Source organism: Streptomyces malaysiensis subsp. malaysiensis, assembly GCF_040653035.1.
GTDB classification, from domain to species: Bacteria; Actinomycetota; Actinomycetes; order Streptomycetales; family Streptomycetaceae; genus Streptomyces; species Streptomyces malaysiensis.
This window is the reverse complement of record NZ_JBEZNG010000001.1, coordinates 497,002-554,191: the sequence shown is the minus strand read 5'-3', so window position 1 is coordinate 554,191 and position 57,190 is coordinate 497,002. Positions and strand designations below refer to the sequence as shown.

Annotated in this window: 49 protein-coding genes and 1 pseudogene (2 of these 50 running past the window's edge); 31 read left to right on the top strand and 19 right to left on the bottom strand. The window is 72.6% G+C overall.

What is annotated here, in order from left to right:
• Together dapE and AB0E24_RS02435 are read left to right on the top strand one after the other, a co-directional pair.
• Positions 1-982: the 3' portion of a succinyl-diaminopimelate desuccinylase gene (gene dapE, locus AB0E24_RS02440; protein WP_069864334.1), read on the top strand. It extends 89 nt beyond the left edge of the window; 982 of the gene's 1,071 nt are visible here — the last part of the coding sequence; the start codon falls outside the window, past its left edge; it ends in the stop codon at positions 980-982.
• A 143-nt stretch (positions 983-1,125) separates the two neighbouring features.
• Positions 1,126-1,875, top strand: a complete 750-nt coding sequence (locus AB0E24_RS02435) for an LOG family protein (protein WP_100806257.1) — start codon at positions 1,126-1,128, stop codon at positions 1,873-1,875.
• Between the two features lie 91 nt (positions 1,876-1,966).
• Here AB0E24_RS02435 and folP read toward each other — a convergent pair whose 3' ends face one another.
• Entirely contained in the window at positions 1,967-2,827 is an 861-nt protein-coding gene (gene folP, locus AB0E24_RS02430; protein ID WP_359374774.1) for a dihydropteroate synthase, read from the bottom strand.
• A gap of 138 nt (positions 2,828-2,965) precedes the next feature.
• Between folP and AB0E24_RS02425 the strand changes: the two genes are divergently transcribed.
• Together AB0E24_RS02425 and AB0E24_RS02420 are read left to right on the top strand one after the other, a co-directional pair.
• Complete coding sequence (locus tag AB0E24_RS02425) at positions 2,966-3,496, top strand: DivIVA domain-containing protein (protein ID WP_141765276.1); 531 nt, start codon at positions 2,966-2,968, stop codon at positions 3,494-3,496.
• Complete coding sequence (locus tag AB0E24_RS02420) at positions 3,493-4,089, top strand: DNA-3-methyladenine glycosylase I (RefSeq protein ID WP_099014893.1); 597 nt, start codon at positions 3,493-3,495, stop codon at positions 4,087-4,089. Before AB0E24_RS02425 ends, AB0E24_RS02420 begins: the two co-directional genes overlap by 4 nt.
• Before the next feature lie 33 nt (positions 4,090-4,122).
• On the opposite strand, the gene chcB is transcribed toward AB0E24_RS02420, so the two are convergent.
• The gene (gene chcB, locus AB0E24_RS02415; protein WP_359374473.1) at positions 4,123-4,929 is read right to left on the bottom strand and encodes a 2-cyclohexenylcarbonyl CoA isomerase; all 807 of its coding nucleotides are present in this window, start codon (positions 4,927-4,929) and stop codon (positions 4,123-4,125) included.
• A gap of 359 nt (positions 4,930-5,288) precedes the next feature.
• On the opposite strand from chcB, the gene AB0E24_RS02410 reads away from it, so the two are divergent.
• Positions 5,289-5,456: a DUF3117 domain-containing protein gene (locus AB0E24_RS02410; RefSeq protein WP_003966491.1), complete on the top strand. Its 168-nt coding sequence runs from the start codon at positions 5,289-5,291 to the stop codon at positions 5,454-5,456.
• A 202-nt stretch (positions 5,457-5,658) separates the two neighbouring features.
• On the opposite strand, the gene AB0E24_RS02405 is transcribed toward AB0E24_RS02410, so the two are convergent.
• On the bottom strand, positions 5,659-6,324 hold the full coding sequence (locus AB0E24_RS02405) for an O-methyltransferase (protein ID WP_069864324.1): 666 nt from the start codon (positions 6,322-6,324) through the stop codon (positions 5,659-5,661).
• Between the two features lie 130 nt (positions 6,325-6,454).
• On the opposite strand from AB0E24_RS02405, the gene sigE reads away from it, so the two are divergent.
• The 5 genes from sigE to AB0E24_RS02380 all read left to right on the top strand — a co-directional run bounded on the left by sigE (position 6,455) and on the right by AB0E24_RS02380 (position 11,756).
• Complete coding sequence (gene sigE / locus AB0E24_RS02400; RefSeq protein ID WP_079153055.1) at positions 6,455-7,270, top strand: RNA polymerase sigma factor SigE; 816 nt, start codon at positions 6,455-6,457, stop codon at positions 7,268-7,270.
• Positions 7,267-8,196: an anti-sigma factor family protein gene (locus AB0E24_RS02395; RefSeq protein ID WP_069864322.1), complete on the top strand. Its 930-nt coding sequence runs from the start codon at positions 7,267-7,269 to the stop codon at positions 8,194-8,196. Before sigE ends, AB0E24_RS02395 begins: the two co-directional genes overlap by 4 nt.
• A gap of 414 nt (positions 8,197-8,610) precedes the next feature.
• Entirely contained in the window at positions 8,611-10,311 is a 1,701-nt protein-coding gene (locus tag AB0E24_RS02390; protein ID WP_069864320.1) for a S1C family serine protease, read from the top strand.
• A gap of 196 nt (positions 10,312-10,507) precedes the next feature.
• Positions 10,508-10,978, top strand: a complete 471-nt coding sequence (locus tag AB0E24_RS02385; protein ID WP_069864318.1) for a sec-independent translocase — start codon at positions 10,508-10,510, stop codon at positions 10,976-10,978.
• A 118-nt stretch (positions 10,979-11,096) separates the two neighbouring features.
• On the top strand, positions 11,097-11,756 hold the full coding sequence (locus AB0E24_RS02380; protein WP_069864316.1) for a hypothetical protein: 660 nt from the start codon (positions 11,097-11,099) through the stop codon (positions 11,754-11,756).
• 72 nt (positions 11,757-11,828) lie between these two features.
• Here AB0E24_RS02380 and AB0E24_RS02375 read toward each other — a convergent pair whose 3' ends face one another.
• From AB0E24_RS02375 to AB0E24_RS02365, 3 genes are read right to left on the bottom strand one after another with little or no spacing between them, the layout of a single operon-like run.
• A complete protein-coding gene (locus AB0E24_RS02375; protein ID WP_069864314.1) occupies positions 11,829-12,983 on the bottom strand; it encodes an Mrp/NBP35 family ATP-binding protein in 1,155 nt (384 codons plus the stop codon).
• Between the two features lie 41 nt (positions 12,984-13,024).
• Positions 13,025-13,555: a DUF1003 domain-containing protein gene (locus tag AB0E24_RS02370; protein WP_069864312.1), complete on the bottom strand. Its 531-nt coding sequence runs from the start codon at positions 13,553-13,555 to the stop codon at positions 13,025-13,027.
• Positions 13,545-14,828 carry a magnesium transporter MgtE N-terminal domain-containing protein gene (locus AB0E24_RS02365; RefSeq protein WP_069864310.1) on the bottom strand — a complete coding sequence of 428 codons (1,284 nt, stop codon included), beginning with the start codon at positions 14,826-14,828 and terminating at the stop codon, positions 13,545-13,547. The genes AB0E24_RS02370 and AB0E24_RS02365 overlap by 11 nt, the downstream gene beginning before the upstream one ends.
• 187 nt (positions 14,829-15,015) lie before the next feature.
• On the opposite strand from AB0E24_RS02365, the gene AB0E24_RS02360 reads away from it, so the two are divergent.
• Positions 15,016-15,762 (top strand): hypothetical protein, encoded by a 747-nt coding sequence (locus AB0E24_RS02360; protein WP_069864308.1) that lies wholly within the window; start codon positions 15,016-15,018, stop codon positions 15,760-15,762.
• A 149-nt stretch (positions 15,763-15,911) separates the two neighbouring features.
• On the opposite strand, the gene AB0E24_RS02355 is transcribed toward AB0E24_RS02360, so the two are convergent.
• Positions 15,912-16,457: a hypothetical protein gene (locus AB0E24_RS02355; RefSeq protein ID WP_069864306.1), complete on the bottom strand. Its 546-nt coding sequence runs from the start codon at positions 16,455-16,457 to the stop codon at positions 15,912-15,914.
• 84 nt (positions 16,458-16,541) lie between these two features.
• On the opposite strand from AB0E24_RS02355, the gene AB0E24_RS02350 reads away from it, so the two are divergent.
• The gene (locus tag AB0E24_RS02350; protein ID WP_359374467.1) at positions 16,542-17,513 is read left to right on the top strand and encodes a DMT family transporter; all 972 of its coding nucleotides are present in this window, start codon (positions 16,542-16,544) and stop codon (positions 17,511-17,513) included.
• A 66-nt stretch (positions 17,514-17,579) separates the two neighbouring features.
• Here AB0E24_RS02350 and AB0E24_RS02345 read toward each other — a convergent pair whose 3' ends face one another.
• Positions 17,580-18,680, bottom strand: coding sequence for a magnesium and cobalt transport protein CorA (locus AB0E24_RS02345; protein WP_069865479.1), 1,101 nt, complete (start codon positions 18,678-18,680; stop codon positions 17,580-17,582).
• A 449-nt stretch (positions 18,681-19,129) separates the two neighbouring features.
• Here AB0E24_RS02345 and AB0E24_RS02340 point away from each other — a divergent pair, with 449 nt between their 5' ends.
• The 4 genes from AB0E24_RS02340 (at position 19,130) to AB0E24_RS02325 (ending at position 22,277) form a co-directional block, all read left to right on the top strand.
• Positions 19,130-19,735: a suppressor of fused domain protein gene (locus AB0E24_RS02340; RefSeq protein ID WP_359374465.1), complete on the top strand. Its 606-nt coding sequence runs from the start codon at positions 19,130-19,132 to the stop codon at positions 19,733-19,735.
• A 134-nt stretch (positions 19,736-19,869) separates the two neighbouring features.
• Positions 19,870-20,511, top strand: a complete 642-nt coding sequence (locus AB0E24_RS02335; protein WP_069864300.1) for a DUF6758 family protein — start codon at positions 19,870-19,872, stop codon at positions 20,509-20,511.
• A 179-nt stretch (positions 20,512-20,690) separates the two neighbouring features.
• A complete protein-coding gene (locus AB0E24_RS02330) occupies positions 20,691-21,545 on the top strand; it encodes a PHP domain-containing protein (RefSeq protein WP_206333265.1) in 855 nt (284 codons plus the stop codon).
• Between the two features lie 126 nt (positions 21,546-21,671).
• The gene (locus AB0E24_RS02325; protein ID WP_069864296.1) at positions 21,672-22,277 is read left to right on the top strand and encodes a MarC family protein; all 606 of its coding nucleotides are present in this window, start codon (positions 21,672-21,674) and stop codon (positions 22,275-22,277) included.
• A 74-nt stretch (positions 22,278-22,351) separates the two neighbouring features.
• On the opposite strand, the gene AB0E24_RS02320 is transcribed toward AB0E24_RS02325, so the two are convergent.
• The gene (locus AB0E24_RS02320) at positions 22,352-22,504 is read right to left on the bottom strand and encodes a DUF8834 family protein (protein ID WP_087684286.1); all 153 of its coding nucleotides are present in this window, start codon (positions 22,502-22,504) and stop codon (positions 22,352-22,354) included.
• Between the two features lie 215 nt (positions 22,505-22,719).
• On the opposite strand from AB0E24_RS02320, the gene AB0E24_RS02315 reads away from it, so the two are divergent.
• Positions 22,720-23,649, top strand: a complete 930-nt coding sequence (locus AB0E24_RS02315) for an NYN domain-containing protein (RefSeq protein WP_069864294.1) — start codon at positions 22,720-22,722, stop codon at positions 23,647-23,649.
• Positions 23,650-23,708: 59 nt separating this feature from the next.
• On the opposite strand, the gene AB0E24_RS02310 is transcribed toward AB0E24_RS02315, so the two are convergent.
• Entirely contained in the window at positions 23,709-24,575 is an 867-nt protein-coding gene (locus AB0E24_RS02310) for an alpha/beta fold hydrolase (protein ID WP_359374462.1), read from the bottom strand.
• A gap of 108 nt (positions 24,576-24,683) precedes the next feature.
• Positions 24,684-27,213, bottom strand: a pseudogene (locus tag AB0E24_RS02305) (DEAD/DEAH box helicase).
• A 263-nt stretch (positions 27,214-27,476) separates the two neighbouring features.
• On the opposite strand from AB0E24_RS02305, the gene AB0E24_RS02300 reads away from it, so the two are divergent.
• Positions 27,477-28,298 carry a ferritin-like fold-containing protein gene (locus AB0E24_RS02300; protein WP_370685133.1) on the top strand — a complete coding sequence of 274 codons (822 nt, stop codon included), beginning with the start codon at positions 27,477-27,479 and terminating at the stop codon, positions 28,296-28,298.
• Positions 28,299-28,554: 256 nt separating this feature from the next.
• Here AB0E24_RS02300 and AB0E24_RS02295 read toward each other — a convergent pair whose 3' ends face one another.
• From AB0E24_RS02295 to AB0E24_RS02280, 4 genes are all read right to left on the bottom strand, one after another.
• Complete coding sequence (locus tag AB0E24_RS02295) at positions 28,555-28,827, bottom strand: hypothetical protein (protein WP_173963220.1); 273 nt, start codon at positions 28,825-28,827, stop codon at positions 28,555-28,557.
• Between the two features lie 218 nt (positions 28,828-29,045).
• Positions 29,046-29,273, bottom strand: coding sequence for a DUF3107 domain-containing protein (locus tag AB0E24_RS02290; protein WP_069864288.1), 228 nt, complete (start codon positions 29,271-29,273; stop codon positions 29,046-29,048).
• Positions 29,274-29,424: 151 nt separating this feature from the next.
• The gene (locus AB0E24_RS02285) at positions 29,425-30,066 is read right to left on the bottom strand and encodes a TetR/AcrR family transcriptional regulator (protein ID WP_069864286.1); all 642 of its coding nucleotides are present in this window, start codon (positions 30,064-30,066) and stop codon (positions 29,425-29,427) included.
• Between the two features lie 138 nt (positions 30,067-30,204).
• Positions 30,205-30,435 (bottom strand): Rv3202a family protein, encoded by a 231-nt coding sequence (locus tag AB0E24_RS02280; protein WP_069864284.1) that lies wholly within the window; start codon positions 30,433-30,435, stop codon positions 30,205-30,207.
• Positions 30,436-30,643: 208 nt separating this feature from the next.
• Here AB0E24_RS02280 and AB0E24_RS02275 point away from each other — a divergent pair, with 208 nt between their 5' ends.
• The 7 genes from AB0E24_RS02275 (at position 30,644) to moeZ (ending at position 39,743) form a co-directional block, all read left to right on the top strand.
• Entirely contained in the window at positions 30,644-31,678 is a 1,035-nt protein-coding gene (locus AB0E24_RS02275) for an alpha/beta fold hydrolase (protein WP_079258920.1), read from the top strand.
• Entirely contained in the window at positions 31,662-33,173 is a 1,512-nt protein-coding gene (locus AB0E24_RS02270; RefSeq protein WP_359374457.1) for a DUF3152 domain-containing protein, read from the top strand. Before AB0E24_RS02275 ends, AB0E24_RS02270 begins: the two co-directional genes overlap by 17 nt.
• Before the next feature lie 204 nt (positions 33,174-33,377).
• On the top strand, positions 33,378-35,195 hold the full coding sequence (locus tag AB0E24_RS02265) for a DUF3492 domain-containing protein (protein ID WP_359374455.1): 1,818 nt from the start codon (positions 33,378-33,380) through the stop codon (positions 35,193-35,195).
• The gene (locus AB0E24_RS02260; RefSeq protein WP_359374453.1) at positions 35,192-36,535 is read left to right on the top strand and encodes a hypothetical protein; all 1,344 of its coding nucleotides are present in this window, start codon (positions 35,192-35,194) and stop codon (positions 36,533-36,535) included. The genes AB0E24_RS02265 and AB0E24_RS02260 overlap by 4 nt, the downstream gene beginning before the upstream one ends.
• A 121-nt stretch (positions 36,536-36,656) precedes the next feature.
• Entirely contained in the window at positions 36,657-37,724 is a 1,068-nt protein-coding gene (locus tag AB0E24_RS02255) for an SDR family oxidoreductase (RefSeq protein WP_069864274.1), read from the top strand.
• The gene (locus tag AB0E24_RS02250; RefSeq protein WP_093699707.1) at positions 37,712-38,479 is read left to right on the top strand and encodes a spherulation-specific family 4 protein; all 768 of its coding nucleotides are present in this window, start codon (positions 37,712-37,714) and stop codon (positions 38,477-38,479) included. Before AB0E24_RS02255 ends, AB0E24_RS02250 begins: the two co-directional genes overlap by 13 nt.
• A gap of 85 nt (positions 38,480-38,564) precedes the next feature.
• Positions 38,565-39,743, top strand: coding sequence for an adenylyltransferase/sulfurtransferase MoeZ (gene moeZ, locus AB0E24_RS02245; RefSeq protein ID WP_069864271.1), 1,179 nt, complete (start codon positions 38,565-38,567; stop codon positions 39,741-39,743).
• 99 nt (positions 39,744-39,842) lie between these two features.
• On the opposite strand, the gene AB0E24_RS02240 is transcribed toward moeZ, so the two are convergent.
• The 3 genes from AB0E24_RS02240 to AB0E24_RS02230 form a co-directional block, all read right to left on the bottom strand.
• On the bottom strand, positions 39,843-41,447 hold the full coding sequence (locus tag AB0E24_RS02240; RefSeq protein ID WP_359374451.1) for an alpha/beta hydrolase: 1,605 nt from the start codon (positions 41,445-41,447) through the stop codon (positions 39,843-39,845).
• A gap of 110 nt (positions 41,448-41,557) precedes the next feature.
• Positions 41,558-43,066, bottom strand: a complete 1,509-nt coding sequence (locus AB0E24_RS02235; protein WP_359374449.1) for an alpha/beta hydrolase — start codon at positions 43,064-43,066, stop codon at positions 41,558-41,560.
• Between the two features lie 206 nt (positions 43,067-43,272).
• Positions 43,273-46,029 carry a lysylphosphatidylglycerol synthase transmembrane domain-containing protein gene (locus tag AB0E24_RS02230; RefSeq protein ID WP_359374447.1) on the bottom strand — a complete coding sequence of 919 codons (2,757 nt, stop codon included), beginning with the start codon at positions 46,027-46,029 and terminating at the stop codon, positions 43,273-43,275.
• Positions 46,030-46,250: 221 nt separating this feature from the next.
• Between AB0E24_RS02230 and AB0E24_RS02225 the strand changes: the two genes are divergently transcribed.
• The 5 genes from AB0E24_RS02225 to nudC all read left to right on the top strand — a co-directional run bounded on the left by AB0E24_RS02225 (position 46,251) and on the right by nudC (position 56,726).
• Complete coding sequence (locus AB0E24_RS02225) at positions 46,251-46,655, top strand: MGMT family protein (protein WP_099014904.1); 405 nt, start codon at positions 46,251-46,253, stop codon at positions 46,653-46,655.
• Between the two features lie 391 nt (positions 46,656-47,046).
• Positions 47,047-50,286 (top strand): ATP-dependent helicase, encoded by a 3,240-nt coding sequence (locus tag AB0E24_RS02220; protein ID WP_435865243.1) that lies wholly within the window; start codon positions 47,047-47,049, stop codon positions 50,284-50,286.
• 206 nt (positions 50,287-50,492) lie between these two features.
• The gene (locus AB0E24_RS02215; protein ID WP_359374444.1) at positions 50,493-54,281 is read left to right on the top strand and encodes an ATP-dependent helicase; all 3,789 of its coding nucleotides are present in this window, start codon (positions 50,493-50,495) and stop codon (positions 54,279-54,281) included.
• Positions 54,282-54,335: 54 nt separating this feature from the next.
• Positions 54,336-55,739 (top strand): M20/M25/M40 family metallo-hydrolase, encoded by a 1,404-nt coding sequence (locus tag AB0E24_RS02210; RefSeq protein ID WP_069864260.1) that lies wholly within the window; start codon positions 54,336-54,338, stop codon positions 55,737-55,739.
• A gap of 51 nt (positions 55,740-55,790) precedes the next feature.
• The gene (gene nudC, locus AB0E24_RS02205; protein ID WP_069864258.1) at positions 55,791-56,726 is read left to right on the top strand and encodes an NAD(+) diphosphatase; all 936 of its coding nucleotides are present in this window, start codon (positions 55,791-55,793) and stop codon (positions 56,724-56,726) included.
• A 1-nt stretch (position 56,727) separates the two neighbouring features.
• On the opposite strand, the gene AB0E24_RS02200 is transcribed toward nudC, so the two are convergent.
• On the bottom strand, positions 56,728-56,970 hold the full coding sequence (locus AB0E24_RS02200) for a mycoredoxin (protein WP_069864256.1): 243 nt from the start codon (positions 56,968-56,970) through the stop codon (positions 56,728-56,730).
• A gap of 171 nt (positions 56,971-57,141) precedes the next feature.
• Here AB0E24_RS02200 and AB0E24_RS02195 point away from each other — a divergent pair, with 171 nt between their 5' ends.
• A protein-coding gene (locus tag AB0E24_RS02195) for an ATP-dependent DNA helicase UvrD2 (RefSeq protein WP_079258931.1) crosses the window boundary here: on the top strand, positions 57,142-57,190 show its beginning. It continues 2,207 nt past the right edge of the window; only the first 49 of its 2,256 coding nucleotides appear in the window; the start codon lies at positions 57,142-57,144; its stop codon lies beyond the right edge, outside the window.

Below are 57,190 nucleotides of genomic sequence, written 5' to 3'. Positions count from 1 at the left end.
GGCGCTCGCCGACGCCGTGGAGCAGGCCCTGCGGGCCCTGCCCCGGCTGACCGTCGACCGGGACGGGGACGCGGTCGTCGCCCGTACGAACCTCGGGCGGGACGAGCGGGTCGTGCTGGCGGGCCATCTGGACACCGTGCCGATCGCCGACAATGTGCCCTCCCGTCTCGATGACGACGGTGTGCTGTGGGGCTGCGGCACCTCCGACATGAAGTCCGGCGTCGCCGTGCAGCTGCGCATGGCCGCCACCGTGCCCGAGCCCAACCGCGACCTCACCTTCGTCTTCTACGACCACGAGGAGGTCGCCGCCGAGCTCAACGGGCTGGGACGGCTGGCCAGGAACCACCCCGAGTGGCTGGCCGGCGACTTCGCCGTGCTGCTCGAGCCCACCGACGGCAAGGTCGAGGGCGGCTGCCAGGGCACGCTGCGGGTACGGGTGGCCACCCAGGGGCGGCGCGCCCACTCCGCGCGCAGCTGGCTCGGCGAGAACGCCATCCACAAGGCCGCGCCGATCCTGGACCGGCTGGCCGGTTACGTCCCCCGGCGGGCGGAGATCGACGGGCTCACCTACCGCGAGGGCCTCAACGCCGTACGGATCGAGGGCGGCCACGCGACCAACGTCATCCCGGACTTCTGCACGGTGACGGTGAACTTCCGCTTCGCCCCCGACCGCTCCGAGGAGGAGGCGCTCGCCCACGTCCGCGAGGTCTTCACCGGCTTCGAGGTCGAGCTCACCGACAGCGCGCCCGGCGCCCTGCCCGGTCTCGCCCACCCCTCCGCCGTCGCCCTGGTGGCGACCCTCGGCGTGGAGGTGGCGCCCAAGGACGCCTGGACCGATGTCGCCCGTTTCTCGGCGCTCGGCGTGCCCGCCGTCAATTACGGGCCCGGCGATCCGAAGCTGGCCCACACCCGCGAGGAGCATGTGGCGGTGGCCGCCGTCCTGGAAGCCGAGGAGCGGCTGCGGGCCTGGCTGACCCGCTAGCGGTGCTAGCGGTCCATTGAACCCACGTGATCAGCGGTTCGGTGGGTGAGCGTGGCCGGGATTTCGGTTCCATGCCGCCCAGGGGGCCTACTCTGAACCACAGATCTTTGACCAGATCTTGGTCTTGGCGAAGGGAGCACACAGTGGGCAACGCCGAAGAAGAGCGAGCGCTGCGGGAGCAGCGTCTGGGCCCGGTCGTGCGCCGCCGCCACCAGATGCGACCCGAGACGACCGATCAGCGCCTCCTGGACACCCAGGGGGCCACGCACTGGGTGCACGAGGACCCGTTCCGGGTGATGCGCATCCAGTCGGAGTTCGTCGAGGGCTTCGGCACCCTGGCGGAGCTGGGCCGGGCGATCAGCGTGTTCGGCTCCGCCCGTACGCCCGAGGGGTCCCCGGAGTACGAGGCGGGGGTGCGGATCGGCCGGGCCCTCGCGGAGGCGGGGTTCGGGGTGATCACCGGCGGCGGTCCGGGCGCGATGGAGGCCGCCAACCGCGGCGCGAGCGAGGCGGGCGGCGTCTCGGTCGGCCTGGGCATCGAGCTGCCGTACGAGCAGGGCCTCAACCCGTACGTCGACATTGGCGTCAACTTTCGCTACTTCTTTGTGCGAAAAACGATGTTTGTGAAGTATGCGCAAGGATTTGTGGTGCTTCCCGGCGGGCTCGGCACGCTCGACGAGTGCTTCGAGGCGCTCACCCTCGTCCAGACCAAGAAGGTCACCCGCTTCCCGATCGTCCTCTTCGGCACGACGTACTGGAAGGGCCTGGTCGACTGGCTCGAGAACACCCTCATCGCGGAGGGGAAGGCGTCCCCGCACGATCTGGACCTGTTCCACCTGACCGATGACATCGACGAGGTCATCGACCTGGTGACCAAGGAGTCCGGCGCCTGACCGCACGCCTCACCGTGGGGCCGCGCCTCCTTACGGTGCGGCCGGTCTTCTTACGGTGAGCATCGTGTAGCCGGTCTTCGGAGTGCTTCGCTCAGGCCAGCCCCCGGCGGGCGACCGCCGGGGGCCGGTGGCCCGCGATGGACGAGACCATGTCCAGCACCTGACGGGTCTCCGCCACCTCATGCACCCGGTAGACCCGCGCCCCCAGCCAGGCCGATACGGCGGTCGTCGCGAGCGTGCCGATCAGCCGCTCCTTGACCGGGCGGTCCAGGCTCTCGCCGACGAAGTCCTTGTTGGACAGCGAGACCAGGACCGGCCAGCCGGTCTCCGTGAGCTCGCCCAGGCGGCGTGTCGCCTCCAGCGAGTGCCGGGTGTTCTTCCCGAAGTCATGGCCCGGGTCGATCATGATCCCGTCGCGCCGCACCCCCAGTTCGAGGGCGCGCTCCGCGAGCTCCAGGGTGACCCGCAGAATGTCCTCCACCACATCGTCATAGCCGATCCGGTGCGGACGGGTGCGCGGCCGGGCCCCGCCCGCGTGGGTGCACACCAGCCCGGCGCCGTGGCGGGCGGCGACCTCGGCCAGCTTGGGGTCGACCCCGCCCCAGGCGTCGTTCAGCACATCCGCGCCCGCGGCGCACACCGCCTCGCCGACCTCATGGCGCCAGGTGTCCACGCTGATCACCACGTCCGGATGGCGTCTGCGCACCTCGGCCACGAAGTCCACCGTGCGGTGCGCCTCCTCCTCGGCGCTCACCTCGTCGCCCGGTCCGGCCTTGACGCCGCCGATGTCGATGATCGCGGCGCCGTCCGCGATCGCCTGCTCCACGCGGGCCAGTGCGGGCTCGTCGCGGAAGGTCGCACCCTGGTCGTAGAAGGAATCCGGCGTCCGGTTCACGATCGCCATGATCACCCGCTCGTTCTCGCCGAACTCACGTCGTCCCAGCCGCAGCATCCGAACTTCCTTCACGTCTTCTTCCAGGTTGCGGGCAGCGACGATAACTGTCGGAGGGGCATGGCACGATCGGTACAGACAGTTATCGAGGCCGACGGACACAGACTCAACCATGCATCTGACGGGGAGACGATCACCGTGTTCTTGTTCTTGCTGATCGCGCTGGTCGTGGTGGTCGGCGGGGTCACGCTCGCCGTCGTCGGCGGCGGTGACGGCCCGCTCACCGAGGCGCCCCCGGACCGGCTGGACGATCCGCTGCCCGCCGACCGGCCGCTGGCGCGCGCCGATGTGGAGGCGCTGCGGCTGCCCATGACGCTGCGGGGCTACCGGATGGCGGACGTCGACGATGTGCTGGGCCGCCTCGGTGCCGAGCTCGCCGAGCGCGACGCCCGGATCGCCGACCTGGAGGCGGCGCTCGCGGGCGCGCGCCCGAAGCCCTTGTCTTCCCCCGGGCCCGGCCCCGATCCGCTCTCGGTCCCGGAGGACGACCATGGCTTCGGGCGGAGCGGCTTCGAGGGCCCCGGCGCCTTCGAGGGCCCCGGCCATGAGCGGCGCGGCTTCGAGGGCGGCGGTTTCGAGGGCACGGGCTTCGAAGGGCCCGGCTTCGAGGGGCGTGGGTACGAGGGGCGCGGCTTTGACGGGCGCGGCTACGAAGGGCATGGCGCATGAGCGAGCCGGGTGTGGTTCCGGGGCCGGACGGTCTGGCGCGCTGTCCCTGGGGCCTGGAGGCCGAGACCATGGCCGACTACCGCGTCTATCACGACACGGAGTGGGGCCGCCCGGTCCACGGCGATGACGCGCTCTATGAGCGGATCTGCCTGGAGGCGTTCCAGTCCGGGCTGTCCTGGCTGACCATCCTGCGCCGCCGGGAGGGGTTCCGGGCCGCCTTCGCCGGCTTCTCGATCGAGAAGGTCGCGGAGTTCACCGAGGCCGATGAGGCGCGGCTGCTCGCCGACCCCGGCATCATCCGCAACCGCGCCAAGATCGCCGCCACGATCGCCAACGCCCGCGCCGCCAGGGAGCTGGCCCCCGGCGAGCTGGACGAGCTCATCTGGTCCTACGCCCCGGCACCCGACGGCCGCCCGGTCCCGCGGACCGCCGCCGATGTCCCCGCGATCACCCCGGAGTCCACGGCCCTCAGCCGCGACCTCAAGAAGCGCGGCTTCCGCTTCGTCGGCCCCACCACGGCGTACGCCCTGATGCAGGCATGTGGCCTGGTCAACGACCATCTGGCCGGCTGCCATATCCGCGAGGCGGTCTGACCGCCCCGGCCGCCGGGGCGGGACGGAGATCGCTCAGCGGCCGATGAACCTCGGCTTCTCCTTGTTCACGAACGCGTTCACCGCGATGACGTGGTCATCCGACGCCCCCGCGCGGCGCTGGAGCTCGTCCTCCATGGCCAGGGATTCGGTGAGGGTGTGGCCCGCGGCGAAGGCCAGGGACTCCTTGATCGCCGCATAGGCCGCGGTGGGCCCCTCGGCCAGTCGCCGGGCGACCGCCGCCGCCTCGTCGGCCAGCTCGTCGGCCGGGACCACCTTGTGGGCGATGCCCAGCTCGAGCGCCTCTTGGGCGCCGATATTGCGCGGGAAGAGCAGAAGGTCCGTCGCGCGGCCGTATCCGATCAGCCGCTGAAGGGTCCAGGAGACCCCTGAGTCGGCGGTCAGCGCGACCCCGGCGAAGGAGGTGTTGAAGGCGGCGGTGTCCGCGACGATCCGGTAGTCGGCGGCGAAGGCGAAGCCCGCCCCGGCACCCGCCGCGACCCCGTTCACGGCTGCGACCACCGGCTTCGGCATCCCGGCGATCGCGGTGACGATCGGGTTGTAGTGCAGCGCCACCGTGCTCATGGTCGAGCCCTCGCCGCTGCCCTCGCGATCGGCGGCCAGCAGGCCGATGTGCTCCTTGAGGTCCTGGCCGACGCAGAAGGCCCGCTGTCCGGAGCCGATGAGCAGCACGGCCCGCACCGCCGGGTCCTCCGCGGCCTCCAGCAGCGCGTCGCGCAGCGCCACCTTGGTGTCGATGTTGAGGGCGTTCATCGCGTCGGAACGATTGAGTGTGATCGTCGCGAGACCCTCGGTGAGGTCGTAGAGCACGGTGTCGGCCATGGCGGTCCTCCGGGATGAGGCGGGGCTGCGGGCGGGGCGGCTCGGGCGGCGGCCGCGCGGGCGGGCCCCGGGAGGGGCCTGCCGCGGCGGTCAGCGCACAGCATGCCGGAGATCATGACCGACCGACATGTGACCTGCGTCAAAGAACCGACCCTTCGTTCGGTGACGGCGGGCGTACGCTACCGCGATCGCCTCCCCGAATTGGGTGGTTTTGGGGGAGCGCCTCGCACAGGCGTTGCCGACCGATGTTGGTCATCGGGTCGTGCCATGCGGGATAATGAAGGGGAAGCAACGTGTTCGATGCCGGTGACACCTGGGTTGTCGGCTGCGATGAGCTGGTTTCAGGAAGGGGAACGAGCATGGCGGCCATGAAGCCGCGGACGGGCGACGGCCCGCTCGAGGTGACCAAGGAGGGGCGGGGCATCGTCATGCGCGTTCCGCTCGAAGGCGGCGGTCGGCTCGTCGTCGAGCTGACACCGGACGAGGCCGACGCCCTCGGCGACGCCCTGAAGAAAGTCGTCGGCTGACGCTTGCGGCCCACCATCACCCGCGCGCTGCCCCGGCGGCCGGTACGTCAGGTACCGACCGCCGGGGCAGCGCTCGTAAGGGGGCCCGGCGCCGGGCGCTCGTAAAGGGGGGCAGGTGCCAGGGCGGGGGACCGGCCGGGCCGGACGTTTCGGCCTCGCTTGACCACTCGCCTTGCTTGGCCGCTCAGCCCGGCTCGACCGCTCAGCCCCGCTTGACCGCGCAGAGCAGACCGTCGCCGACCGGCAGCAGGGACGACTGGAGCACGGTGGACTCCCTGACGGTCCGCAGCAGCTCGCGCACGCGCAGCACCTCCGTGGGCTGTGCGGCGGAGTCCACGGTCCGCCCGTTGGCGAAGACCCCCTCGAAGCAGACCAGCCCACCGGGCCGTAGCAGACGCAACGATTCGGCGAGGTAGTCCAGGCACTCCAGCCGGTCGCCGTCGCAGAAGACCAGGTCGTATCCGCCGTCGGCCAGCCGGGGCAGCACATCGAGGGCGCGGCCGGGGATGAAGCGCGCCCGGTTCCCGGTGAACCCGGCCGCGCGGAACGCCTGCTTGGCGAACTGCTGCATCTCCGGTTCGGTGTCCACGGTGGTCAGCACGCCATCGGGGCGCATGCCCCGCAGCAGATGGATCCCGGAGACGCCCGTCCCGGTGCCGATCTCGGCGACGACCTTGGCATCCGCGGTGGCAGCGAGCAGCCGCAGCGCGGCGCCGGTGCCCGCCGACACCGAGCGCAGCCCTGCCTCCCGAGCCCGGTCACGGGCCCAGTGAAGGGCTTCGTCCTCGGCGACGAACGCGTCGGCGAACGCCCAGCTCGTCTGCCGGTTGCCGGTAATGACCCTCTCCTGTCCCCGTAGTTGGCGCAACGGTGACTGTATCCGCTGCGCTCGGGAACCCGCAGATGGGACCAGGCGTTGAAGAAGCCGGGGGGACTGTATGGATCACGACCAAATGCAGGTCAAAAATGCTTATCCGGAGCTAACGGGCGAGGTGGATATGGTAGGGGCTCTACTGGACACCACCAGAGCCGACAGGGGAGGTGCGGCTGCGACCGGTGACCGGGGAGTGCTGAGGCGCTTTCGCAGGTCAGTGGGCGAGCCGAAATCCGTGACCAACACCGCTGACCGTTCTCGCCCCCGTAGCCCAAAGGGCACGGGAGGTGCGCTCTCCGCCGATTCCGCCACCACCGCGACCTTCGCCACGGATGCGGACGCCCCGGCGTGGACGCCTCCTACCTGGGAGGAGATCGTCAGCACTCATAGCGCACGGGTCTACCGCCTCGCCTATCGGCTCACCGGTAACCAGCACGACGCCGAGGACCTCACCCAGGAAGTGTTCGTCCGCGTCTTCCGCTCGCTGTCGACGTACACCCCGGGCACGTTCGAGGGCTGGCTGCACCGCATCACCACCAATCTCTTCCTCGACATGGTCCGCCGTCGGCAGCGCATCCGCTTCGACGCTCTCGGCGAGGACGCGGCGGAGCGGCTCCCCAGCCGCGAGCCCTCTCCCCAGCAGCACTTCAACGACACCCACTTCGACGCCGATGTGCAGCAGGCGCTGGACACCCTCGCCCCGGAGTTCCGCGCCGCCGTGGTGCTCTGTGACATCGAGGGGCTTTCGTACGAGGAGATCGCGGCCACTCTGGGCGTCAAGCTCGGCACGGTGCGCAGCCGTATCCACCGCGGCCGCTCCCATCTGCGCAAGGCGCTTCAGCACCGCGCCCCCGCGGCGCGGAGCGGACAGCAGCAAGAGGTCGCCGCGGTGGCGCCGAGTGCGGCCCCCCGACTGAGCGGGGAGGTCGGAATCGCGTGACCCGATCAGGCGGTCCGTCCCCCGCCGAGCAGCATCTCGGCGACCGCCTTGCGGCTCTGGTCGACGGTGAGCTTGGGCATGACGCGCGGGAGCGCGTCCTCGCCCATATCGCCACCTGCTGCAAGTGCAAGGCGGAAGCCGACGCTCAGCGCCGGCTGAAAAATGTGTTCGCCCAGACGGCGCCCCCGGGGCCGTCCGAGGGCTTTCTGGCCCGTCTCCAGGGCCTTCCGGCCGCGGGCGAGGACGGTATGGGCGGCGGCTCCCCGTTCGGGGGCCCCGGTGTCTTCGGCCCGCGCGATATGCGCGGCGGCCAGCGGGACGTCCGGGAGGTGCGCGACGTCCGGGAGGTGGAGGAGAGACGGGAGCGGGCGTTCGCCTTCGTGCCCACGGTGCCCCCGGGCACCGCGATCGCACCGGCGGCGTCGGCCCGTGCCTCGCGTCAGCGCGGCTTCAGGATCCATGAGGTCGAGCAGCGCCCCGCCCCGCGCCGCAGGTTCGCCTTCGCGGCGGCCGGAGCGGTCTCGCTGGCGGCCTTCGCGCTCGGCGCGGCCCTTCCGCTGGACGCGGCGGTCGACCCCCCGGGAAATTCAGCCGATGGCGCCGACACCGCGGCACGCCCGGTCGGCGCCGAATCCGCCGTGAGCACGGGCGTCCGGGAGCGGACCCGCCAGGAGGTGGGCCTCCTGGCCACCACCGACACCCGCCCGGGTGCCCAGTCCCCGACGGCCACCCCGCATCCGCAGGCCCTGCGCCAGCCCGTCGGGGCGGCGCTGAATCCGCTGATACAGCCGATTCTCTCGGTCACGGAGCTGCTGCGGACGTCGAACTCCACGCCTCCGGCCCCCGCGCCGACCCAGATGGCGGTCCCGTCCCGCCCCACGTCGGGCGTCTCGCCCTACTTCGGGATCAGCGCACCCCCGAAGTAGCGAAGGGGCGCCACGGCGATGACGGCGCGGCTTCACCGGCCGCCCGGGTCTTGGCCGATCATGACAAGGTCTTTTCGTCCGCGCTGCGCAAGCGATGGCGGACCTGATTGAATCGCCTCCGGGCAGCGCGACCCGGAGGCGCGACGTATGTCCCGGGACGGTGCGATGTTCTGGCCCGGGTGCTGGGGTCGTCCGGCCGGGGGCACCTCCCAGCGGTGGCTGGGGGCGAGCCGAAGGGGCGCGTCGCCGTCGTAGGGGAGAGCGCGCGGAGGGCCCGGGAACGAGGGCCCGAGCACGGTCGACCGTCGACAGGGGGCACCTCCCAGCGGTAGCTGGGGGAGGCTGAAGCGCCCCGGCGGGGGCACCTCCCCGCGGTAGCCGGGGGAGAACCGAGCCCTTCGATAAAGGGAGATCATGGACGAGCCGAAGGCACCTGGGCCGAAGCCGAAGTGGTGGAGCCGCCCGGCCGCCGAGAAGCGTACGGAGGCGGCCGCCGACCAGGCGCCGCCGGAGCCGGTGGACGCCCCCATGGAGGAGCGCGTCCCCGAGGAACGGGCGCCCCGGCCGTTGCACGAGCCCGATCCGTACAGCACTCCGCCCTACGGCGACCCCGGGCCCTGGGCCCCGGCCCCGCCCGTTCAGCACCCGGTGGCGACCCCCGCCCAGGGCACGCATATCCCGCCCGGGATGGCCCAGGCTCCGCCTCAGACGTCCGGGATGGCCCAGGCTCCGCCCCAGGCGCCCGGGATGACCCCGCCCCATGGCACCACCCTGCCGCCCGTCGCAGGGCCCGCCGCGGGGCCCGTACCGGGGCAGAGCGCGCCCCCGCCGATGCCGCACCCCGGGATGACCCCGCCGCACGGCACACAGGTGCCTCCGGTGACCGGAGAGCCTCATCAGGGCCACCAGCCCCCGATGGCCGCCCGGACCGCCCCCACCACCCAGTGGGGTGGCTACGACCCCTGGACCGTGGCCGCCCCGCCGCCCGCCGAGCGGAAGACGGTCTCCCGCCGTGGCGCCTGGCTCGCCGTACTGCTGATCGCCCTGGTCGCGGGGTGCGTCGGCGGCGGTATCGGCGCCTATGTGGAGCGGGACAGCGTCTCCGGGGGCGTCGATGTGAAGCTCCCGCAGGCCCCGGTGGAGAAGGAGGCCAGATCCCCGGGCAGCGTCGCCGGGATCGCCGCCCGCTCGCTGCCCGGTGTGGTGACCATCCATGTGCGCGGCAGCTCGGAGGAGGGCACCGGCACCGGCTTCGTCCTCGACAAGCGGGGCCACATCCTCACCAACAACCACGTCGTCCAGCCCGCGGGCACGGACGGCGACATATCGGTGACGTTCAACAGCGGCCAGGACGCCGACGCCAAGGTCATCGGCCGTGACACCGGATACGACCTGGCGGTGATCAAGGTCGACCGCGTCTCCGGGCTCACCCCGCTGCCGCTGGGCAACTCCGACTCCGTGGCCGTCGGCGACCCTGTCGTGGCCATCGGCGCCCCCTTCGACCTGGCGGGCACGGTGACCGCCGGGATCATCAGCGCCAAGGAGCGCCCCATCACCGCGGGCGGTGAGAAGGAGGACGGCAGCGACGTCAGCTATGTGGACGCGTTGCAGACCGACGCCCCGATCAACCCGGGTAACTCCGGTGGCCCCCTGGTCGACCGCAAGGGGCGGGTCATCGGGATCAACAGCGCGATCCGGGCGGCCGACGAGGGTTCGGGCCTCGGCGGCGGCCAGGGCGGCAGCATCGGCCTGGGCTTCGCCATCCCGATCAACCAGGGCAAGCGGGTCGCCGAGGAGCTGATCAACACAGGGAAGGCCACCCATCCGGTGATCGGCGTCACCCTCGACATGGGCTATACGGGCGACGGCGCCCGGGTGAACACCGAGGGCGCAGGCGGCGGCGCGCCGGTCACCTCGGGCGGCCCCGGGGACAAGGCGGGGATCGAACCAGGTGATGTGATCACGGAGGTGGATGGCGTCCGGGTGCACAGCGGACAGGAGCTGATCGTGAAGATCCGCAGCCACCGCCCCGGGGACCGGCTCCGGCTCTCCGTCGAGCGCGACGGCAAGGAGCACGCCGCGGAGCTGACCCTGGGCTCGGCCGGCAGCGGCTGATCCGGCGGCGGCCGATCGGTGGCTGAGTCGGTGCACCGCTCGAGTCGTCACCGGCTGATCCGCCGCCCACTCGGGCGGTGCCGACTCAGGCCGCCGACCCTCGTTGTTGGCCGGGCGTCTCCCCTGCCGACCCCGCCGCCAGGTACGGTGTTGAGTGGCCCAGGCCGGGGCCCCAGACGTCTTGAGGAGCTGCAAGGTGTTGGACATAGGACCTCTCGAGCTTGTCGCGCTCGTTGTCCTTGCGGTGCTCGTCTTCGGCCCGGACAAGCTCCCGAAGGTGATTCGGGATGTGACGCATTTCATCCGGAAGATCCGGGAGTTCTCCGACAGCGCCAAAGAGGACATCCGTTCCGAGCTGGGGCCGGAGTTCAAGGACTTCGAGTTCGAGGACCTCAACCCCAAGACGTTCGTGCGCAAGCACGTGCTGGACTCCGATGAGCTCGGCCTGAAGGAGATCCGTAACGGCTTCGACCTCCGCAAGGAGATGGCGGAGGTCGCCGACGCGGTGCACGGCCGGGAGAGTGATCCGCAACAGGGCTCTTCAGGGGCTTCCGGCACCACCCCGCCATCCCTCTCGAAGGGCGACTCCGGCACGCCTGACCTGCTGCGCAAGCGTGAGGAGCCGCAGCGCGACGAGCGTCCGCCTTTCGACTCCGACGCCACTTGATCCCCCCGTATGCCCGGCCTGGTTGACCCGTATGGCTATCCTCCCTTTGTCCGGGGTGAGGGTCGCCCGAGGGGGGCGGGCCGCCCACGACGCAGGGCAACGAGGAGGCCGCGCGCACATGGAGACCACGGGTCGGCTAGGGGAACGAGGGGTGGCGGCGACCGCGCAGGGGCTGCCCGCCGACGCCCGGCGGAGTGTCGACGGCTATCTGATGGCCGCCTTCCCCTGGTACGGGCTTGACGAGGCGTTCACCGGCCCCCGCTGGCTGATGCAGGTGGGTGCGGCCGCCGACGGCATCGTCGAGTACGGCTCGACCGGCCATGGCGAGGAGCCGTCGCTGCGCGTCGAGACCGACATGGACCAGCAGCGCTTCACGGTGGTCGTCACCGTCGCCAGCCGCCCCGGGCGGGACAGCGCCGACGGCACCGGCAAGCTGGAGGCCACCTCGGTCTCCTCGGCCGCCTGGCTGGCCGGCTCCGGTCTGTTGTCGTGCACCTGGCCGACCCGGATGGAGCGGGCGCTGCGCCAGGACTGGCTGGACCAGCAGACCGCGATCGCCTGGGAGCTGGCGGACGACCTGGCGGGCGAGAGCTGGTCGCAGCTGTCGCTCCCGGTGGACGGGGTGCCGACCGACTTCCACTACCGCGAGTCGGAGTACGGCTGGGTGCTGGCCGGTACGACGGGCGAGGACGTGCACATCGGCGCGTACGGGCGCGGGATGAGCGCCTACGGTCTGGGCTTCGCGGTGGTCAAGGACATCAACCGCTACGACGGGTAGTGCGTACGCCTATGGCTCGGGGGCGGTTTCCGCGGAAACCGCCCCCGAGCCATAGGCCGTGGCCGAGCTCGCTCAGAACTTGTTGCGCGGGGTGACGCCCAGCGACATGCCCGCCAGGCCGCGCTGACGTCCGCCGATCTTGCCCGCGATCGCCTTGAGCGCGCTGCCCGCCGGGGAGTCGGGGTCGGTCAGCACGACCGGCTTCCCCTCGTCGCCGCCCTCGCGCAGCCGTACGTCGATCGGGATGGCGCCCAGCACCGGCACCGTCGTGCCGGTGGTCCGGCTGAGCCCGTCGGCGACCATCTGGCCACCGCCGGTGCCGAAGACGTCGACCATCTCGTCGCAGTGCGGGCAGGGCAGCCCGGACATGTTCTCCACCACGCCGACGATCTTCTGATGGGTCTGGACGGCGATCGCACCGGCCCGCTCGGCGACCTCGGCTGCGGCCTGCTGCGGTGTGGTCACCACCAGGATCTCGGCGTTGGGGACCAGCTGGGCGACGGAGATCGCGATATCTCCGGTGCCCGGGGGGAGGTCGAGCAGCAGCACATCGAGGTCGCCCCAGTAGACATCGGCCAGGAACTGCTGGAGCGCGCGGTGCAGCATCGGCCCGCGCCAGACCACCGGGGCGTTCCCCGGGGTGAACATCCCGATCGAGATCACCTTCACACCGTTCGCCGACGGCGGCATGATCATGTTCTCGACCTGGGTGGGACGGCCGTCCGCGCCCAGCATGCGGGGCACCGAGTGGCCGTAGATGTCGGCGTCCACCACGCCGACCTTCAGCCCGTCCGCGGCCATCGCGGCGGCCAGGTTGACCGTCACCGAGGACTTGCCGACCCCGCCCTTGCCGGAGGCCACCGCGTAGACCCGGGTCAGCGAGCCGGGCTTGGCGAAGGGCACCTCGCGCTCGGCCTGGCCGCCGCGGAGCGAGGCGGCCAGCTCACGCCGCTGCTCGTCGCTCATCACCTCGAGGTCGACCGTGACGCCGGTCACACCCTCGACCCCGGCGACCGCCGTCCGCACACTGCTGGTGATCGTGTCCCGCATCGGACAGCCGGAGACCGTGAGGTAGACCACCACGGCGACCGAGCCATCCGCCGCGATCTCGACGGATTTGACCATGCCGAGGTCGGTGATCGGCTTGTGGATCTCCGGGTCGTTGACCGTCGCGAGCGCGGCGCGTACCGCGTCTTCGCTCGGCGCTGGGAGGGTGTCGGTAGCCATACGGAGATGGTACGGCGCCGTGGGTGGGGCGCGGACGGCCGTCAGCGGTCGCGTTCCTCACCCGGCCGGAGTTCGCCGTGGCCGACCGGCCGCGCGGCGGGCCGTCCGCCGTCCGGCTCCCGGCGCAGGTCCGCCAGCTGGTCGCGGAGCCAGTCGCGGGTGGCGACCTCGCCCAGGCCCGTCCGCAGCGCCGCGATCTCCCGGGTGAGGAATTCGGTGTCGGCGATGGACCGTTCGTTCTGCTTGCGGTCCTGTTCGAGGTTGACGCGGTCGCGGTCGGCCTGCCGGTACTGGGCCAGCAGGATCAGCGGGGCGGAGTAGGACGCCTGGAGCGAGAGCATCAGGGTCAGGAAGATGAACGGGAAGGGGTCGAACCGCAGCCGCGCCGGTGCCAGGGTGTTCCAGGTCAGCCAGACGGCGACGAAGACCGTCATCCAGGCGATGAACCGCCCGGTGCCCAGGAACCGCGCGATCCGCTCCGACGCCTTGCCGAACGCCTCGGGGTCCCAGCGCGGCAGCGGGCTGCGGCGCCGCTCCCTGGGCCGGTCCAGACGGCCGCGCTCACCGTCCATCCGCGGCCTCCGGCAGGGCCATCCCGGCGTGCAGTTCGCGCTCCCGCCAGTCGGACGGCAGCAGGTGGTCCAGGACGTCGTCGACCGTCACCGCGCCGAGCAGGGAGCCGGTCTCGTCCACGACGGGCGCCGCGAGCAGGTTGTAGGTGGCCAGATGGCCGGCGACGACGGGCAGCGGGGTGTCCGGCGGCAGCGTCGGCAGATCGGCGTCCACGGACGCGCCGACCAGGGTGAACGGCGCGTCGCGCAGCAGCCGTTGGAAGTGGATGGTGCCCAGATAGCGGCCGGTGGGCGTCTGGTCGGGCGGGCGGCACACATAGACCTGGGCGGCGAGCGCGGGGGTCAGATCCTGGTCGCGCACCCGGGCGAGCGCGTCCGCGACGGTGGCGTCCGGGCGCAGCACGATCGGCTCGGTCGTCATCAGACCGCCCGCCGACCCCTCCTCGTACGACATCAGCCGCCGCATGTCCGCCGCGTCGCGCGGGCGCATCAGGGCCAGCAGCCGCTCCTTGTCGGGCTCGGGGAGCTCGGAGAGCAGATCCGCCGCGTCATCGGGGTCCATGGCCTCCAGGACGTCCGCCGCGCGCTCCTCCTTGAGCTTGCCGAGGATCTCCACCTGGTCGTCGTCGGGCAGCTCCTCCAGGACGTCCGCGAGCCGCTCGTCGTCCAGGGCCGCCGCCACCTCGCCCCGGCGCTTGGAGGACAGATGGTGCAGCACATTGGCCAGGTCGGCGGGGCGCAGCTGCTCGAAGGTGGCCAGCAGGTTCTCCGCGCCCTGCCCCTGCTCCTCCAGCGAGAAGCCGGTGACCGCCGACCAGTCCACGGTCAGCGCCTCGCCGCGGCGGCGCAGTGCGCGGGTCCTGCCGCGGCGTACGAAGACCTTGTCGATCTCCCACTCCCGGCGCTGGGGCAGCTGGGTCATCGCCACGTCCAGGACCGTCACCGGCTCGCCGGTCTCGACCAGCCGCACCGTGCGGTCCAGGAGTTCGCCGAGGACCAGGGTCTCGGTGGGGCGCTGTTCGAAGCGGCGCATGTTGAGCACACCGGTGGTGATGACCTGTCCGGACTCCACACCGGTCACGCGGGTCATGGGGAGGAAGATCCGGCGGCGGCCGATCACCTCGACCACGAGGCCGAGCAGCCGCGGCGGGCGGCCGGCCAGCCGCAGCATCGCCACGACATCGCGCACCCGCCCCACTTGGTCGCCGTTGGGGTCGAAGACGGCGACGCCCGCGAGATGCGAGACGAAGACCCGGGGGTTGCCTGCCGGCATGCCCTGCCTCCCCTCGTATGTGGGGCTTTATGAGCATTCAAGGTAATGATCCGCTCTTCACCGGGTTCAGGCTAACGTGCCCGCACCTGCCCTGCCGCCGGGCGAGGGCGGTACGGCACCCTGCGGACACGGCGGGACGGCACCGGTACGCTGCCCTACTGCACCGGCATCAGGAGGCAGAGCGGACGTGCGCACCCGGAACAGGGCGGTCGTTGCGGCGATGTGCGCGGGGTTGGCCGCCACGCTCGCCGCGTGTGGCGGAGGCGGGGAGAAAGACCCCGACGCGGGGACGAACGGCGTGGGAAAGCTCCCCGCCACGAAGATCGAGAGCAGAGCCCGTCAGGCGGCCGTCAGCGCGAATTCGGTGCGGCTCTCCGGCACTCTCGTCACCAAGGGAGCCACCTACAAGCTGGACATGCGGCTCAACGCCGACGGCGGCACGGGCCAGGTCTCCACCAAGGGCTCCAGCTTCGAGCTGCTGCGGGTCGGCAAGGAGCTCTACCTCAAGGCCGACGCGGGCTTCTGGTCGCACGACGGCGAGAGCGGCGGAGGCGGTGGTGCGGAGCACGCGGCCGGCAAGCTGGACAACAAGTATGTGAAGGTCCCCTCCGGCGACCCCTCCTACCAGCGGCTCAGCGGTTTCACCGATATGAAGCTGCTGCTCGACGGGTTGCTCGGCCTGCACGGCAAGATCACCACGGGGGACCACGGCCAGGTGAACGGCGTACGGACGATCCGCATCAGCGCCGGCACGTCCGGGGACGGCGGCGCGCTCGATGTCTCCCTGGAGGGCCGGCCGTATCCGCTGCGGCTCCAGCGGGCGGGCGGCGCGGGGGTGATCCGGCTCGCGGACTGGAACGACAGCTTCAAGATCACCGCCCCGGAGAAGGGCCATGTGCTCGACTACGGGCAGCAGATTCCGGAGACGCCGTAGCCGCGAGGTGTCCGTAAGGGGCCGAAGGGCGCGTCCTCGGGGACGCGCCCGGACGGCTGAGGCGCGTCCTTACGGGCATCGGGCAGCTCTGAGGCGCTCCCTACGGGCGTTCGGACAGCCAGGACGCGTCCTTACGAACGTTCAGATGGTCAGGACGCGTCCTTACGGGCGCCACGGGCGCGCTTCCTGCGGCGGACGAGCAGCTTGGGGAGCGCCGCCGGGATCGGGCGGCGCGTGATCGCCGGGGACGGCGGCGGGGCCGCCGCCAGGGAGCCGGTGGGGTGCTCGGCGAGCGCCCCGGCCGTGGGCTCCAGCCGCAGCACCCGGCATTCGCGCGCCCAGCGCTCCGGGATGCGGTCGGCGTCCGCCGCGTTCAGCCGCTTGCCCTTGAGCTCGTCGACCGCCGCGGTCCACGCCTCGCCGCCCGGGGCCAGCTCGACCACCCGCGCGGGCCAGCTGACCAGCCGCCCGCCCTTGTCCTTGCTGCGCACGGTCACCGTGGCGCTTCCGCCGTCGGCCAGTCCGAGGCCCTGGAGCGGCTGCTCCCCGGGCCCGTCCCCGACGAGACAGACCGCGCCCTCGTGCCAGATGTGCCACAGGGCGCGCGCGGTGCCCTCGGTGCCCTGGACCCAGATGAGGGCGGACTTCTTGGCCGCCTCCTCGACAAGGGCACGGTCCATCGGCGTCTGCGTCATGCCGACAGCCTAGGCCAGTCACACACCGTCCCAGCCCGTGAAATGTCAGTTCCGTCGTATGGTCATGCGCCTTACCCTGGCGGCGTGCCCACCGCCCGTGCCGCCCGCACCCCAGCCCGCAACGCCACCCCCGACGTACCCGGTGGCGGTGGCCGTCTCCACGGTGGCGTCCCCGTGGACATCGCGCTCCTTACGGTCGCCATCGCGGGCGTCTCGCTCTCCGCGCCGCTGGCCGCCGCGACGGCGGCGCCCGCGCTCGCCATCGCCTTCTGGCGCAACGCCATGGCGGTGGGCGCGCTCACCCCGCTCGCGCTGTGGCGCCACCGGGGCGAGCTGCGCGGGATGGGCCGCCGGACCGCGCTGCTGTCGGCCGGGGCGGGCGCGCTGCTCGCGGTGCACTTCGGGGCCTGGCTGCCGAGCCTGCACATGACCTCCGTCGCCTCCTCGACCGCGCTGGTGACCACGACCCCCATCTGGACGGCGCTGCTGCTGCGGCTGCGCGGCCACCGCTCGCCCACGCTCGCCTGGCTGGGCATGGGGCTCGCGATCCTCGGTGTGGTGATCCTCACCGGGGTCGATCTGTCCGCGTCGCCGCGCGCCCTGCTGGGCGACGCGCTCGCGCTGCTGGGCGGGGTGGCGGCGGCCGGTTACGTCCTGCTCGGCGCGGAGGTGCGCCGCTCGGTGAGCACCACCGCGTACGCCTACGTCTGCTACACCACCACCAGCGTGCTCCTGCTGCTGACCTGCCTGGTGGCGGGCGCGCAGCTCGGCGGCTACGGCGGCACCACCTGGCTGCGGCTGGCCGTGCTGACGGTCACCGCGCAACTGCTGGGGCACACCCTCATCAACCGGGTGGTCAAGGGCCTCGGCCCCTCCGTCACCTCGACCGCGATCCTGCTGGAGACACCGGGGGCGGCCCTGATCGCGGCCCTGTGGCTGGGCCAGATGCCGCCCGTGGCCGCCTATCCGGCGCTCGCGGTGATCCTCGGCGGGCTCGCGCTGGTCATCATGGCGGACGGGAAGAACCCCTCGCCCTCGGGCGAACCCGCCCGGTGAGGGGCCCTTCGCGCGCCCGGTAAGGAGCCCGTCCGTCCGCGGGGGCGCCCATAGTGCAAGGACCCCTTACAGCCAGCCGTTGCGCTTGAAGCCGCGGTGGATCGCGAAGCAGATGCCCACGGTGACGACGAGCACGGTCGGGTAGCCGAACTTCCAGCGCAGCTCCGGCATGTAGTCGAAGTTCATGCCGTAGATCCCCGCGATCATCGTGGGCACGGCGAAGATCGCCGCCCAGGACGTGATCTTCCGCATGTCCTCGTTCTGCGCGACCGTCGCCTGCGCCAGATTGGCCTGGAGGATCGAGTTCAGCAGGTCGTCGAAGGCCAGCACCTGCTCGTTGACCCGCGCCAGATGGTCCGCGACATCCCGGAAGTACTTCTGGATGTCCGGGTCCACCAGCCGCATCGGACGCTCGCTCAGCAGCTGCATCGGCCGCAGCAGCGGTGAGACGGCCCGCTTGAACTCCAGGACCTCGCGCTTGAGCTGGTAGATCCGGCCCGCGTCGCCGCCCCGCCGGGACGTCGCGGCCGAGAAGACGTCGATCTCGACCTCGTCGATGTCGTCCTGGACCGCGTCGGCGACCGCCAGATAGCCGTCCACGACCTGGTCGGCGATGGCGTGCAGCACCGCGGAGGGGCCCTTGGCGAGCAGCTCCGGGTCCTGCTGGAGCCGGTGGCGCAGGGCGCGCAGCGAGCCCTGGCCGCCGTGCCGCACGGTCACGATGAAGTTCCGGCCGGTGAAGCACATCACCTCACCGGTCTCCACCACCTCGCTGGTCGAGGTGAGTTCGGCGTGCTCCACGTAGTGGATGGTCTTGAAGACGGTGAAGAGGGTCTCGTCGTACCGCTCCAGCTTGGGCCGCTGATGGGCCTGCACGGCGTCCTCGACGGCCAGCGGGTGCAGCCCGAACTCCTGGGCGATCCCCGCGAACTCGCGCTCGGTGGGCTCGTGCAGCCCGATCCAGGCGAACCCGCCCTCCTGGCGGACCCGCTCCATGGCCTTCGCCGGGCTCACATGGTCACTGACCCGCTTGCCGTCCCGGTAGACCGCGCAGTCGACGACGGCGCTGGTGACCGACGGGTCACGCGTGGCGTCGTAGTCGCTGGCGGTACGGGAACGGCGCAGGGCGGGGCGGACGGCTGCGCGCAGGTCACGGATCATCGACATGACGGGCTCCTTCACGGGCCGGCCGTCAGCGGCGGGCGCGCGGCGCAGCGCTGCGCCCGGAAGGTGGACGTACGACATCCGATGCCCGTACGTCCGCAAAGCGGGCGGCGCTCCGTGCGATGGCGCTGACGGCAGTTCATGGAACTTGAACAAAGCGGTACGAAGGCGCTCTACCGTCAGATGCCCTGGATGCGAGTTGGCTTCGCGTGTTTCACCGCCGGTGGGCGGGGTACGGAAGGCTTCAGATCATGCGGTCGCATACCTAGGGGAAACGACGGGAGAACTGTCGGTACTGCACGGTCGACTAGGATCCACCGCAGCCCCACCTCCTCCAGCCGGTCCCCCGTGAGGGACGACGTGTAACTCCCTGGGCAAGGGTTAAGGCTATCAGTCGGCAGAACCGTTACCGCCCCGCTTTGCCTGTTCGATACGCGATCTATGCTCACCGCATGTCAGACGTTCTTCAGCTGGTCGAGGCCCGGTTGATCACCGCGCTGGGCGAGCCGGACGCCCGCGCCGCCGTCACCTTCGTCGGTACGGACCGCATCGAAGTGCTGCGATTCCGGGACGACGGCGATGTGATCCGCTACGCCACCCTCGGCATGTCGGACCATCCGATGACCAGCCCGACCGCCACCGTCGCCGACCCCCTGCACGGGCCGCGCGCCGAGCTGGTGCTGACCGTACGGGCCGGCGGCCGCGGCCCCGACCTCTCCGTCCTTGACGAGGTGCTCCGGCCGCTCGCCGTACTGGCCGCCTCGCCCCAGGTCGAGGGGGTCGTGGTGACCCCCGGCGCGTCGCTGGACCTCGGCGGGCCGCTGTGGCCCGGGGCGCCCTACACCACCGTCCTGGTCGCCGAACCGGGCGGTCTGGTCGAGGACTTGGAGCTGCTCGAGCCCATGGAACCGGTGCGCTTCCTGCCGCTGCTGCCGATGACCGCGAACGAGGCGGCGTGGAAGCGGGTGCACGGCGCCGGCGCCCTCCAGGACCGCTGGCTGCGGCACGGTGCGGATCTGCGCGACCCGGTGCGCTCCGGGGTGCCGCTGACGGGCTGAGAGCCGTAGGTCCGCGGGGAAGACCCGCCGGGCCCGTACGAGCCGGGCGGGGGCGGGGAACTCTTGCGGGAAGTGACCTCCGGACGGGTGATCGTCCTTGACGCGACGACGACCGGGGAGGACCGTGGGGCCCTATGAGGGGCGAACCCAGTTGCCCGAAGTGCGGTGGCCGGGTGCGAGCGCCCGGTCTCTTCGCCGACTCCTGGCAGTGCGGAGTGCATGGCACGGTGCACCCCCTCCAGCCGGTCGTTCCGCCGAGCGTCGAAGCACTCGTGGTGGTCACCAACCGCGCCCGGGTGCCCGTATGGATGCCGTGGCCGCTGCCCGTGGGCTGGCTGTTCACGGGGGTGGCCTGCGCCGGGGACGACCGCAGCGGCGGCCGCGCCACCGCGGTTGCCTGCTCCGGCCCGGGGCCGCTGGGCGGTGTGGGGGAGCTGCTGCTGATCGCCGAGGAGCTGGGCGTCGGGCTCGGCGCGCGCTTCGCGGGCATCCCGGGGCCCGACCCGGGGCCGGGGATGCGGGTGGACAAGCCGCCGCATGTCAAGGTGCTGGCTGCCGGGCGGCCCACCCCGCTGTGGCATGTCGAGGGCACCCCGGACGACCGCGCGGTCTTCGCGGGCGAGGCGTGCGGGCTGTGGCTGTGGGCGGTCGTCTGGCCCGAGCAGACCGGGCTGCTGATGTACGACGAGATGGTGCTCACCGATCTGCGGGACGCGGGCGCCGAGGTCGACCTGGTGCCTTGCGGGGCGCTCTCACCGAGGCTGCTCACGCCCTGAGCCCTTGCGCTGCCGACGTTTCGCCGTTGGAGCTCAGCCGCCGGTGTTCTGGCGCTGGAAGTTCCGCCGCTGCCGGTGGCTGATGCGAGGGCCCGGGGGCGCTGACACCGGCCTGTCCGGGCGTGGTTATGCTGGGGCATCCCCTAGGTCCATCCCGAACGCAGCTTGGAGTCCGTGCCGTGCGCATCGATCTGCACACCCACTCCACTGCGTCGGACGGTACGGACACCCCCGCCGAGCTGGTGCGCAACGCCGCCGCCGAGGGTCTGGACGTCGTCGCCCTCACCGACCACGACACCGTGGGCGGCTATGAGGAGGCGACCCGGGCGCTGCCCGCCGGGCTGACGCTGGTCACCGGCGCCGAGCTGTCGTGCCGTCTGAACGGGATCAGCCTGCACATGCTGGCGTACCTCTTCGACCCGGTCGAGCCGGAGCTGTCGCGCGAGCGCGAGCTGGTGCGCGACGACCGGGTGCCCCGGGCCCAGGCGATGGTCGCCAAGCTGCGTGAGCTGGATGTGCCGATCACCTGGGATCGGGTGGCGGAGATCGCCGGGGACGGCGCCGTGGGGCGGCCGCATATCGCCACCGCGCTGGTCGAGCTGGGTGTCGTGGAGAGCGTTTCGGACGCCTTCACCCCGGACTGGCTGGCCGACGGCGGCCGCGCGCATGTGGAGAAGCACGAGCTGGACCCCTTCGAGGCGATCCGGCTGGTCAAGGGCGCCGGCGGGGTCGCGGTCTTCGCCCATCCGCTGGCCGTCAAGCGGGGCCAGTGCGTCCCGGAGAGCGCGATCGGCGAGCTGGCGGCGGCGGGCCTGGACGGCGTCGAGGTCGACCACATGGACCACGACGAGGACACCCGTAAGCGGCTGCGCGGTCTCGCCGCCGAGCTCGGTCTGCTCACCACCGGCTCCAGCGACTACCACGGCAGCCGTAAGGCGTGTCGGCTCGGTGAGTACACGACCGATCCCGAGGTCTACGGAGAGATCGTGCGCCGGGCGACCGGGGCCTTCCCGGTGCCGGGCACGGGCGGCTGAGCGGACCCCCGTCCCTCCTCGCTCTTCCCGTCCCGGCGCCTTCCCACGCCTGCCCCGCGTTCCCGTGCCGCATCGGCACGGCACCCCCGCTCGTCCTCGTACTCCTCCCTCGCAAGGCAATTCACCGTGTTCGACGTCGCCGTATTCGGATCCCTCTTTCTCACCCTTTTCGTGATCATGGACCCGCCGGGCATCACGCCCATCTTCCTCGGGCTGACCTCGGGCCGTCCGGTCAAGGTGCAGCGCAGGATGGCGGGCCAGGCGGCGGCCGTCGCCTTCGGCGTCATAGCCGTCTTCGGCATCGGCGGTCAGCAGATCCTCGACTATCTCCATGTCTCGGTCCCCGCGCTGATGATCGCGGGCGGGCTGCTGCTCCTGTTGATCGCGCTCGATCTGCTGACCGGTAAGAACGACGAGCCGACCCAGACCAAGGACGTCAATGTCGCGCTCGTGCCGCTCGGCATGCCGCTGCTGGCGGGGCCGGGCGCGATCGTCTCGGTGATCCTCGCCGTCCAGCACGCCCATGGGGTCGGTGATCAGGTGGCGGTGTGGTGCGCGATCGCGGCCATGCACGGCGTGCTCTGGCTCACCATGCGCTACTCCCTGCTGATCATTCGCGTGATCAAGGAAGGCGGAGTGGTGCTGGTCACCCGGCTGTCCGGGATGATGCTCTCCGCCATCGCGGTGCAGCAGATCATCAACGGTGTCATCCAGGTGGCCCACACGGCCTGACATGCCACGAGCGCCCCCGTACCGTCGCGTACGGGGGCGCTCGACGCTCTGTGCGGCTGTAGGGCCTTACGGCACTACCGGGCTACGGTGTCGGCTGGGCGGATGTAGATGCGCTGGCCGATAGCGGCGGCCTGCTGCACGATCCGGTTGACGGAGGCGGCGTCTACGACGGTGCTCTCGATGGCGGTGCCATCGACATCGTCAAGGCGCATGATCTCGAAGCGCAAGGCTTCTCCCTTCGTCTGATCCTCCTGAAGGAGAACTTGATGTGTACGGAGCCGCGCAGCGTCGCTGCCGCGCCCTCCTGTACCTGTTCAACGAGGGCGTCCCCCGAAAACATTCCCTACGCTAATAAAAATTTTTCGCAGCCTAAATACCTTCCGGCGGCGAGGGTGGGGTCCGGTTGTGCCCCTCATGAGGCCGCCCGGAGAATGAACCGCGTATGAGTGAAGCCACGCCTCCGGGCCAACCAGACCTCGCCTCGATCGCTGCGGGCATCGAGCGCACCAACGAGCTGCTTCAGCGGGTGCTCGCCGAGGTCGCGACCACACCCTCGACCCACGCGATCTTCGTTGACGCGGGGTATGTCTACGCGGCCGCCGGCCGCCTCGTCGCGGGCACGGAGGACCGCCGCGCGTTCGAGCTGGACGCCGAGGGGCTCATCGAGGCGTTCATCGACAAGGCGCGCACGATCTTCCCGGACAGCAGGCTGCTGCGCGTCTACTGGTTCGACGGCGCCCGGCGCCGGATCCACACCGCGGAGCAGCAGAGCATCGCGGAGCTGCCCGACGTCAAGGTCCGGCTCGGCAACCTCAACGCCAACAACCAGCAGAAGGGCGTCGACTCGCTCATCCGCTCCGACCTGGAGTCCCTCGCCCGCCACCGCGCCATCGGCGACGCCGTGCTGATCGGCGGCGACGAGGACCTGGTCTCCGCCGTCGAGGCGGCCCAGGGTTACGGGGCCCGCGTCCACCTGTGGGGCATCGAGGCCCTCGACGGGCGCAACCAGGCCGAGCCGCTGCTGTGGGAGGTCGACAGCCAGCGCACCTTCGACCTCGACTTCTGCAAGCCGTATGTCACCCGGCGGGCCACCGGCTACGAGCCGAACGGCGACGCGCCGCTGTGCGGGCCCGCCCCGACCCGGGACGAGGTGCGCTTCGTCGGGGCGCAGATCGCCGCCCAGTGGCTGTCCTCACGCGGTCGGGAGACCCTCGCGGACCTGCTGCCGGGCCACCCCTATCTGCCCGGCTCCGTGGACCAGGAGCTGCTGATCGACGCGGAGGGGCTGCTGCGGCTCTCGCTGCGCGCCCACGCCGATCTGCGGCGCGCCCTGCGGGACGGGTTCTGGGAGCATCTCCAGGCGCAGTACTGAGCGCCTTCCGATCCGCCTCCGGCTCGGCGACGTCGGCGACGTCGGCGACGTTCTCGGGCTCAGCCCACGTCGCGCCAGAAGGAGACCAGGGCGTCGGCGGTGGGGCGGGCCCGCTCGGTGTTGGGGGAGTGCCCGGCGCCCTCGATCACGGTCCGGCGGGCGGCCAGCCGTTCGGCCATCTCGTCGATCAGCGGCACCGGCCAGGCGTAGTCCGCCTCACCGGACAGCACATGGGTGCGCAGCCGCAGCGCCGCCAGCTCATCGACCCGGTCCGGCTCCTCCGACAGCTGCCGCCCCGTGACGATCAGCTGCTCCGGTACGGTCCCCAGCCAGCGCTGATGCAGGAACTCCGCCACCCCGGGCGGTGTCGCCTCGTCGGCCGCCTCGGGCGGATCCAGCTCGCGCATCGCCTGCCATACGGACTCCATGTCCATCACGGTGAGCGCGTCGATCAGCAGCTTGATCCGGGCGCGCTGCGGGGAGGAGATGGCCGCCGGGCCGGAACTCATGATCGTCAGTGAGGCGAACGCCCCCGGGTCGCGCAGTACGGCGGCCCGTGAGATCAGCCCGCCGAGCGAATGCCCGAGCAGATGGACGGGGTCCTCGGTCGCCGCGCTCAGGGCGGTGGCCTGTGCGAGCAGGTCCAGGGCCAGCTCGTTCCGGGCGTACGCGGCCTCCTTACGGGGGCCAGGACTCTCGTGCTGCCCGCGCCCGTCGACGGCGACGGCCCGGAAGCCGGCCGCGGCGAGCGGCTCCAGCAGCGCGATGAAGTCCTCCTTGCTCCCGGTGAACCCCGGGACCAGCAGGACGGTCCCGCGCGCCGCCGAAGCGGGCCGCGCGTCATGGACGGCGAACTCCCCGCGCGCGGTGCGGAGACGGTACGCGCGGGCGCTCGCGGGCAGTGTGAGGAAGGGCGGCCTGCTCATGGGGATGAGGCTATACAGCTCGTGGGAAACGGCACGTGAACGCCCAGGGGCCCACACCACGGTGTCGCGGTGCGGGCCCCTGGGCGTGTGCTGTCACGCGGTGCCGTGTCAGCCCTCGGCCGCGGCCTCGACGGCCTCGGCCGCCTTGGCGCGGGTCCGGCGCCGGGGCTTGGCGGGCGCGGCGTCGTCGGCCCCGGTCCCGGCCTCAGCCTCGGGTTCGGCCTTGGCCGCCTTGGCGCGAGTGCGGCGCGGCTTGGCGGGGGCCTCGGCGGCCTCCGCCTCAGGCTGTGCGTCGGCGGTGTCGGCCTTGGCGGTGGCGCGGGTGCGGCGCCGGGGCTTGGTGGCTTCACCGGCATCGGCGGCCTCGGTGGTGCCTTCGGCCGTCTCGATGGCCTCAGTGGCCCCGGCTGCCTTGGCGCGGGTGCGGCGGCGGGGCTTGGCGGGGGCCTCCACGGCCTCCGGCAGCGCCTCGGCGGTCCCGGCGGCCTTCACCACGTCCGCCGTGCCCTCGGCCGCTTCCACGGCGGTCTGGGCCGCCTCGGCCGCCTTGGCGCGGGTCCGGCGCCGCGGCTTGGCGGGAGCCTCCGCGGCTTCCGTCGTGCCCTCGGCCGTCTCCACGGCGGTCTGGGCCGCCTCGGCGGCCTTGGCGCGGGTCCGGCGCCGCGGCTTGGCGGCTTCGTCGGCGTCAGCGGCCTCGGTGGTGCCTTCGGCCGTCTCGACGGTCTCGGTGGCCTCGGCTGCCTTGGTGCGGGTGCGGCGGCGCGGCTTCGTGGGGGCCTCAACGGCCTCCACGGTTTCCACGGCTTCCGGAGCCTCCGCCGTCGCCACGGCCGTCTCCGCCGCCTCGATGGTGCTCGCGGACTCCTCCGTGGCGCCCTCGGCGGTCTCGACCGCCGCTGTCGCCGCCTCGGCGGCCTTGGTGGCGCCCCGGGTGCGGCGGCGGCGCGGCTTGGCGGGGGCGTCTGCCGCCTCCGCCTCCGGCTGGGCCGCCTCCGCCGTGTCGACGGCGGCCGTGGCCGCCTCGGGGGCGGCCGGCGCCAGACCGCCGCGCGTACGGCGGCGTCGGCGGGGCCTACGGGGCTCGGCGGCGCCCTCGGCGGTGTCGGCGGCGGACTCGGCCGCCGCCGCCCCCTCCGGGGCACCCTCGCCGTCCAGGGTCAGACCGCCACGGGTGCGGCGCCGCACCCGGCGGTTGCGCGCGGGGCGCTCCTCCTTGGCGGGGGCGGCGGCCCGGCGGCCGCGGCCGGCCCGGCCCCCGGTCTCGCCCAGGTCCTCGATCTCCTCGGCGGCGAGTCCGGCCCGGGTGCGCTCGGCACGCGGCAGCACACCGGTGGTGCCCTCGGGGATGCTCAGCAGCTCGTAGAGGTGCTCGGAGGTGGAGTACGTCTCCTCCGGCTCGTTGAACGTCAGGTCCAGCGCCTTGTTGATCAGCTGCCAGCGCGGGATGTCGTCCCAGTCGACGAGCGTGATGGCGGTGCCCGAGGCGCCCGCGCGGCCTGTACGGCCGATGCGGTGCAGATAGGTCTTCTCGTCCTCGGGCGACTGGTAGTTGATCACATGCGTGACGCCCTCGACGTCGATGCCGCGCGCGGCGACGTCGGTGCACACCAGCACGTCGACCTTGCCGTTGCGGAAGGCGCGCAGCGCCTGCTCGCGGGCCCCCTGGCCGAGGTCGCCATGGACCGCGCCGGAGGCGAACCCACGGCGCGCGAGCTGATCGGCGATATCGGCGGCGGTCCGCTTCGTACGGCAGAAGATCATCACGAGGCCGCGGCCCTCGGCTTGCAGCACGCGCGCCACGACCTCCGGCTTGTCCAGGGAGTGGGCGCGGAAGACATGCTGCGTGATGTTGGCCACGGTGGCGCCCTCGTCGTCCGGCGCGGTGGCCCGGATGTGCGTGGGCTGCGACATATAGCGCCGGGCCAGCGAGATGACCTGGCCCGGCATGGTGGCCGAGAAGAGCATCGTCTGGCGTTTGGCGGGCAGCAGCTGGATGATCTTCTCGACGTCGGGCAGGAAGCCCAGGTCGAGCATCTCATCGGCCTCGTCGAGGACGAGCGCCTTGACGGCGGAGAGCCGCAGCTTCTTCTGGCCCGCCAGGTCCAGCAGCCGGCCCGGGGTGCCGACGACCACGTCGACACCCTTCTTCAGGGCCTCGACCTGCGGTTCGTAGGCGCGGCCGCCGTAGATCGACACGACGCGGACGGCGCGGACCTTACCGGCGGTCAGAAGGTCGTTGGTCACCTGCTGGCACAGCTCGCGGGTGGGGACGACCACGAGCGCCTGCGGGGCGTCGGACAGCTGCTCGGGCTTGGCCCGGCCGGCCTCGACGTCCGCGGGGACGATGACGCGCTCCAGCAGGGGCAGGCCGAAACCCAGCGTCTTACCGGTGCCGGTCTTGGCCTGGCCGATGACGTCGGTGCCGGAGAGGGCGACCGGGAGCGTCATCTCCTGGATGGGAAACGGGGACGTGATGCCGACGGCTTCCAGGGCCTCGGCCGTCTCGGGGAGGATCCCGAGTTCTCGGAAGGTGGTCAGGATGTTTGCCTCTTCTGTGAGCGCGGCGGGAGGCGGCGAAGGGGGTCGCACGGCGCCCGGGTGCACCAGCCTGGGGACGACTGGTTCGGCGCGGGACCACGGCCTTCGCTCGAGCGATCACGCCGCGAGCGGGTCCCTCCTGCCGTGCGCATTCGCAGATGCGCGCCGCGCGGAGGGCGGTCGGGTTTGGAGCCGATCGGGCCACCGACCGGGCATCCGCATTCGTGGAACAACCCGCCGATACTCGACGGGCGCATTTATCACTGTACCCCGGAAGTACGCATCTGTGACCGGGCTGTCCGATGCGGGGCATCCGGGGGCATGGCTGACCAGGCCCTTCCCCGGGGCGCGGAGCGGGCTATTGTGCGCTCCATGGAGACGCCTGACACGCCTGAGACGCCCGCTGAGACGCCCGCCGCGACCACCGGGGACCGCGCCGGGGACCACGCAGCTTCGGGGAAGGGCGGCGGGGAGAAGGCCCCGGAGCCCACCGGGATCGCCGCCCAGGACTGGGACACGGCGGCCGCCGATCCGCAGTACCGGGCCGCCGTGGTGGATCTGCTCGGTGCCCTCGCCTATGGCGAGCTGGCCGCCTTCGAGCGGCTGGCGGAGGACGCCAAGCTGGCGCCCACGCTCGAGGACAAGGCGGAGCTGGCGAAGATGGCGTCCGCCGAGTTCCAGCACTTCGAGCGGCTCCGGGGCAGGCTCTCGGCGATCGGCGAGCAGTCGACGGCGGCCATGGAGCCGTTCGCGGCGGCGCTGGACGGGTTCCACCGCCAGACCGCGCCGTCCGACTGGCTCGAGGGCCTGGTCAAGGCGTACGTGGGCGACTCGATCGCCAGCGACTTCTACCGCGAGGTCGCGGCCCGGCTGGATTCCGACACCCGCGATCTGGTGCTCCAGGTGCTCGACGACACCGGACACGCCTCGTTCGCGATCGAGAAGGTGCGTGCCGCGATCGAGGCCGATCCGCGGGTCGGCGGGCGGCTGGCGCTGTGGGCGCGGCGGCTGATGGGCGAGGCGCTGTCGCAGGCCCAGCGGGTGGTCGCGGACCGCGACGCGCTCTCCACGATGCTGGTCGGCGGGGTGGCCGACGGGTTCGACCTGGCGGAGGTGGGCCGGATGTTCTCCCGGATCACCGAGGCCCACACCAAGCGGATGGCCGCCCTGGGGCTCGCCGCCTGAGCGCTCAGCTGGAAGTGCCCCGACCTGCCGTCGATCGTCTGCGGCGCCGTCGTGGCTGGTCGCGCGCCTCGGCGGAGCCGCATATCGATACAGCCCCGCGCCCCTTCGGGGCGCCACCGAACCGCAGCCGACTTCCGCCGATCCGCCTAGGCCCGCACGGCCAGTCCTGGACGGCCACGGCCGGTACCGGACGGCGAGGGAACGGAACGGGGGGCTCCGGCGGCCGGCGGTGCTCCGGAGCCCGGCTGGACAGGTCTTACGCCGGGACCGAACGCCCGCGGCGCGTCCTGGCAGGACGGATGAGCAGCGACAGCAGCGCAGCCGAGAAGCCCAGCGCCACGAACAGCACCGCCGCCGTATGCCCCGAGCCCAGCACCGTATGGGTCAGCAGAGCGCCCAGCAGCGCGGCCGCGGGGCCGGTGGACAGGACGAGCGGCCGCGCGGGCAGCCTTCGGGGGAGCCGGTGGAGCGCCCCGTACGCGATGACGAGACCGATCAGTACCGAGGCGAGCGCTTCCCAGAACAGCATTGGCGCGTCCTTCCCGTGAGCGGACCGGGACCGATACGTGATCACGTGCCGGTCGAGCCCGTCCTACCCGTGCCCAACCGGAGGCAACCCTTTCGGCGGGGGCGGTCTGTGGCGCCCGGCGAGCGGGGGGCGCGTGAGCGCGCGCAAACGGCGGCGGGGTTCGGTGGAGTGCTCCACCGAACCCCGCCGCCGTCGGTAAACCCTCAGGCCGCAAACCCTCAGGCCGCGCCGAAACCGACCTTGCGGGCGGTCGGCTCGCCGATCTCGATGTAGGCGAGCCGGTCGGCCGGGACCAGGACCTTGCGGCCGTGGTCGTCCTCCAGTGTCAGCACCTGAGCCTTGCCGCCGAGCGCCTCGGCCACCAGGCGCTCGACCTCCTCGGCAGACTGCCCGCTCTCCAAGGTGATCTCGCGGGGCGCGTGCTGCACGCCGATCTTGACCTCCACGGCCTTGTCCCTCCGACGGTCAATTGGGGTAGCGCGGCCATCCGCGCTGTACCCAGCACACATTAGTCGCGCCCGGACATCCCCCGGGGCCGCGGGCGCACGCCCGCAGCGAACACGGCAGCTCGCCGCTCCGCGCCGCCGGGACGTGTGCTCAGTGGCCGCCCTCGGACCCGTGCAGCGGGAAGCCCGCGATACCGCGCCAGGCCAGCGAGGTGAGCAACTGCACGGCGGTGTCCCGCGGGACGCCGCTCTCGCTGGAGAGCCAGTAGCGCGCGACCACCTGGGAGACCCCGCCGAGGCCCACGGCCAGCAGCATCGATTCATCGGTGGACAGCCCGGTGTCCTCGGCGATGACCTCGCTGATCGCCTCGGCGCACTGGAGCGAGACGCGGTCCACGCGCTCGCGCACCGCGGGCTCGTTGGTCAGATCGGATTCGAAGACGAGCCGGAAGGCGCCGCCCTCCTCCTCGACATAGGCGAAGTACGCCTCCATGGTCGCCGCGACGCGCTGCTTGTTCTCGGTGGTCGACGCGAGCGCGGTGCGCACCGCCTGGAGCAGAGCCTCGCAGTGCTGGTCGAGAAGGGCCAGATACAGCTCCAGCTTGCCCGGGAAGTGCTGGTAGAGCACCGGCTTGCTGACCCCGGCGCGCTCGGCGATGTCATCCATCGCGGCCGCGTGGTAGCCCTGTGCGACGAAGACCTCCTGTGCGGCTCCCAGGAGCTGATTACGTCGGGCTCGGCGCGGCAGGCGCGTACCCCGTGGGCGCGCCTCGGTCTGCTCGATGGCTGTCACGCCGCCTCCCAATGAATGAATCCCTGTGCACGATGTCCATCGCGTCCGCCATCGTACTTTTGGGTAACAGTGCGGCGCGCTGTTCGTGCGGAGAATTTCACGGACCGGACACTATGAAAAGGCCACAAATGACGCTGGTCACCGGTAGTCCTCCTCGTTCTCCTCGACGACCCGGGCCTGTTCCGCCCGGTCGGCCTCGTTGGCTTCCATGAGCTCGTCCGCCCTGGGCCGTTCGTCGCGGCGGGGGACCACTTCGAGATGCTGCTCGACGGCGTCCGCCTCGGGCGCCTCGACGTCGTACACGGTCGTCTCGTCGGTGTTCTCGACGGAGTCCTCGAAGGTGTCGGGGTCGGATGGGTCGATGGACATGTACTCCCCTTCCCTGTTCCCTGTGGCGCTTCGCACCGGCGGCTCGCCAGTGGTGGCTTCCCACTGACGGCTACCCCGTGGCGGCTGCCCAGTGGCAAGGTGATCGCCCCTGTGACTTACGAGCCTAGGAGAGGTCACTTTCGGACGCTACGTGGTCTGTGAGCGCGAACACACGGTCGTGCGCGTGATCGTCTCGTAACATTGCCGCATGTCTTCGACCGAGCCGCCGGAAGCCCGCATCGTCGCGGCGGTCCCGCCCGCGAGGTCCGTGCGGGTCGGAGCGGGCGAGAAGCTGCGGACCGCCTCCCTTCCGGGGCTCACGATGACCGTGCGCTGCCGTCCGCCGTCCGCCTCCGGACTGCCGCCCGCGCTCTTCGTCCACGGCCTCGGCGGCTCCTCGCAGAACTGGTCGGCGCTGATGGAGCTGCTCGCCGACCGGGTGGAGGGCGAGGCGCTCGACCTCCCCGGCTTCGGCGACTCCCCGCCGCCGGACGACGGCGACTACTCCATCACCGGCCATGCCCGCGCCGTGATCCGCTACCTCGACGCGCGGGCCCGCGGGCCCGTCCATCTGGTCGGCAATTCGATGGGCGGCTCGATCAGCACGCGCGTCGCGGCGGTGCGGCCCGATCTGGTGCGCACCCTCACGCTCGTCTCGCCCGCGCTGCCCGAGCTGCGCCCGCAGCGCAGCGCGGTGCCGACCGGTCTGCTCGCGGTGCCCGGGGTGACCCGGCTGTTCACCCGCATGACCAGGGACTGGGACGCGGAGCGGCGCACCCGCGAGGTGATGCTGCTCACCTTCGGCAATCCGTCCCTGGTCAGCCAGGAGGACTTCGCCTACGCGGTCGAGGAGTTCGAGCGCCGGCTCGCCCTCCCGTACTTCTGGGACGCGCTCAGTCGCTCGGCACGCGGTGTCGTCGACTCCTACACCCTGGGCGGTCAGCACTCCCTGTGGCGTCAGGCCGAGCGGGTGCTCGCCCCGACGCTGCTCGTCTACGGCGGCCGGGACCAGCTGGTGTCCTTCAGGATGGCGCGGCGGGCGAACGCAACCTTCCGCGACTCGCGCCTGTTGACACTGTTGGACGCCGGGCACGTCGCGATGATGGAGTATCCGGAAACAGTGGCGCGCGGGATGCGCGAGCTGCTCGATGACGTTGACGAACGAGATGACCGGGAGAGCCGGGAGGCGCGGGGGGCCGCACCGGTGTCCGGCGTGGACGGGAGCGGTGCGGCGCGTGGGTAAACACAGCGCACGTGGCAGCCAGGAGGGCCGGGATCGCCGGTCCGTCGCGGCGGGCTCCGGTCAAGGGCACGGCCCGGGCCCCGAGTTCGTCGAGCACATCGCACCCGGCGCGCCCCCCATGGCCGACGAGGACGGACCGGGTACGGGGCGCCGTCGGCGCGGCGTACCGGGGCCGGGAGCCCCGGACCCCGGAGTGACACCGCCGCAGGGCGTGCCCAGACTGCCGTACGGAGCGGGCGGGCCCGCGGCGCGCACCAGAGGCGGCCACCCCGAGCAGCGCGAGGCGGGCGGCGGCTGGGGCGCGGTCGGCGGCCGCGGCGCCGGTTCCGGCGGGCCCAGAGGCCCCGTGGGGCCCGGGGGTCCGGGCGGTCCGCGGCCCCCTTACGGCATGCGCACCATGAACCCGCCGCAGCGCCCGACCACGGGCGGCACGGGCGGCGCGGCCGGTCTGATGCCCGGTCCGCGCAAGGAGTACATCGAGGCGTTCGACACCTTCGACGCCCTGGACTGCGACGGCGATGACGTGTTCGCCGCGGGGGCGCCGGGCGGAGTCCCCCCGCAGCGCCGTACGCGGACGGCGGCCGCCCCCTCCGGCGGGATCGGCGGCGGCTCGGGCGGCGACGGCGGCGGTGGGCCGGACGACGACGGGAGTGAGCCCTCGGGCAAGGGAGCGCGCGGTGCGGCCAAGGGCGGTAAGGGGCGCACGTTCACCGGGGTCGCCGCCGCGGCCGTGACCACCGTGCTGGCCGTCGTGGTGGCCGGACAGGTCGCGAGCGGACCGCAGAGCGGCGGTAAGACGCAGTCCCGGGGCGGCTCGGAGAGCGGTGGCGACACCGCGTCCCGCGCCGACGACGGCCGCGCGCCGGCCCGCCCGGCGGGCTCCCCGGCGCCCGTCACCTACGACGCGAAGATGGCGGCCCTGTATCCGCTCGACGCCAAGCTGCGCGGATCCGGCGCCTTCCGGACCGTCGGCGGGCACGACAAGGCTCCTGGCCGGGGCCAGCTGCTGCGCTATCGCGTCGATGTGGAGAGGGACCTGCCGCTCGACGGCGAGCTGTTCGCGGAGGCCGTGCACAAGACGCTCAACGACGACCGCAGTTGGGGCCACGGCGGCGTTCGCACCTTCGAGCGGGTCTCGTCCGGGCATGCGGACTTCGTCATCACGCTCGCGAGCCCCGGGACCACGGCGACGTGGTGCGCCAAGTCCGGCCTCGACACCACCGAGGACAACGTCTCCTGCGACTCGGCGTCGACCGAGCGCGTCATGATCAACGCCTATCGGTGGGCACAGGGCGCCAAGACCTTCGGCGACGACAAGATGCACTCGTACCGTCAGATGCTCATCAACCACGAGGTCGGCCACCGTCTCGGCCACAACCACGAGATCTGCTCCCAACAGGGCGCGCTCGCGCCGGTGATGATGCAGCAGACCAAGTTCCTGTCGACGGACGGCGCCACCTGCCGCCCCAACGCCTGGCCGTTTCCGAAGGGCTGACGGCCGCGCTCCGGCCCGTATAGCGCCTCGCAACGCCTGAATTCCCGATAGGTCACGTGCGTTCACCCCTTCCGGTGGTGCCACGGACAACCGTCCGTCGCACCATGGCCCTGCGCGCATAACGTGCTCCCGCTGCCTGACGGCGGCCGCCGCCGGTGACGGCGGCAGGAGCAACGGCCCGTTTGGGAGATCGGGGGTGCGCCCATGCGCGTGGGACTGCTTACGGAGGGTGGGTATCCGTATGCGACGGGTGATGCCCGGGTGTGGTGCGACCGGCTGGTGCGCGGGCTCGCCCAGCATGAGTTCGAGGTGTACGCGCTCGGTCGCGACCCCGGCCAGGAGGCCGGCGGCTGGGGCGATCTGCCGCGCAACGTCGGCTGGGTGCGCACCGCGCCGCTGTGGGGGGAGCCGGAGCGCCGGGCGGGCGGGCGGGGCGGCCGGCGGCAGCGGCGGCGGTTCGCCGAGCACTTCGGGGAGCTGGCCGAGGCGATCAGCGCGCCTTACGGTTCCGGCGCGCCCCATGGCTCCGGCGCGCCCGGACGCACCACGGTCCAGGCGGACCGTTTCGCCAATGCTCTCCACGGCCTCGCCGATCTGGCGGGGGAGTACGGCGGGCTGTCCGCCGCGCTCCGCTCCGAGGACGCCGTAAGGACGCTGGAGCGGGCGTGCCGCACCCTGGGCGCGCCGCACGGCGCCCAGCGGGCGCGGGTCGCCGATCTGCTGACCGTCACCGAGGCGCTGGAGCGCGCCCTGCGCCCGCTGTCGCTCGACTGGTACGGCGACGGGGCCGGCGGCGACCCGGGGCTGTCCGGGGTGGATCTGTGCCACGCCGCCACCGGTGGCGCGGCCGTGCTCCCCGGACTGCTGGCCAAGCGCCGCTTCGGCACCCCGCTGCTGCTCACCGAGTACGGCGTACGGCTGCGCGAGTGCTATCTGGCGGGCGCGGCCGGCGCGGCGGGCGGGCGGCCGCTCCCCGGGCCGGTACGGACCCTGCTGGCCGCGTTCCACGGCCTGCTGGCCGCCGAGGCGTACGCCCGCGCGGATCTGATCACCCCCGGCAACACCCATACGCGCCGCTGGCAGGAGCGGTGCGGCGCCGAGCGGGAGCGGCTGCGCACCGTCTACCCGGGCATGGACGCCGCCCGCTTCGCCGAGGTCGGCGAGCGGGGCGCGGCCCAGCCCGGCGACGACCGGACACTGGTGTGGGTGGGCCGGATCGAGCCCCCCAAGGACGTCATCGCCCTGCTGCACGCCTTTGCCGAGGTGCGCAGGTGGCAGCCGGACGCACGGCTGAGGATCATCGAGACCCGGCGTGGTGAGGACCCGGAGGCCGACGGCTATCCGGCCCACTGCCGGGCGCTGGCCGACCATCTCTTCCCCGACGAGGCCGCGGACGCCCACTCCACCGGTGACAACCCGGTCTCCTTCGAGCGGCTCGGCGACCCCGAGGTGCCGGCCCTGGCCGACGCCTATGGGGCGGGCGGCGTCGTGGTGCTGTCCAGCGTGGTCGAGGGCTTTCCGGTCGGGCTGGTCGAGGCGATGTTCTGCGGACGGGCCACGGTGTCCACGGATGTGGGCGCGGTGTGCGAGGTCATCGGCGGCACCGGACTCGTGGTGCCCCCGCGCAACCCCCGGGCGCTCGCGGACGCGTGCCTGGCGTTGCTGAGCGACGCCGAGCGCTGTGCGCGCCTGGGCGCCGCCGCGCGCGCCCGTGCGCTGGAGCTGTTCACCGTCGAGCAGAACGTCGCGGCCTTCCGCGGGATCTATCTGGAGCTGATGTCGCACTGCCCGGTGCGGCGCGAGGAGGTCGGTGCGGGCGGCGGGCCGCTGCCGTTCGCCCGCCCCGCCGAGGCCCATGTGCCGGGGCGCTGGACCGCGGGCCGCGACGGCGACGGCTTCGGCCACTGGCTGCCCGGCCCGGCCGCCGCCCGCCCCGCCCCGGAGCACACCCCCACCTGGGCCAGCCCACCGGCGCCCGAGCCGCTGGGCGTGGGCCCGCGGCCGTCCGAGGAGGGCGCATGACCACGCCTCCCCGGTGGAACGGCCCGTTCGACCCGGCCTCCTCCGATTCCGATCGCGGCCCCGGCGCCCTGTCCGGCGCCCTTTCCGGGGCCCGGGTGCCGGTGTCCCGGCGGCCGGACGAGGCGTCTCCGCGCACCGGCGCCGGGAAGGGCCGTCGGGGGCCCGCCGATCCGGTGCGGGCGCTGATGCACCGGCACCACGACCTGTGCGCCCGCGCGGTCGATCCGCTGGAGATCGCCGCCGGGCTGGAGGCCCACGGTGTGACGGACCGCACCGCCGCGCGCTTCCGGCACCGCGATGTCTTCTCGCTCGCCGAGGAGCTGTACGCCCGGGTGGAGCGCGCCGAGGAGCCCGAGCCCCCGGCCGCCCCCGCGCCGGGGCGCGCGCTGGGCGTGCGCATGGTTCTCGGGGCGCTGTGGCTGCTGCCGGGCGCCCTGTGCGTGGCGACCGCCTTCGCCGTGCTCCATGTCGATGCCGTCGGTAACGCCGGTAACGTCGGTAAGGACGCCACCATCGGCCTCGCCGTGGGCGCGGGCGGCGCCTTCCTGACGGTCATCGCCCTGTGGCTGTGCCTGCGCCGCGGCCCCCTGAGCGTCCATGGGAGCGGACGCGGCGGCCGTATCGCGCACGCCCTGTGCACGTGCTGGCTGCTCGGCTACGCCGCCGCCGGGGACTGGCTGCTCACCGGGCTCCTGGACGGACGCTCTCCCTACGAAGCGGCGCCTGCGGCCGAGGCCGCCGTCCTCGTCGCCCTGGCCGTCGCGCCCGCCGCGTGGTGCGCCCGCTGGTTCGCCGTAAGGGCGCGCCGCAGGCTGGCGGCCGGCCGTGGCCTCGATGAGTTCGCGGCGGGGGTGCGCCCGCTGTTCGCGGGCGTGGTGACGGCCTACCTGTGCGGTCTTGCGGCCCTGGTGCCCGCCGCCCGGCTCACGGTGCCCGGATCGCCTCCCGCCGCCGCGCCCCTGTCGACGGCCGAGGCGGCCGTCGTGGCGCTCTGCGGGCTGCTGCTCCTCGCCCGGCTGCTCGCCGTCCACGGCTTCCACCGGGCCGCGCTCAGCGGTGTCGCCGTGGCCTGCGCGGTCCAGGCCGCGGCCCTGGCGATGGCCGCGGCCGCCCGGCTGCCGGGCGCCGCGCCGCTCGGCGCGCCCGTGGCACGGCTGACCGCCGCCCAGGGCTCGGCCGCCGTCCCGGTGGCCGCCTGTGGCGCCGCGGCGCTCGCGCTGCTGATCCACGCGTTCGGCGTCCTGTGCCGGGCCTCCGCCCATGGCGCCCCCGGTGCGCGCACCCCTCGCACCGCCAGTGCCACCCGTATCACCCGCACCGCTGCGAACCGCGCCCCGTAAGGCGCCCACCGAACCCGCCACCCCCCGTCCCTTCCCTTCCAATCCCCTCAATGAGTCCGAGGAGCAACCACATGAGCTGCGACATGACCGATCAGCGCGCCGGTACGGGGAGGCGCGGCCGATGAGAGTCCTGTTGCTCGGATCCGGCGGATTTCTCGGCCGCTATGTCGCCGAACACCTGCTCGCCGACCCCGCCGTCCAGCTCACCGCGCTCGGCCGCGGCGACGACGCGGATGTGCGGTTCGACCTCTCCAACGGCAGCCCCGGCGCGCTGACCCGCTTCCTCAACGCGGTCCACCCCGGCGTCGTGATCAACTGCGCCGGGGCGACCCGTGGCGGGGCGCGCGAGCTCACCCGGCACAACACCGTCGCCGTGGCGACCGTCTGCGAGTCGCTGCGCCGCAGCGGCTGCGGCGCCCGCCTCGTCCAGATCGGCTGCTCCTCCGAGTACGGGCCCTCGCAGCCCGGCTCGTCGACCGCAGAGGACGCCGTGCCGCGCCCCGGCGGCCCGTACGGCGTGAGCAAGCTCGCCGCGACCGAGCTGGTGCTGGGCTCCGGTCTTGACGCGGTGGTGCTGCGGGTCTTCTCGCCCGTGGGGCCCGGCACTCCGGCCGGTTCGCCGCTGGGGCGGCTCGCGGAGGCGATGCGGCGCGCGATGCAGTCCGGGGAGAGCGAGCTCAAGCTGAGCGGCCTCGGGGTGCAGCGCGACTTCGTGGACGTACGGGACGTGGCACGGGCGGTCCACGCGGCCTCGCTGTCGGCCGCGCAGGGCGTGGTCAACATCGGCAGCGGCCGCGCCGTACGGCTCCGCGAGGCGGCCTCCGTGCTCGCCAGGGTCGCGGGCTTCGGCGGCGCCCTGCACGAGATCGACGGCCCGCCGGGGCGCGGGGGACCGCATCACGTCGCGGCCGCCGGCGTGCATGTCCCGGCGCCCGCCCACCCCCATGGCGCGGCCCACGGCCACGCCACCGCCCACGGCCATGCGCCCGCCCACCCCCAGGCGGCCGGCGAGCACGGCGGCGGCCCGGGAGGCGCGGGCAGCGCGATCACCTACCCCTATCCGGACGGCTGCGGCAGCTGGCAGCAGGCCGATGTGCGCACCGCCCGCGACCGGCTCGGCTGGCGCTCCAGGATTCCGCTGGAGGAGTCGCTCGCCGACATCTGGATGGAGGCGGCATGTCGCATCTGATCCCCGCGGACCGTTCGCACGAGGTCCCGGCCACCGCCGCCCGGCTGGGCTTCGGGGTGCCCGGCTACGCCCACCCCCTGGTCGCGCCCACCGAGTGGGCCGAGCTGAGCCGCCCCGGCGCGCCCCTGCACTGGGCGGTCCTCAATGTCGCGCGCGGCCCCGGCTCGCGCAGGGATCCGCACTGCCTTACGGCGGCCGCGAAGCTGCGCGCCATGGGCGTACGGGTGCTGGGCCATCTCGACCTGCGCTGCGGCACCCGCCCCTTCGGCGAGGTGATCAGTGACGCGAGCCACTTCCTGGAGTGGTACCAGGTGGACGGCTTCTGTCTGGAGCGCTGCCCGGTGGACCGCCCCGGTCTGCCGGAGGTCCGCCGTACGGCGGCCACGCTGCGGGCCATGCTGGGCGGGGCCCATCTGGTGCTCGGCCAGGGCATCCACCCGCATGAGGGCTATATGGAGCTCGCCGATCAGCTCGTGACGTTCCGGGGCGCCTGGGCCGACTACCGTTGGTCCCAGGTGGCCGAGTGGACGGCGGGGTATCCGCCCGAACGGTTCTGCCACCAGGTGCACGGCGTCCCCCGCCGCCATCTGGAGGAGGCGCTGAGGATCGCACGCTGGCAGGGCGCGGGCACGGTCTACTTCACCGACCGTACGGCCCATCCGGAGGGCCGGACCTGCGCCGATGCCCCCTGGAAGGCCCTGCCCGGCTACTGGGACGAAATCGTCTCGCGACTCGGACCACGTGTCATGGAATGAGATGGGGCGTGGCAGTGTTACGAGAAGAAAACCTCCCCGCTCACGCGGGGGTGAACCGTCTGCTCCCTCCCCTTACGGAGTCCCCGTGTCGCTGCCACCCCTGGTCGAGCCGGCTCCCGAGCTCACCGTCGACGAGGTCCGAAGGTACTCGCGCCATCTGATCATCCCCGATGTCGGGATGGACGGGCAGAAGCGGCTGAAGAACGCCAAGGTGCTCTGTGTGGGCGCGGGCGGCCTCGGCTCCCCGGCCCTGATGTACCTCGCCGCGGCCGGCGTGGGCACTCTCGGCATCGTGGAGTTCGACGAGGTCGACGAGTCCAACTTGCAGCGCCAGATCATCCACAGCCAGGCGGACATCGGCCGCCCCAAGGCGGAGTCCGCGCGGGACTCGGTGCTCGGCATCAACCCGTACGTCAATGTCGTGCTGCACGAGGGCCGCCTCGAGGCGGACAACGTGATGGAGATCTTCTCCCAGTACGACCTGATCGTCGACGGCACCGACAACTTCGCCACCCGCTATCTGGTCAACGACGCGTGCGTGCTGCTGAACAAGCCGTACGTCTGGGGTTCGATCTACCGCTTCGACGGCCAGGCGTCGGTTTTCTGGTCCGAGCACGGCCCCTGCTACCGCTGCCTGTACCCGGAGCCCCCGCCGCCCGGCATGGTCCCGTCCTGCGCCGAGGGCGGCGTGCTGGGCGTGCTGTGCGCCTCCATCGGCTCCATCCAGGTCACCGAGGCCATCAAGGTACTCACCGGCACCGGGGACCCGCTGGTCGGCCGTCTGATGATCTACGACGCCCTGGAGATGACCTACCGCCAGGTCAAGGTCCGCAAGGACCCGAACTGCGCGGTCTGCGGTCCGAACCCGACCGTCACCGAGCTGATCGACTACGAGGCGTTCTGCGGTGTGGTGTCGGAGGAGGCCCAGGAGGCGGCGGCCGGTTCGACGATCACTCCCAAGCAGCTCAAGGAGTGGATCGACGACGGCGAGAACATCGACATCATCGATGTCCGAGAGCCGAACGAGTACGAGATCGTCTCGATCCCCGGCGCCCGGCTGATCCCGAAGAACGAGTTCCTGATGGGCGGCGCCCTCCAGGACCTTCCGCAGGACAAGAAGATCGTCTTGCATTGCAAGACGGGTGTCCGGTCGGCGGAAGTCCTGGCCGTGCTGAAGTCCGCGGGCTTCGCCGACGCCGTCCATGTGGGCGGTGGCGTGCTCGGCTGGGTCAACCAGATCGAGCCCGACAAGCCGGTCTACTGATCTCCTGACGCATCGCGCACAAGGGGGCCGGATCGCCGCGCCGACGGCGATCCGGCCCCCTTCGTGCCTGCGGTAAGGGCTGTAAGGGCCGTAAGGGCTTCACCCGCAGGTCGTACCGCTCGCGGGCACCTTTCCGTCCAGCAGATAGGCGTTCACGGCCTTGGTCATACAGGCGTTGCCGCTGTTGTACGCGCCATGGCCCTGCCCCTTGTAGGTGACCTCGACGCCCACGCCCTTGCCCAGCTCCTGGACCATCTTCCGGGCCCCCTCGTACGGTGTGGCCGGGTCGCCGGTGTTGCCGACCACGAGGATCGGCGCCGAGCCCTCGGCGCTGACGTCCGGGGTGTCCGTGGTGCCGTCCACCGGCCAGCCGGTGCAGCCGAGCATGCCCCAGGCCAGATACTCGCCGAAGACCGGTGACGCCTTGCGGAACCGCGGCAGCTGGGCCTTCACATCGGTCACGGTGTAACGCTGCCTGTCGTCCACGCAGTTGATGGCGGCATTGGCGGCGTTGATGTTGCTGTAGTGGCCGTCCTCGTCGCGGCCGGACATCGAATCGGCCATCGCGAGCAGCATATTGCCCTCCTCGAGCTGCATGGCCTCCTGGAGCCCGAGCGTCAGGTACTTCCAGCTCTCCTTGTCGTAGAGCGCTGCGGCGATACCGCCCAGCGCCGCGTCCTGGGTGAGCTTCCGGCCGCTCTCGGTGGACAGCGGCTTCTTGTCGAGCTTCTTCAGAAGGGCGACGATCCGGTCGGTGCCCGCCGCCGGGTCGTCACCGGTCGGACAGGCGGAACCCTTCTTGGCGCAGTCCTTCAGATAGTTGTCGAGCGCCAGCTGGAACCCCTTCGCCTGGCCGTAGGAGCCCCGCTCGGGGTCCTCGGTGGGGTCGACCACGGCGTCCAGGACCGCGCGGCCCACGTTCTTCGGATACAGATGGGCGTAGACGCCGCCGAGTTCGGTGCCGTAGGAGATACCGAAGTACGACAGCTTGTCGTCGCCGAGCACCTCCCGCATGAGGTCCATGTCACGCGCGGCGCTCACGGTGTCCACATGGGCGAGCACCTTGCCCGAACGCTTCTCGCAGCCCTTGATGAACTCCCGGGCGTCCGCCATCGCGGCCTTGACCTCGGCGTCGTCGTCCGGAGTGCCGTCGATGGAGTCCGAGGCGTCGATCTCCTTGTCGCTCTGGCAGGTCACCCCGGCGCTCTCCCCGACCCCGCGCGGATCGAAGCTCACCAGGTCATAGCGGGAGCGCAAGGTGTCGTAGGCGTCGGCGAAACCGGGCAGTGAGGAGACACCGGAGCCGCCGGGCCCGCCGAAGTTGAAGATGAGCGAGCCGATGCGCTTGCCCGGCCCGTCGGCCTTGGCGCGGATCATGGCCAGATCGATCGTCTCGCCCTTGGGCTTCGAGTAGTCCAGCGGGGCCTTGAGAGTGGCGCACTCCCACTGGCTTCCGGGCTTCTCGCCGGTGCCCTGGATCGCGGTCGGGGCGGAGCAGGACGACCAGTCCAGCTTCTGCCCGGTGAGCGAGGTGGGCAGGCCGGAGCCGGAGGGCGCGGCCGGGGCCGACGCCGTGGGCTCGGACGACGCCTTGCCCTGTTCGTTTCCCCCGTCGTCGTTGCAGCCCGCGACGGTGATGAGGGTGACCATGGCGGTCACGGAGACCAGCGCCCTGGTCCGTATGGTGCGTGTGGAACTCGGCATATCCGGAGATCCTATGAGGAGGCGGGGACAGAATCGCCTGTGGTCCTTCTCAAAGCCGTCACGATTCGTGCGGCCGGCCGGGGCGCGGCGGGTCCGGGCACGGGCTCGGACTAGGTGCAGACCTTGCCCTTCGGCGGCACCTTCCCCCGGAGCAGATAGGCGTTGACGGTGTTTCGGACGCATGCGTTGCCGCTGTCGTACGCCCCATGGCCCTCGCCCTTGTAGGTGAGCTCCACCCCGACCCCGGGGCCCAGCTCCTTCGCCATCCGCCCCGCGCCCTCGTACGGGGTGGCCGGGTCACCGATGTTGCCGACGATCAGGATCGGGGCCGAGCCCTTGGCGCTGACGTCCGGTGTGGTCCAGGCGCCGCGGACCGGCCAGTCGGTGCACTGGGTCAGGCCCCACGCCATCATGTCGCCGAAGACGGGGGAGACCTTACGGAAGGTGGGCAGCTTCCGCTCGATGTCCGCGACCGTATAGCGCTGCTTGAAGTCGGCACAGGTGATGGCGGCAAGGGCGGACTGGAGGGTGCTGTAGCGGCCGTCCGGGCCGCGTCCGTTCATCGCGTCGCCCAGGGCCAGCAGGATTCTGCCGTCGCCCTGCTGGGCGGCGGCGATCCCCTGGGTGAGGTACTGCCAGTAGTCCCGGGAGTACAGGGACTGCGCGATGCCGCCGTCGGCCAGGGACTCGGTCAGCTTCCGGCCGCCGTAGCCGCGCACCGGATGGCTGTCGAGCCGCTTCAGCAGCGAGCGGATCCGGTTCTGGGTGGGGCAGCTGTAGACGGCGCTGCCCCTGCATGCCTTCATATAGTCGTCGAGGGCGCGCTGGAACCCCTTGGCCTGGCCGAGCGCGCCCTGCTCGGGCGTCTGCATGGGGTCCACGACCCCGTCGAAGAGGGCGCGGCCCACGTTCTTCGGATACAGATGGGCGTAGACGCCGCCGAGTTCGGTGCCGTAGGAGACGCCGAAGTAGTGCATCTTCTGGTCGCCGAGGACGCGCCGCATGAGGTCCATGTCACGGGCCGCGTTGGTGGTGCCGACGTACGGCAGGATCGTGCCGGAGTTCTTCTCACATCCGGCGGCGTAGGTCTTGACCCGGCGGACCAGGCTCTTCACCTCGGCTTTGTCGTCCGGGGAGGAGTCGGCGGCGTAGTAGGCGTCGAGCTGCCGGTCCCCGAGGCAGCGCACCCCGCTGCTGCGGCCGACCCCGCGCGGGTCGAAGCTGACCAGGTCGTAGCGGGTGCGCAGTTGCTTGTAGCTGCTGGCGAGGGCCGGGAGGGTGGCCACGCCGGAGCCGCCGGGTCCGCCGAAGTTGAAGATGAGCGAGCCGATGCGCTTGCCGGGCCCGGTGGCCTTGGCGCGGATCATGGCGATGCCGATGGTCCGGCCGTGCGGTTTGCGGTAGTCCAGCGGCGCCTGGAGCGTCGCGCACTCCCACTCCCGGCCCGGGGCCTTGGTGGCGCCCGCGTCCTGGCTCGAGGAGGGGGCGGGGCAGGCGGACCAGTCCAGCTTCTGATGGGCCGAGGTGTCCGGCCGTCCGCCGTCGCCACCGCATCCGGCGGCCAGGGCGGCCAGCAGCAGGGCGGCGGACAGCGCGCCGATGCGCAGAGGTCGGGACACGGCGACTCTCCCATGGGTGGGGGTACCGCCATCGTGAGGGCCACGGGCGCCCCACGCGCGCACAGCGGGGGCGTACGGGTGAGGGGGTGCCCCGGGGAGCCGGTGTCCGCGAGAGGGCTCCAGCGGGGCCGTCACGGCCCTTGCGGCGCCTCTTCGAGGGCGATGCCCCTTTGACCGGGAGCCCCGGCGCTTTTCGCGGGCGGGCCCTACAACGCCCCTTTGCGGGTGAGGTGGGTGAAGGCCACCCAGCCGGGCAGCACCGGCAGCCAGAAGACCATCAGCCGGAAGAGCAGCACCGCGGGCGCCGCGGTCTCGTACGGCAGCCCGGCCAAGGTCAGACCCGCGATCAGGGCGGCCTCGACCGCGCCCACACCGCCGGGGGTGGGCGCCGCGGACCCCAGGGCGTTGCCCGCGAGGAAGACGACGGCGATGCTCGCGTAGCTCAGCTCACCGCCGAACGCCCGGATCGCGGAGTCCAGGCACATCACGTTGGCGGCCGTCAGCAGCAGGGCGCCGCCGATGCCGGTGAGCAGCTTCTTGGGGCGCTGGAGCACATCCAGCATGCGCGGGACGACGCCCGCGAACAGCGACCGCACCCGGGTGGACACGAACTTCCGCAGGACGGGGATGGCGGTCACCACCAGCACCAGGACGGCGGCCGTCAGCAGTCCGGCGATCACGGTCCGGGACGGCGAGAGCGCCGGGGTGCGCTCGGTGCCGGTGATGTAGCCGAAGGCCAGCAGGAGCACGATATGGCTGGCGAGCCCGAACAGCTGGGAGGCGCCCACGCTGGCCACCGCGAGCCCCGGCCGCACTCCCGCGCGCTGGAGGAAGCGGGCGTTGAGGGCCACGCCGCCGACCGCCGCGGGCGCCACCAGCTTCACGAACGAGGCGGCGACCTGCGCCAGCACCGCCCGCCCCAGGGGCACCTTCTCCGGGACGAAGCCGAGCAGGCTCAGCGCCGCCGCCAGATAGGTGAGCGCGGAGAAGACGAGCGCGAAGATGACCCAGATCCAGTTGGCCTCGCCGACCAGGGCGCCCAGCTTGAGATGGGTGAACTGGGACAGCAGGAAGTACGCGGCGAAGGCGCCCGCGCAGAAGCTGACCAGGGTGCGTGGCTTGATGCGCTCCAGCCGCTCGGGCTGTATCGGCGCCTGCGGCCTCACCAGCAGCACCTGCTGCCGGATCTGGGAGAGCAGATCCTCCTCGCGGGCGTCCTCCAGGGCCTCCTCGATGGCGCGCTTCTCCGCCTGCTTCTCGGCCTTGGTGGTCTTACGGTCGCTCGCGGCCGTCTCCGCGGCCCCGGCCTCCAGGGCCTCCTTCGCCTCGGCCTCCTTGGCCTTCTTGGCGGCGTGTGACGCCTCCAGGACGGCCTCCCGCTGGCGCTGGGCGCGCTCGCGCGCGAGCTGGCGCAGGATCGCGCGGGTGCCCCGGCCGAGCGCCAGGGGCTGGAGCAGCGGAAGGCTGCCGGCGACCGCGTCCGGGCCGAGGACCTCCACCGCGGCGGCCACGGAGCGTTCGGCGCCCACGCGCAGCCCCAGGGTGGTGAGCAGCTGTGCGACGTCCATCCGCAGCACCACGTCACCGGCCGCGATCTCACCGCCGCGCAGATCGGTCAGCACGACCGTGCCGTTGCGGTCGACCAGCAGGGCGTCGCTGTCCAGCCGCCGGTGGGCGATGCGCCGCGACTGGAGCGCCTGCACCTGGTTCCAGGCCCCGGCCAGCAGCTCGTCGGTGATCGCTTCGTCCGGCAGGGCGTGCAGCGGGCGGCCGCCCACATGCTCGTAGACCAGCATCACGGCGTCCGGGCCCAGCTCGGAGGTGGCGATCAGCTTGGGCGCGTTGGCCCCGGCCGCGATGGCCGCGTAGGCGAGCAGTGCCTCCTGCTCCAGGGCCTGGCGCAGCGACTGGAAGCTGCGGGGCGGGGTGATCGTCCGCAGGGTCAGCCGCTGCCAGACGCCGTAGAAGAAGCCCTGGGCCTGCTGCTCCCGGTCGACCACGGTGACGTCCAGGGGTGGGCCGTCCTCCAGGGTGACCAGATAGCGGCGGCCCCGGTCGCTGTGGCCGCCGTGCTCGTCCTCGGGCTCCTCGGCGCGCATGGCGCTGACCGGGTTGAAGCCGACGCGGCGCAGCCCGGCGAGCAGGTGCTGGCCGGTGGGGCGCACATTGGGGGAGCCGACGGCGTAGAGCGTGCCGTAGGCCACCGCCCAGCCGATCAGCACCGTAAGGATGATCGAGAACGGTGTGGTGTAGCCGCCGACGAGCACCGCGAAGGCGTCGAGCAGCAGCACGCACCACATGGCCACCCGCCAGCGCGGGCGCCGGGCCATGCCGACGGCCGTCATATAGGCGATGACGGGGGCGAGATAGCCGTGCACGGGGTCGCTGAAGGTGCCGCCGGGCGCGGGCTGGGTGAGCGCCTCGCGGATCGAGCCGGGGGCGCTGTCGGCGACCCAGAGGTCCATGGCGAGGGAGACCCCATGGGCCAGCACCGCGGCCAGGACGCCGTCGGCGATCCGCAGCCCGTCCCGTTTGACCAGCCGCTCGAAGGCGAAGGCCACCGGCAGGACGAGGACGGCCACCCCGGCCGTGAGCCCCGCGAAGTCGATCAGCAGCGGAGGCGCCTGGTCGGCGCCGTGCCCGATGTCCTTCTCCAGACCCGCCGTGGTGCCGTGGGCGAAGGCGGCGATGGCCAGCACGACGGCCATGCCGAGGATTCCGAGCAGCATCCGCAGCAGATCGGAGGGGCGGTGGACGCGGGCGGGCAGCAGCGGCTCGTCCCCGGAGACCCGGTCCACATGGCCCTCCGGTCCGTCCGGCCCGCAGTCATCCCCTACGTCCGGCGCTTCGTGGCGGCCACCGGACGGTGCCGTGGAGTGCGGCAACGCCTTCGGGGTGCGGGCCTCCTCCTCCGGAGGCTGCGCACCCTGCTGCTTCGCCGTCTCTTCTTGATCTCGTATCACCAGTCACCGCCCGGAAGATGGTGGCATGCCCGGGCTGCGGAGGGGGGCATCAGGGTGCATTTCGGGGACGTGAACCCCGAATGGTACGCCGTGCTGAGGATTCCCGCACAATGCGTGATCGAACCGCGACCCGGCCCGGAACGGGCCCGCCGCCGGCGCTCGGGGGGCGCTCGGTGGGGCGCTTGGCGCGGGTGTCGGCGGGGTGCGGCAGGATGGGGCGGATGAGCCGGGAGAGCAGGGAGAACAGGGAGCCCGACCACGACGGGGATGGGGACGGGGACGGCTCCGGCGGGCTGCCCGAGTACGCCGAGCGGGTGCTGGAGGTGGCCGAGCTGATCCCCTCCGGCCGCGTGATGACCTACGGGGACGTCGCCGAATGGCTGGAGGAGGGCGGTCCGCGCCAGGTGGGGCGGGCGATGGCGCTCTACGGGGGCGCCGTGCCGTGGTGGCGGGTGGTGCGCGCGGACGGTGTGCTGCTGCCCGGCCATGAGCTGCGCGCCCTGGACCACTACCGCGAGGAGGGCACCCCGCTGCGCGAGGCGCCGCGGTCGGCCGAGGGCCATGTGCCGCGGATCGACATGGCCAGGGCGCGGTGGGACGGGGGCGGGGAGGACCACGGGCGGTAGCGGGACCCCGGCCGGTGGCCTGGCGGGGCCGCGGCGGCCGTGCCGGGGGACGGCGGCGGGTGTGCGGCCGGGCCGGGGCGCACGGTGCCGGGGCGTGATGGGCGCGTGGCCGTATGCGGGTGTGCGGCCGTGCCGGGGCGTGGTGGGCGCGGGGCGGTACGTGGGTGTGGCGGGTCCGCGGCCCGACCGGTATGCGAGGGGCCCGCGACCGTAACGGTGCGCGGGCCCATGGACGTACCGGCGGTATCCACAGCCATACGGGTGCGGCCCCGCATCGCATGAGAGGCTGTCCCGCACCCAGCCAACCCACCAGGACCGGCGATCCAACGTGAGCTCCTCCCCCTCGTCCCTTCCGCGGCAGCGGCAGGCGCGGCAGCCGTCCTCACGGCAGCTGACCCAGGGCGTCTACCGCCTGCTCCGTCATCGGCCGGAGCCAGGCGCCCTTCCTGTCCTGGACGCACGGCAGCGCGCTGTGGTTGAGCACCGGGGCGGACCTTTGCTGGTGCTCGCCGGGCCCGGTACGGGCAAGACGACGACGCTCGTGGAGGCGGTGGCCCGCCGGGTGCGCGAGGGCGCGGACCCCGAGCGGCTCCTGGTGCTCACCTTCAGCCGTAAGGCGGCCGTCGAACTGCGCGACCGCATGGCCGCGCGCCTGGGCGGCACGAGCGCCCCGCAGGCCACGACGTTCCACTCCTACTGCTACGCCCTGGTCCGCGCCCACCAGGACGTCGATCTGTTCGCCGATCCGCTGCGGCTGCTCTCCGGACCGGAGCAGGACGTCGTCGTCAGGGAGCTGCTCGCCGGTCAGGCAGAGCTGGCGAGCGAGGGCCGTACGTTCGTCCGCTGGCCCGACGATCTGCGCGCCTGCCTGACCACCCGGGGCTTCGCCGACGAGGTGCGCGCGGTGCTCGCCCGCAGCCGGGAGCTGGGCCTGGGCCCACGGTCGCTGGGGGAGTTCGCCCGGCGCACCGGGCGCCCCGACTGGGCCGCCGCGGCCGGCTTCCTCGCCGAGTACCTGGACGTCCTGGACGCCCAGGGGGTGCTGGACTACGCGGAGCTGGTGCACCGCGCGGTGCTGCTCGCCGGGCGGCCGGAGGTCGCGGCCGAGCTGGCGGGGCGGTACGACGCCGTCTTCGTCGACGAGTACCAGGACACCGACGTGGCCCAGGCCCGGCTGCTGCGGGCGGTCGCGGGCGGCGGCAGGACCCTGCTCGCCTTCGGCGACCCCGATCAGTCCATCTACGCCTTCCGCGGCGCCGACGTGGGCGGCATCCTCCGCTTCCGCGAGGACTTCCCGCGGGCGGACGGCCGGCCCGCCGGCATGGAGGTGCTCACCGTCTCCCGCCGCTCGGGGGCCGCCCTGCTCGCGGCCACCCGGCGGATCGCCGGCCGGATGCCGCTCACCCGGCTGCCCGCGCGAGCCGTAAGGGCGCATCGGGAGCTGGCGGCCGCCCGCGACGGCGGCCGCGTCGAGGCGTACACATACCCCACCGCGGGCGCCGAGCTGGACAATGTGGCCGACATCCTGCGCCGCGCCCATCTGGAGGACGGGGTGCCTTGGCGCGAGATGGCTGTCCTGGTGCGCGCCGGGGGGCGCTCGATCCCGGGTGTGCGCCGGGCGCTCACCTCGGCCGGAGTCCCCGTCGAGGTGGACGGCGATGACATCCCGCTGCGCCATGAACCCGCCGTGGCCCCCCTGCTGACGGCGCTGCGGGCCGCCGCCACGGCCGCGCTGCCGGACAGCGGCGGGCTGTCCGCGGTCCTCGGCGTCGAGACCGCCCTGACCCTGCTCGCCTCGCCCCTCGGCGGCATGGACGCCGCCGATCTGCGCCGCCTGGGCCGCGCGCTGCGCGAGGAGGAGCGGTCCGCGGGACGTGCGGTGCCGCGCCCCTCCGACGTCCTGCTCGCCGAGGCGCTCGCCGAGCCCGAGCGGCTGGCCGTCCACGACCCGGCGTACGCACGCGGCGCCCAGAACCTCGGGCGGCTGCTGCGCACGGCCCGGGAGGAGCTGGCCCGGGGCGGCACCGCGGAACAGGCGCTGTGGCAGCTGTGGGACGGCACCCCCTGGCCCGGCCGTCTGGAGCGGACCGCCCAGCGCGGCGGCACCGCAGGGCGCAACGCGGACCGCGACCTGGACGCGGTGTGCGCGCTGTTCGAGACCGCCGCCCGCGCGGAGGAGCGCACCGGCGGCCGTGGCGCCCTCAACTTCCTGGAGGAGATCGACGCCCAGGACATAGCGGCCGACACCCTCTCCCGCCGGATGGTCCGCCCCGACGCCGTACGGCTGATGACCGCCCACCGCTCCAAGGGGCTCGAATGGGCGCTGGTGGTCGTCGCGGGGGTGCAGGAGGGGCTGTGGCCCGATCTGCGGCGGCGCGGCTCGCTCCTGGAGGCCGACCGGATCGGCCGGGACGGGCTGGCCGAGCCGCTGCCGCCGGGCGCGCTGCTGGCCGAGGAGCGGCGGCTGTTCTATGTGGCGGCGACGCGCGCCAAGGAGCGGCTCGTGGTCACCGCCGTCAAGGCCGCCTCGGAGGACGGGGACCAGCCCTCCCGCTTCCTCACCGAACTGGGCGTCCCGCCCACCGATGTCACCCAGCGCCCGCGCCGCCCGCTGTCCGTCGCCGCGCTCGTCGCCGAGTTGCGCGCCACCACCGTCGACCCGGACGCCTCGGAGGCGCTGCGCGACGCCGCCGCGCGGCGGCTGGCCCGGCTCGCGGCGCTGCGCGACGAGGAGGGCCGCCCACTGGTTCCGGCCGCCCACCCCTACCGCTGGTGGGGGCTGTACGAGCCGACGCACAGCGAGGCCCCGCTGCGCGACCGGGACCGGCCCGTGGCGCTGTCCGGCAGCGCGCTCGACCAGCTCGTCAACACCTGCTCGCTCCAGTGGTTCCTGGGGCGCGAGGTGAAGGCGGACGCGCCCTCGACGGCCGCCCAGGGCTTCGGCAACGTGGTGCACGTCCTGGCCGACGAGGTCGCCTCCGGCCGTACCCCGGCCGATCTCGCCGTCCTCATGGAGCGCCTGGACTCCGTATGGGACGCGCTGGCCTTCGACGCCCCCTGGAAGTCACGGCAGGAGAAGGAGCAGGCACGGGCGGCCCTGGAGCGCTTTCTGCACTGGCATGTGATGGAGCGGGGCGGCCGCACCCCGGTCGCCACCGAGCACCCCTTCGACGTCACGCTCGAAGCCGACGCCTATAAGGTGCGCATCCGCGGCAGTATGGACCGCGTCGAGACGGATGACGACGGGCGTGCCTACGTGGTCGACTTCAAGACCGGCAAACAGGCCGTGACCCGCGGCGATGTCGAGCACCACCCTCAGCTGGCGGTCTATCAGCTGGCGGTGCGCGAGGGCGCCGTGGACGACCTGTTCGACGGCGGGCGCCCCGAGCCGGGCGGCGCGGAGCTCGTCCAGCTGCGGCAGGGCGCCGCCAAGAAGGACGGCGGCGACGACGTCCCCAAGGTCCAGGCCCAGGAGCCGCCGGACGGGGAGTGGGTGGGGCAGCTGCTCGCCACCGCGGCCGGGCGTGTCCTGGAGGAGCGGTTCACCCCGAGCACGGGCGACCACTGCGAGCGCTGCGCCTTCCGCGGCGCGTGCAGCGCCCGCGCGGAAGGGCGCCATGTGGTCGACTGACGCGATCGCGTACGCCGCCGGGGCCCGGCGGCGTATGGCTGACGCCTTCGCGCATCGGGCCGGGGCCCGTATGGCTGATGCCCGGGTGCACCAGGTCGAGGCCCGGCGGCGTCCGGCCGATGGCTTTGTGTATCAGGCCGGGATCCCGGGGCGGCCGTTGACCGGGGTGGCGGGGCATGTCGGTGGGCACCGATAGCCTCACTGGAGTGTCAGCCCGCATCACCGATCCCGAGGAGCTCAAGGAACTCCTCGGGATCCCGTTCACCCCGGAGCAGATGGCGTGCATCACCGCACGGCCCGCCCCGCAGGTGATCGTCGCCGGGGCGGGCTCCGGCAAGACCACGGTGATGGCCGCCCGCGTGGTCTGGCTGGTCGGCACCGGGCAGGTCGCGCCCGACCGGGTGCTCGGCCTCACCTTCACCAACAAGGCCGCCGGAGAGCTGGCGGAGCGCGTCCGTAAGGCCCTCGTCGCGGCGGGCATCGTGGACCCCGACCCGGATCCGGGCGCCACCGAGGAGGCCGCGGGCGAGCCCGCCATCTCCACGTACCACGCCTTCGCCGGACAGCTGCTCAAGGACCACGGGCTGCGCGTCGGCCTCGAGCCGAGCGCCCGGCTGCTCGCCGACGCCACCCGCTTCCAGCTCGCCGCGCGCGTCCTGCGCTCCGCCCCCGGCCCGTATCCGGCGCTCATCCGCCCCTTCTCCGACCTGGTCACCGATCTGCTCGCGCTCGACGCAGAACTCGCCGAGCACCTCGTCCCCGTGGGGCGGCTGCGCGCGTACGACACCGAGCTGCTGCGGACGCTGGAGGGGACGCGGCTGACCAGCGAGGCGCTGCGCAAGGTGCCCGAGGCCGCCCGCGCCCGCCAGGAGCTGCTGGGCCTGGTCGAGGCGTACCGCGAGGAGAAGCGCCGCCGCGATCTGCTCGACTTCGGCGACCAGATCGCCCATGCGGCCACCCTGGCGCTCGACCACCCGGAAGTCGGCCGGATCCTGCGCGAGCAGTTCGCGGTCGTCCTGCTCGACGAGTACCAGGACACCTCCGTCGCCCAGCGGCTGCTGCTGTCCGGTCTCTTCGGCGGCGGCACCGGACACCCCGTCACCGCCGTGGGCGACCCCTGCCAGGCCATCTACGGCTGGCGCGGCGCCTCCGTGGCCAACCTGGACGACTTCCCCGAGCACTTCCGGCACGCCGACGACAGCCCGGCGCGGCGCTTCGCGCTCAGCGAGAACCGGCGCAGCGGCGGCCGCCTCCTGGACCTCGCCAATGGGCTGGCCGCCCCGCTGCGCGCGATGCACGAGGGCGTCGAGGCGCTGCGCCCCGCGCCCGGCGCCGAGCGGGACGGAGCGGTGCGCTGTGCGCTGCTGCCCACCCACGCCGAGGAGCTGGCCTGGCTCGCCGACTCCATCGCCCACCTGGTACGCACCGGCACCCCGCCCGGTGAGATCGCGGTCCTGTGCCGTACGGCGGGTGACTTCGCGCAGATCCAGGGCGCCCTGGTGGAACGGGACGTTCCGGTGGAGGTGGTGGGCCTGTCGGGGCTGCTGCATCTGCCGGAGGTCGCCGATCTGGTGGCCGTCTGCGAGGTCCTCCATGACCCGGGCGCCAACGCCGCGCTGGTCCGTCTGCTCACCGGGCCGCGCTGGCGGATCGGCCCCCGCGACCTCGCGCTGCTCGGCCGCCGCGCCCGCATGCTGGTCTCCCACGGCGGGCCGGACGGGGCGGAGGACGATCCCGACCGACGGCTCGCCGAGGCCGTGGAGGGCACCGACCCCTCCGAGGTGATCTCCCTTGCCGACGCACTCGACACCTTCCTGGAGGCGGGCGGCGGCCCGGACGACGGGCTGCCCTTCTCCGCCGAGGCACGGGTCCGGTTCGCCCGTCTCGCGGCCGAACTCCGCGAACTGCGCCGCTCGCTGGCCGATCCGCTGATGGACGTGCTCCACCGGGTCCTGGCCACCACGGGCCTCGAGGTCGAGCTCTCCGCCTCACCGCACGCCCTGGCCGCGCGCCGCCGCGAGACGCTCGGCAACTTCCTGGACGTTGCGGCCGCCTTCGCGGGCCGGGACGGCGGCGCGGCCGTGGACGGCGAGGCCACCCTCCAGGGCTTCCTCGGCTTTCTGCGCACCGCCGCGCAGTACGAGAAGGGACTCGACAACGCACTCCCCGGCGGCGAGAACACGGTCAAGGTGCTCACCGCCCACAAGTCCAAGGGGCTGGAGTGGGACGTGGTGGCGGTGCCGGGGCTGGTCGCCAAGCAGTTCCCGAACGAGCAGTCCCGCGAGTCCTGGACGGCGAACGCGAAGGTCCTGCCCCATGAGCTGCGCGGGGACGCGCGAACCCTCCCGGACGTCACCGCCTGGGACAGCAAGGGGATCGCGGCCTTCAAGGACGCCATGAAGGGGCATCAGCGGACCGAGGAGCTGCGGCTGGGCTATGTGACCTTCACCCGGCCGCGCTCGCTGCTGCTGGGCTCGGGCCACTGGTGGGGCCCCACCCAGAAGCGGCCGCGCGGCCCGTCGGCCTTCCTGGACGCGCTGCGCGAGCACTGCGAGGCGGGGTACGGCGAGATCGAGGCATGGGCCGAGCCACCCGAGGAGGGCGCGGAGAACCCGGCCCTGCGGGAGTCGGCGGCCGACCGGGCCTGGCCGCTCCCGCTGGACCCGGCCGCGCTGGGCCACCGGCGCCGCGCCGCCGATGTGGTGCTGGCCCATCTGGCGCGCATCGAGACGGCGGGGGAGGGGCCGACGGCGCGTGACGAGGGGCGACCCCCGGCTGATGAGGACCCGTTCCCGATGCCCGTGGACGACTTGGAGCCGCCGGAGGAGCTTGAACCCCCGGAGGACCCGGAGGGCCCCGAGGACCCGGAGGGCCCCGAGGGCCTGGAGGGCCTGGAGGCGGAGGATCCGGAGTGGTCCGAGCCTCCGGAGGATCCTTACGAGGGCCCTTACGGAGACGCGGACGAGGGGCCGTACGGGGAAGGCGAGGCGGCCGGGGACCCGTACGACCCGTATGAGGACGTGGGCGAGGGCCCCTACGGTGACGCGCAGCGCCCCGATCCTCACGGCGCACCGGACCCCGGTGTGCCGGATATCACGTGGGAGCCGGACGAGGGCGAGATGGCGCCCGAGGAGGCCCGGCTGGTCGGCTCCTGGGACCGCGATCTGGACGCGCTCGCGGGGGAGCTGCGCCGGGCCCGCGAGACCGTGCACGAGGTGCTTCTGCCGGGGACGCTCACCGCCTCCCAACTGCTGCGCGTCGCCGCCGACCCGGACGGCTTCGCGCGGGAGCTGGCCCGCCCCATGCCCAGGCCGCCGCGCCCCGCCGCGCGGCGGGGCACCCGGTTCCACGCCTGGGTCGAATCGCGCTTCGAGGCGCTGCCGCTGCCCTTCCTCGGCCCGGACGAACTGCCGGGCGGCGAGGACGGCGAGGCGGAGATCGCCGACGAGCGGGATCTGGCCGCGCTCAAGGAGGCGTTCGCCCGCACGCCGTACGCCCGCCGCACCCCTTACCGCGTGGAGGTGCCGGTCCAGCTGACCCTGGCGGGACGCATGGTCCGCGGCCGGATCGACGCGGTGTACCGCGAGCCGGGAACGGGCCCCGACGGCGGCCCCCGCTACGAGATCGTCGACTGGAAGACCGGCCGTTCCCGGGACGCCGACCCGCTCCAGCTGGCCATCTACCGCCTCGCCTGGGCCGAACAGCACGGGCTGCCCCTGTCTGCCGTCACGGCGGCGTTCGTGTACGTGCGCAGCGGTGAGGTGGTCCGCCCCGCCGGGCTGCCCGGACGGGCCGGTCTCGAGCGCATCCTGCTCGGCGAGAACGGCGACGAGCCGGAGAACGCAGGCGGAAGCGGAACCGGAGACGGAGCTGGAGACGGAACCGGAGATGGAACCGGCGACGGAACCGGAGACGGAGTCGGCCTCGGCGACGCGGACGCGACCGGAAATGACCATATCGACGTCGGAACCGTCACCGAGAGCGAGCGCACATGAGCACCCCGGAGGCCCCCGCCCTCGCCCCCTCGCGGGCCGGATAGGCTCACATGCATGAGCAACACCCCGGACACGGACAACGCCGTCCGCGCCTATGTGGACGGCCATGGCGCCGCCTTTCTCGCCGAACTCTCCGAGTGGCTGCGCATCCCGTCCGTATCCGCCGACCCCGCCCGCACCGACGACGTCCGGCGCAGCGCCGAGTGGTTGAAGGACCACCTGGCCGCGACGGGCTTCCCGGTGACTGAGATATGGGACACACCGGGCGCTCCGGCCGTGTTCGCCGAATGGCCGTCCGGTGATCCCGACGCCCTTACGGTGCTCGTCTACGGTCACCACGACGTCCAGCCCGCCGCCCGTGAGGACGGCTGGCGCACCGACCCGTTCGAGCCCGTCATCGAGGACGGCAGGCTCCATGCCCGCGGCGCCGCCGACGACAAGGGGCAGGTCCTTTTCCACACCCTGGGGATACGGGCGCATCTCGCCGTCACCGGCCGCGGCGCGCCCGCGGTGAACCTCAAGCTGCTGATCGAGGGCGAGGAGGAGTCGGGCTCCCCGCACTTCCCCGAGCTGATCCGCTCGTACGCCGACCGACTGGTCTGCGACACCGTGATCGTCTCCGACACCGGGATGTGGTCGGAGGACACCCCGACCGTCTGCACCGGTATGCGGGGCCTCGTCGACTGCCAGATCGATCTCTACGGCCCCGGCCAGGACATCCACTCCGGCTCCTTCGGCGGCGCGGTCCCCAATCCGGCCACCGAGGCCGCCCGGCTGGCCGCCGCCCTGCACGACGCCGACCGTAAGGTGGCGATCCCGGGCTTCTACGACGGCGTCGTGGAGCTGACCGACCGTGAGCGCGAGCTCTTCGCCGAGCTGCCCTTCGACGAGGCAAGCTGGCTGCGGACCGCGCATTCGCGGGCCACGCTCGGCGAGGCGGGGTACTCCACCCTGGAGCGGATCTGGGCCCGTCCCACCGCCGAGGTCAATGGCATCGGCGGCGGCTACCAGGGGCCGGGCGGAAAGACCATCGTGCCCTCGGCCGCCCAGCTGAAGCTCTCCTTCCGGCTGGTGGCGGGCCAGGACGTGGAGAAGGTCCAGTCATCCGTGCGGGACTGGGTCGCCGCCCTGCTCCCGGCCGGTATCCGCCATGAGATCACTTATTGGGGCGCCACCCGCCCCTGTCTGACCCCGCTGGACCACCCCGCGCTCCAGTCGGTCGTCCGGGCCATGGAGCGCGCCTTCGACCAGAAGATCCGCTTCACCCGCGAGGGCGGATCGGGTCCCGCCGCCGATCTCCAGGACGTCCTCGGCGCTCCGGTGCTCTTCCTGGGCATCTCGGTGCCGTCCGACGGCTGGCACGCGCCCAACGAGAAGGTCGAGCTCGGCCTGCTCATGAAGGGTGCGGAGACAGCCGCCCATCTGTGGGCCGATCTCGCCGAGAATGGACGGGAATAGCTCGCTTATGTACGTAAACCGCCCGTTGCACTGGGGAAGTTGGAAGCAGCTGTGACCACCTCGACCGACCACGCCACCGACCGGCCGATCACGCTCAGCGCCCCGGGCGGTATCGACCGCTCCGCGCACCACCGCTTGGACGAGGCGTGGCTGGCCGCGGCCTGGAGTCACCCGACGACGCGTGTCTTCGTGGTCTCCGGCGGCCAGGCACTGGTCGACGACACCCCGGACGGCCGCACCGAACTCGTCATGACCCCGTCCTTCGAGGCCCCGCCCACCGAGAACCACCGCTACTTCCTGGGCATCGACCAGGAGGGTGTGCGCTATTTCGCGCTGCAAAAGGACTCCCTGCCGGGGCGGATGGACCAGTCGGCACGCCCCGCCGGGCTGCGCGAGGCGGGCGCGCTGCTGTCCCAGCGGGACGCGGGGCTGCTGGTGCACGCGGTCGCGCTGGAGAACTGGCAGCGGCTGCACCGCTTCTGCTCACGTTGCGGTGAGCGCACGGTGATCGCGGCGGCGGGCCATATCCGCCGCTGCCCGGCGTGCGGCGCCGAGCACTACCCGCGGACCGACCCCGCGGTGATCATGCTGGTGAAGGACGAGCGGGACCGCGCGCTGCTCGGGCGCCAGGTGCACTGGCCGGAGGGGCGCTTCTCGACGCTGGCGGGCTTCGTGGAGCCGGGCGAGTCGATCGAGCAGGCCGTGGTCCGCGAGGTGGCGGAGGAGGCGGGCGTCGCGGTCGGCGAGGTCGAGTACGTGGCCAGCCAGCCGTGGCCGTTCCCGTCCAGCCTGATGCTCGGCTTCATGGCGCGGGCCACGTCCTCCCGGATCCAGGTGGACGGGGAGGAGATCCACGAGGCGCGCTGGTTCTCCCGGGAAGAGCTGCGGGCCGCGATCGAGTCCGGGGAGGTCCTGCCTCCGTCCGGTATCTCGATCGCGGCCCGGCTGATCGAGCTCTGGTACGGCGAGCCGCTGCCGCGAGGCTGACTCAGACCCCGACCTTGGCCTTGACCTGCGCAAGGGACGGGTTGGTCAGGGTCGATCCATCAGGGAAGAGAACGGTCGGCACCGTCTGGTTGCCGCCGTTCGCCTTCTCGACGAAAGCGGCCGACTCCGGGTCCTGCTCGATGTTGATCTCGGTGTAGGTGATGCCCTCGCGGTCCATCTGGCCCTTCAGGCGGCGGCAGTAGCCGCACCAGGTGGTGCTGTACATCGTCACAGTGCCGGACATCGGTCTTCGCTCTCCTCGGGGTCGTGGTGGGTGGGCAGAAGGTGAACGCTCACCTTCCCCCGGTCATTCCCGGGCCCCTTCCCCCGGTCAGTCAATGCGTTCATATGACCGGAGGGTCTCGGCTGTGGACAACCGGCACGGCCGTCTCAGGGGACCTGGCAGCATGGCGGGGTGACAGCAGCAACGTCCTCCACTCTGTTCCCGCAGGGCTCCACACCGG

Excerpts from the sequence above, each read along its gene's own strand:
- folP (WP_359374774.1), bottom strand. The coding sequence starts at position 2,827 with ATGCTGCGGCTGGGACGACGTGAGTTCGGCGAGAACGAGCGGGTGATC.
- AB0E24_RS02420 (WP_099014893.1), top strand. The coding sequence starts at position 3,493 with ATGAGCGAGCCGGGTGTGGTTCCGGGGCCGGACGGTCTGGCGCGCTGT.
- chcB (WP_359374473.1), bottom strand. The coding sequence starts at position 4,929 with ATGGCCGACACCGTGCTCTACGACCTCACCGAGGGTCTCGCGACGATC.
- AB0E24_RS02410 (WP_003966491.1), top strand. The coding sequence starts at position 5,289 with ATGGCGGCCATGAAGCCGCGGACGGGCGACGGCCCGCTCGAGGTGACC.
- sigE (WP_079153055.1), top strand. The coding sequence starts at position 6,455 with ATGGTAGGGGCTCTACTGGACACCACCAGAGCCGACAGGGGAGGTGCG.
- AB0E24_RS02390 (WP_069864320.1), top strand. The coding sequence starts at position 8,611 with ATGGACGAGCCGAAGGCACCTGGGCCGAAGCCGAAGTGGTGGAGCCGC.
- AB0E24_RS02380 (WP_069864316.1), top strand. The coding sequence starts at position 11,097 with ATGGAGACCACGGGTCGGCTAGGGGAACGAGGGGTGGCGGCGACCGCG.
- AB0E24_RS02375 (WP_069864314.1), bottom strand. The coding sequence starts at position 12,983 with ATGGCTACCGACACCCTCCCAGCGCCGAGCGAAGACGCGGTACGCGCC.
- AB0E24_RS02370 (WP_069864312.1), bottom strand. The coding sequence starts at position 13,555 with ATGGACGGTGAGCGCGGCCGTCTGGACCGGCCCAGGGAGCGGCGCCGC.
- AB0E24_RS02365 (WP_069864310.1), bottom strand. The coding sequence starts at position 14,828 with ATGCCGGCAGGCAACCCCCGGGTCTTCGTCTCGCATCTCGCGGGCGTC.
- AB0E24_RS02355 (WP_069864306.1), bottom strand. The coding sequence starts at position 16,457 with ATGACGCAGACGCCGATGGACCGTGCCCTTGTCGAGGAGGCGGCCAAG.
- AB0E24_RS02345 (WP_069865479.1), bottom strand. The coding sequence starts at position 18,680 with ATGTCGATGATCCGTGACCTGCGCGCAGCCGTCCGCCCCGCCCTGCGC.
- AB0E24_RS02340 (WP_359374465.1), top strand. The coding sequence starts at position 19,130 with ATGTCAGACGTTCTTCAGCTGGTCGAGGCCCGGTTGATCACCGCGCTG.
- AB0E24_RS02335 (WP_069864300.1), top strand. The coding sequence starts at position 19,870 with ATGAGGGGCGAACCCAGTTGCCCGAAGTGCGGTGGCCGGGTGCGAGCG.
- AB0E24_RS02315 (WP_069864294.1), top strand. The coding sequence starts at position 22,720 with ATGAGTGAAGCCACGCCTCCGGGCCAACCAGACCTCGCCTCGATCGCT.
- AB0E24_RS02310 (WP_359374462.1), bottom strand. The coding sequence starts at position 24,575 with ATGAGCAGGCCGCCCTTCCTCACACTGCCCGCGAGCGCCCGCGCGTAC.
- AB0E24_RS02295 (WP_173963220.1), bottom strand. The coding sequence starts at position 28,827 with ATGCTGTTCTGGGAAGCGCTCGCCTCGGTACTGATCGGTCTCGTCATC.
- AB0E24_RS02280 (WP_069864284.1), bottom strand. The coding sequence starts at position 30,435 with ATGTCCATCGACCCATCCGACCCCGACACCTTCGAGGACTCCGTCGAG.
- AB0E24_RS02275 (WP_079258920.1), top strand. The coding sequence starts at position 30,644 with ATGTCTTCGACCGAGCCGCCGGAAGCCCGCATCGTCGCGGCGGTCCCG.
- AB0E24_RS02265 (WP_359374455.1), top strand. The coding sequence starts at position 33,378 with ATGCGCGTGGGACTGCTTACGGAGGGTGGGTATCCGTATGCGACGGGT.
- AB0E24_RS02260 (WP_359374453.1), top strand. The coding sequence starts at position 35,192 with ATGACCACGCCTCCCCGGTGGAACGGCCCGTTCGACCCGGCCTCCTCC.
- AB0E24_RS02255 (WP_069864274.1), top strand. The coding sequence starts at position 36,657 with ATGAGAGTCCTGTTGCTCGGATCCGGCGGATTTCTCGGCCGCTATGTC.
- AB0E24_RS02250 (WP_093699707.1), top strand. The coding sequence starts at position 37,712 with ATGTCGCATCTGATCCCCGCGGACCGTTCGCACGAGGTCCCGGCCACC.
- AB0E24_RS02240 (WP_359374451.1), bottom strand. The coding sequence starts at position 41,447 with ATGCCGAGTTCCACACGCACCATACGGACCAGGGCGCTGGTCTCCGTG.
- AB0E24_RS02225 (WP_099014904.1), top strand. The coding sequence starts at position 46,251 with ATGAGCCGGGAGAGCAGGGAGAACAGGGAGCCCGACCACGACGGGGAT.
- AB0E24_RS02210 (WP_069864260.1), top strand. The coding sequence starts at position 54,336 with ATGAGCAACACCCCGGACACGGACAACGCCGTCCGCGCCTATGTGGAC.
- AB0E24_RS02200 (WP_069864256.1), bottom strand. The coding sequence starts at position 56,970 with ATGTCCGGCACTGTGACGATGTACAGCACCACCTGGTGCGGCTACTGC.